Below are 57,671 nucleotides of genomic sequence, written 5' to 3' on the forward strand. Positions count from 1 at the left end.
AAACAAGTATCCAACTTTAAAAGTCATCACGCTTTATCCATTATTGGATGGATTGGTGGGTGGATCGCCGCTCATCATTATCGGTTTACTTATGTGAATAGATGACCCAAAAACTATTGAGGGTACATTAATCATCTTATTTTTTATTTGTGTAATTGGATTTATCCTTGCATTGCTAACGGGCATACTGCTGGCTTATTTTAAAGTAAAAATACTTAAAGCCATGGATTATTTTAAGGCATTTTAGATAGGGTTTGGAGCCACTTTTATTTATTTGCTAATGATTGGTATTTTGGGAATGATTAGGCAATTTAATGACGAGGCAATTTTAGAATTTTTATCAGCATTTTTTATTGTTTTAGCGTTGTCCCTAATTGGCGGACTGTCATCAACCATTTTAGCCAAATTTATTTTGCCAAAATCATAAAAAGGAGTGGATATGGCATTTCCTGATGAAAGTTCTGGTATTTTGATGTCTTGGGATAATCAAACAAATACAGGCTGGGTAAAAGATGATTATTTATTTGAAGGCGAGTTAATATTCTTAGAGACCGATAAATGTCTAGAAGAGCTAAATATTGGCGATAGAATAGAATATACAATTTATTATGAAACAGAACCACTCTACAAATCTTATGTTGTTGGATTTAGAAAATATATAGAATGGACACCCCCTGTATTAACCGAACAAGAATTACAAGAAATCTAAAAACAACGAAAAATAGATAAAATTGTTTATAAATTTGGAAAAATTGTTTGGTTTTTATATATTGGTTCTATTATATTTTGTGTATTATTGTTGGTATTTATGTGGGCGTGGTCTTTGTTTGTTTGATTTTTTACCCTTGTTCAAACCATCAAAGCGTGCGATAATAAAGGGTTAGATTTGATTTTTTCAATAATTCTTAAATTCTTAATTTTGACAACTCAAGATTTTCATTAAAGGATAGCTATGGCTCAATATATCTATACGATGAACAAAGTGTCCAAAATCATTCCGCCAAAACGGGAGATTTTAAAGGACATTTCGCTTTCTTTCTTCCCGGGTGCCAAAATTGGCGTGTTGGGTCTTAACGGTGCTGGTAAATCCACCTTGCTACGCATTATGGCGGGCGTGGATACTGAATTTAGCGGGGAAGCTCGTCCGCAAGCAGGCATTAAAGTGGGCTATTTGCCCCAAGAACCCCAACTTGACCTCACCAAAGATGTGCGTGGCAATGTAGAAGACGGCGTGCGTGAAGCCCTTGATGCCCTAGAACGCCTTAACCAAATCTATGCCGAATATGCCGAGCCTGATGCCGATTTTGACAAACTTGCCGCCGAGCAAGGCAAAATGGAAGACATCATTCAGGCGTGGGATGCTCACAACCTAAACACCCAACTTGAAAAGGCGGCGGACGCATTACGCTTGCCACCGTGGGACGCTGATGTTTCTAAGCTGTCAGGGGGCGAAAAACGCCGTGTTGCCCTGTGCCGCCTGCTCCTATCCAAGCCTGACATGCTCCTACTTGACGAGCCGACCAACCACTTGGATGCAGAGTCTGTGGCGTGGCTTGAGAGATTTTTAAAAGATTATTCTGGCACAATTGTGGCGATTACCCACGACCGTTATTTCCTTGACAATGTCGCTGAGTGGATTTTGGAGCTTGACCGTGGCTATGGCTACCCCTACCAAGGCAACTACACTGAATGGCTAGAACAAAAGAACAAACGCCTAGAACAAGAGCAAAAGCAAGAAGAGGCATTTGCCAAAGCCTTAAAGCAAGAGCTAGAGTGGGTTCGCAAAAACCAAAAAGGTCAGCAGACCAAATCCAAATCTCGCCTTGAACGCTTTGAAGAGATGAACTCTCGTGAGTTCCAACAGCGTAACGAGACGGCGGAGATTTATATTCCACCAGGACCTCGTTTGGGTAATAAAGTCATTGAAGTTAACAACATCTCAAAATCCTTTGGCGACCGTCTACTGTATGAGAACCTATCGTTTAGCGTGCCACCGATGGCGATTGTCGGTATCGTGGGTCCAAACGGTGCAGGTAAAACGACCTTGTTTAATATGATTACCGGCAAAGACAAGCCCGATACTGGAGAGGTAGAAGTGGGCGAGAGCGTGAAAGTCGCCTATGTGGGTCAGGTCAGAGATGAGCTTGACGACAACAAAACCGTGTGGGAAGAAGTCTCGGACGGGCTTGATATGATTACCGTGGGTGAGTATACCACGCCAAGCCGTGCCTATATCGGACGCTTTAACTTTAAGGGTCAAGACCAACAAAAACGTGTGGGCAGTCTGTCAGGCGGTGAGCGTAACCGCTTGCAACTTGCCAAAACCCTAAAACAAGGGGCGAACGTTATCCTGCTTGACGAACCGTCCAACGACCTTGACGTGGAGACCTTGCGTGCCTTAGAAGATGCAGTGCAAGTATTCCCTGGTACGGTCATGGTGGTGTCGCACGACCGCTGGTTCTTAGACCGTATTTGTACGCACATTTTGTCGTTTGAAAACGAAACGCCAGAGTTCTTTGATGGTAACTATACCGAATATGAAAAATGGCGTAAAGAAAAACTCGGTGCCGACGCAACACCTAAGAGAATGAAATATAAGAAGATTGGTGGTTGATTTAAAAGCCCAGGCAATTTCAATTGCTTGGGCTTTATTTATGAATAATTGAGGAATTTATCATGTGTATTTTTAATAAATCAAAACCTACTAGTGCTACTAAAATACAGAAAAAGCTAGAGGAAATTGAAGCTGAGCAAAAAGCTCACAATGAGCATATTGATAATATCATTGCTCGCCTTGATACAATTCTAAAAAAATCCAAAGAAATTAATCAAAGACTGGCGAAAAATAAAAAATAGTATTGGTAGTGGAGTAGTTATCTTGAATAAGAATGAGCAAGAACGGCAGGACTCAAAAAATATTCATCAAGTACTAGATGAAATAGAAGTCAATCTATCTCAAATCAATTCAGCCTCAGATGATTTGTTAGAGCGTATTAAAAAGACCAAAGATGATTTACAGAGAATTATTGATGGGTTGTCTGGTAGTCAAAATTCTAAAGATTCTTTAGTGGGCAATCCATCTAAGTGGTTGGGATTGTTTGTAAAAATCACTAGCTTGGCAACAGTTCTTGGAATTATCATTGGGGGGATTAATGTCTACTTATATCTAAAAAAGATTAATCATCTATTTTTATTTCCTGATAACATTTCAATCTCTAATGCTTCTGCCTCAATTTTTATAGTATATATAATATTTTACATTATTTTGTTGTTTGGTTTTTTATCTCCTTTTTTTATAAATATAATACTCAGTCATATTTCTAGTAATTTTTTAAATACAAATAGTCAAAAAGAAATCTTCCCAGATGGTGTGTCAAGCAATGCAAATTATTTACTTAGTACAAATCCTTGGTTAGCAAATGCAATAAAATGTATCTCGAATACTATTAAGTCAGCATTCTCTTTATTCAGATCGATATTATCATTTGTAAATTTTTTTAAACTATTGCCTAAAATTATAAAGAATATATTTTTTTATGAAAATAAAGAAAGAGAAGTTATTTACTATGCGAAGTTTGTTTATTGGAGCATGTTCTGGTTTATTATAATTTTTACAATAATATTTTTTATTGATTTAATATTAAATATTTCTTTCGATAAATACTACGTCTATATTCTAAATTTTTTAACTGCTACATTTATAATTTTTAATGTAGCATATGGTTTGGTTTTTTTAAATCAAAATAAATTATACAAAAACAATATATGGGAAAATAGTATTTGGGTTCTTGCAATTGCTATGCTGCATATATTACCTGTGTGTTTACATTTTTTATTTGTCATTATTCCTACATTGGGCGTACTGGAAAATACTAAAACTTTTATATTGTTCTATATTCTTTCAATTATTATTTTTTCACTTTCTTTATTTTTTTCTTATTTATCTTTTAAAGGTTTCCATAAGAACAAAAAATATGATTATATTTTTCATATTGTGAGCGGTTTGTTTGTGTTAATTTATTTATTCTATGTTTCTACTTTTAGCAATTATGAAGTTTCTCTTTATAAAATAAGATTCATAGAAAAACCCCAAGACTCAGCATGGTATCTCATACATAATGGCAATGCCACATCAGATACGATTAATGGTTTAACGGAAAAAGATATTAAAAAGTATCAATATAATTTTGAACCAGTATTTTGGGGTAAATATTGCCAAGTAGATGTTTTTACAAATCAAAATATGAAGAGTTGCAGAAAACTTAATGATGATATTAATAGCATAAGCCCCAACGCTCTTTACGGCTACTTTGCTTGGAATTTAGGCAACACCAAAGTGTTTTGCCCACAATCGGTAGATTTCTTTAAAACAGACAATCAAGATGAAAGAAATGAAATGTCCGAAAAATGCCTCGTCATTGATGGCAAATATTTACAACCAATTAGCAAGCATTTTTTAAGTTCCAAATAGCAGCTTTAATCAATAATAAAAAACGACATCATATAGATGCCGTTTTTTATTATTACATGCGTTTAGAAGCGATGGTTGTTGTTGTGGAAGGTGTCTTGTGTATCTTTTGGTAGCAAGACTTTGTTGTCAGCTTCGTGTTCAGCTTTGTCCTGAATACGCTTAAGTAGGCGAGCAGCTGCATCACGACCACCTAGACCGAATGCCAGGGCGAATGCCGCGGCAACCGCACCAAGCGTCAAGCCGAATGCTAGGTTCACGATGCTGTCAGCGATGCCCATTGCTTTTAAACCCATCGCAAGAACCAAGCCCATGATTAGGACGCGTACGATGTTGGCTAGGAATTTTGAACCTTGTTCAGAACGCTCAACCACACCTGCGATGATGCCTGCAAGCCAAAAACCGATGGTTAGGATAACAGCACCTAGGATGATCTGGCTGCCGAAGGCGATGAACATGGCGATGATGCCGCTGATGGCTTCAAAGCCCAACAAGTCAGCCGCCGCAATGCCTGCAAACAACATGGCAAAAAACAAAATCGCACAGCCAACCAAGTCAGATATTTTCTTCTCGCCTAGGGCGCTCTGTAGGCCGAGCTTGGCAGGCAGGGCATCGATTTGAGTATTGGCTAAGATGTTCTTAACAATGCCGGCCAGCATGCGCACGACATAATAGGTAACAACCAAAATCGCAGCAGCGGTGAAGACGTTCGGTAGAGATTCTAGCACCTTATTTAGCATATTGGTGGCAGGGCGAGAGATCGCCTCAACCTTCAATGCATCTAGTGCAGCGATGGTGAAGGGAATGATCACCAACATGAATGACAGCGAGCCTGCGATGGTCGGTAGGCTGTTCTTTTCATTGATGCCTGCTTTGGTGGCTAGGGCTTGAATGTTGAAACCTGCAACCAAATTGGTCACGATGCCACGCACCGCTCGAGCAGCGACAAAGCCAATGAAGAACACAAATGCTGCCAGTAGTGCATTTGGAATGAAGCTAAATGTCTTGTCGATCATGTTCGTCAATGGCATAAATAGACCATTTAAGCCTAAGCGATCCAATACCATGGTCAATACCAACAGAAGAACGAACCAATACACGACGTCTGCGATCGTGCCACTCATTGGCTTGACACCTACGTTGTTTGATAGTTTTTGGTCTAGGCGAGTTTTGGCCAATGCCTTTGCGACCAAACCTCTAATAATAGAAGCGAATAGCCAGCCGATAAGACCGATAAGAATGGCTGCGATGATTGAGGCAACGGGTCCTTGTAGGCCTTGATTAAATAAAATAAATTTTGATTGGTAGTCCATGGAACACTCCAATTGATTAAACTTGCTAAAAATGATTAAACTTGCTAAAAATTCAAGACAGATTGTAACACTAAAAACCGCCTTATGTTGGAAGCGGTTGACTTTTTAGTACAATATTAACAAATTCTATACAGTGAGCAATCAATTATTCTTAGAATTCATGGCGCAGCGCCTTAATTTTTGGTATCATGTTGCGTCATTAAACATCGATAAATATCGATCCTATTTTTAATCTTCTAATTGAGAGTATTATGAAAAAACACACTCTACTTGCGGCAAGCATGATGGCAATCCTAGCATTGGCTGGCTGCAACAAAAAAGCTGAGACAGCCGACGCAGCAGCAGACACCAAAACTGCTGAGAAATCTACCGTGGTGACTGACAGCAGCACCGAAATCCAAAAAATCAGCTATATCATCGGCTATGAGCGAGGCATGAACCTAAAAGCCATGACCGAACAAACTGGCGAAGAGTTGGATTTAGAAATTTTCAATAAAGCAATCACTGATGCCTTCAATGGCAAAGAAAGTGCGCTAACTGATGAGCAAATCCAAGCCGTTGGCAAGGCGTACGAAGAGCGTAAAGTCAAAGAAGCTGCTGATAAAGCCACCAAAAACAAAGCTGAAGGTGATAAGTTCCTAGCTGAGAATAAGACCAAAGAAGGCGTAAAAACCACCGCATCAGGTCTACAGTATAAGGTCATCACCGAAGGTACTGGCAAATCACCAAAAGCAACTGACACCGTTATCGTTCATTATGAAGGTAAACTAATCGATGGTAAGGTGTTTGACTCATCTTATGAGCGTGGCATGCCAGCACAGTTCGCGGTGAATGAAGTTATCAAAGGCTGGACTGAAGGTTTGCAGCTGATGAAAGAAGGCGGAAAATACGAATTCTATATCCCATCAGAGCTTGCCTATGGTGAAGCGGGCAACCCAATGATTGAGCCGAACAGCGTGCTAATTTTCACCGTTGAGCTATTAAACGAAGCGCAAGCCAAAGCTGCACTAGAGCAAGCTCAAAAACAAATGGCAGAAGCTGTGGCGAAGACCGAAGCTGCGGGCAACACTCAAGCCCAGCCTGCTACCCAGAACAAGTAATTAGATAACCCAAAATAAAAAAGTCCTTAATGATAAGGGCTTTTTTTTGTGCTTAAAATAATCCATCATGAGCGTTTTAATACTGTCATGGCGATGGTCGCAATCAGTGCAGGAATGCCAATGGCTAGGAAGTTATACGCGTGCGGTAGGCTCATCGCCAACAAGAAACCTGTGATGATCGGGCCTACGATCGCACCAATGCGACTCACCGCAGAAGCACAGCCGATGCCTGTGGTACGAATGTGTAGCGGGTAGAACTGCGCAAGATAGCTGTACAGTAGGATCGACGTGCCGATCGTCGTCGCGCCAGCCACTGCCACCAGTGAGTATAGAATGATCGGTGGTGAGTTAATGGCAAGTGCTGAGATGGATATCGCTGCCAAAGCACACATCGTAACGATGACAGGCTTTAGATGGAATCTATCTGCCAAATAACCACCTGCAATCGCACCGACCATCGCACCGATGTTCAAGGCGAACAGGAACATGATACTGCCTTTTAGTGAATAACCTGCTGACAGCATGAGCTTAGGCAGCCAGCTAGATAGCGTATAAGTCATCAATAGACACATAAAGAACGCCATCCAGAACATCAGTGTACCAAAGGCACGTCCCTCGGTAAATAGTGCCTTGAATGAAGAGTCCTGAGGCTTGCCTGTCGCAGTCGGTGCAGCTTCATTAAGCACAAGCTTGGTATTATCTGTGATATGAAGCGATGGATCGATCTTTTGGATGATGTGACGACCTGGGCCTTGTTTGTCGTCCTTAACCAGATATGTCAAAGACTCAGGCAGGTAGCGCCAGATGATCGGGAAGCCCACCAATGGAACACCTGCTAGGTAGAACATGATTTCCCAGCCGTAGTCCTTGACCAAGAATGAGCCCAGCAGTGCCGAGATGATACCGCCAACTGCGTAGCCGCTGAACATGATGGAGACCATCGTGGCGCGAGATTTTTTTGGGGCGTATTCAGAGGTTAGGGCGACCAAGTTCGGCATTACGCCGCCAATACCAAGACCTGCCAAGAATCTTAAAATGGCAAATTCTGTCGGTGATGGTGCAAAGGCACCCAAGAAAGTAAATCCGCTAAAGAACCCAGTACAGACCATGATGATCTTTTTGCGTCCAAATTTATCGGCCAGCGTACCAAAAATCATCGCGCCGAACATCATGCCGACCAGAGCCGAACTTGCCAGCATGCCAGCCTCGACAGGGGTTAATGACCACTGCTCCATGAGTAGCGGCAGTGCCACACCATAGATAACAAGATCATAGCCGTCAAAGATGATAATGAGCAAGCACCAGAACAGCACCTGCCAATGAAAGGGTTTAAAGGTGGCGTTATCAATGACGTCGTTCACATTGACGACGTGCTCGGTCGGTGCGCCGCCTGCGGCACCTGACGTATGGGTGTGTTGATTCATACACGCTCTCCTTGATCCTTGTGTATCTATCAGAAGTCCTAATGGCGACCTATCCTAGTGCGCCGCCATGTCATTACAATATGATGACATGCTTGTTATTGTATTTTGTTTATAATGACTTGTAAACCATTTTTTGAACTATTATTCAATTTAATAAAAAAATTCAATAAAAACGCCCGATTGGGCGTTATGTGCAGATTGTATTTAGATGGTTTTGACGAATATCTTGGAGTTGCGCCCATTGTCATAGCGTGCTTGGCGAGAGACGGGCAGGGATGGTACAGCAGTTTCAATAAAACCATGCTCAATAAACCAGTGACTGGTGTGCGTGGTGAGCGCGAATAATCGTGTAAATCCTTCTGATCTGGCGTGCGATTCAATGAACTGTAGCAATTCATCGCCGCGACTGCCACCGCGATAGTCAGGATGGATGGCGATGCTGGCAACCTCAGCGCAATGCTCATCGAGTGGGTAGAGTGCCGCGCAGCCGACCACCATCCCATCACGCTCGATGACGGTGTAGTGTTCGATGTCTGCTTCTAGGCGATACTGCGGTCGCTGAATGAGAATGCCAACTTCTTCTAATGGTCTTAAAAGTGCCAACAATCCCACGACATCCCCAAGATGCGCCTGACGAATCTGATCGTATGGCGCACGTGCAATCATGGTGCCAAGACCATCCCGAGTGAACAGCTCTTCGATGAGCGCGCCATCTTTGGCGAAGGGTAGAATCTGTGTGCGATCGACCACGTCGCTTACGCGAATCGCGCAGCCTAAAAATCGGCGAATCTCATCGCTAAGGCTGTTATCGTCTAGCAGTTCTTGAGCTTGTTTGGTGGTAATCTCTCTAACGAGTGCGCCTTGATTATATAAAGGCGCTTCACCCAATAAAATCAGCTTGTCAGCCTGTAAAGCAATGGATGCGTGTTCTGCGACGTCTTCAGTAGACAGGCTAAAGACCTCGCCTGTCGCCGAAAAACCAATCGGACTTAGAATAACGATGTGGTTGTGAATTAGATTATGATGAATGGCATCCACGTCCACGCCGCGCACCTCGCCTGTCATCTGATGATCTACGCCATGACGCACACCAAAAGGGCGTGCGTTGATGAAATTACCAGACACTGCATCGATGCGCGAACCGAACATTGGCGAATTGGCAAGCCCCATCGACAGCCGTGCCTCTAGCTGTAGGCGAATCGCACCGACAGCCGATAGGATGTGAGGCATCGCCTCGGAGGGGGTGATGTGAACGCCGTTCTGGGCGGTGTTTGGTAGGTCGACGTTGTGCAGCGCTGCCTCGATCTGAGGATTGGCACCGTGCACCAGAACGAGTCGAATGCCAAGACTGTGCAAAAGTGCAAAGTCATGAATCAGACGATCAAATTCCTCATGTGCGACTGCCTCGCCACCGAACATGACCACGAAAGTCTTGCCTCGGTGGGTGTTGATATAAGGGGCAGAATGGCGAAACCATTGTATGGGATTTTGGGTGGTGTGCGTCATGGTAATTTCATCATAAAAACACGCCTATGATAGTTAGCTTTTTGATGAATGCCAAGTGTTTTTTGTCAAAGTGTGGAAATTTTGTCATTTTTGGCATAGGGATATTCCTTGACCTGATGGGGAAATTTTAGTAAAGTAAAGTCGTCAGTCACTATCAACAAGGAGTTGCCATGCCGACCACGACCGTCACACGCACTTATCGCATTCGCCGCGAGGATACTCAGGCGCTCATGATTGATGTGCAGGATAAATTCGTGCCGCATATTTTTGACATGGATAAAATCACCAAAAAAGCACGTATCTTGATAGAAGGCTTAGGACATCTTGGCGTGCCTTTGACCATCAATGAGCAATACCCCAAGGGGCTTGGACATACGATTAGTGAGTTAAAAGCGGTCTCTGGCGATGCGCCCGTGTTTGAAAAATCAGCGTTTAGTTCGGTAGACGACGAACACACTTGGCGGCATCTTGCCATGCAGAATCGCCATCACGTGTTATTATTTGGCATTGAGACGCACGTCTGTGTGCAGCAGACCGCACTGGATCTACTCGATAATGGCATGCAGCCTGTCATCATCACTGATGCGACCAGCTCTCGCGACCCATACGACCGTAAAATCGCCATCCGTAGAATGCGACGTGCAGGCGCGGTGATGACGACCGCAGAGGCGATATTGTTTGAGCTGCTGCGCTCTAGCCAAGACCCGAATTTTAAGGCGATTAGTAACTTGGTAAAATAATCAGTTCTAAGCTCGTATCAGTAGGATAATCAAAAAACGCAAACCCGATTGGATTTGCGTTTTTTGATTATTGCTTGGTGGTGGATTGCAGCTTTTGGTGTTCAGCCAGAGCTTGCTTGATTTGGGGGATTTTGGCGATGGTGGCATCATAGCCTGCTTGGATGATCTCTTCTTTGGCGCTGCCATCGAATACGGCATATTTGGATAATTCAGGTGCGATAATCACATCTGATGCCTTGACGTCAGCGGGCTTGGCGTGACGTTGGTTTTGCATAAAGATGGTGTTGGCCGCTTGCATGATGTCATCTTTGGATTTGGGTAGGCTGGTTGGGAAACCTTTGGGTAGTAAAATCTGTGTGTTATTAGGAATCATGCCAAGCAGTTTCTCCACATCGATGCTGACGGGCAGATTTTTGGTGCTTTGTTTGATGATGTCGCTATTAATGGGGAATTCGATGACCTCATCGCCCCATACCGCTTTAATTCCTTTGTCGGTGCGGCTGATGCCTGCGGTGCCTCGGCTATTTGCGGGCTTATCAGCTGGCTGTGTGTTGGAAGCTGACATCACGTCTACAGCGATGACGAATTGTGCACCCATGGATTTGGCAGCCGCTGATGGCAACAGCGCACTTTGACCACCGTCGATGTATTTTTTACCACCTATCTTGGGGACACGAGGGGCGATGAATAGCTTTGGAATGCTTGAAGATGCCTGAACAGCAAGCCCTGTATCGCCTTGACGAAAGCTTACCGTGGTTTTAGCATGTGCATCAGTGGCGATGGCGGCGAATCGTGTGGGCAGTGATTCGATAGGCTTATTATCAACCTGAGTGTTAATAAAGTCGCGAAGCGCCTTGCCTTCAATCACCCCTTGCTTGCTGGGCGCAATGTCTAGCAAATCTGTCTCATCTAGCGCCATGGCGATGCGCTCTAGTTCCTTGGCAGACTTACCCGAGGCAGACAGGGCGCCCACCATCGCGCCTGCACTGGTGCCGACGATGAGGTCGGGGCGGATGCCGTGCTCTTCGAGTGCCTTGATGGCGCCGATGTGTGCGTAGCCGCGTGTACCACCACCGCCTAATACCAACGCGACATCGGGCGCTGTATCATGAACGGTCGGCATGCGCTGTGCCTGCTGCGTGTGCTGAGCGGCACAGCCTGCGATGAGCGCAGTGCTAAGGCTTGCGCCGATAAGTAGGGTCTTTTTCATGTCGATACTTTTCAATTAATAAAAATGGTTGTAAAATCAAACGTATTGTAAATTAAATTCATCCAATACATTATAAAGATTTGTAACCTAGGGTCTGTCATGTCACAAGCTGCTACTTCCATGATTAATTTGCCGATGACCGCGCTGTCTGGCGTGGGCGAGAGTCTGGGGGGTAGGCTGGCAGACCTAGGCATCCATCGTATTTTTGACATGCTCATGCACCTGCCTAGAGACTATGAGGATAGAAGTCGGCTTGTGCCGATTCGTGATGTGCAGCATGGCATGAGTGCGCTCGTCGCTGGCGTGGTGACGCATGTCGAGAACAGCCGCAGTGGCATGAGTGTAGTGTTAGAGGATGAGACGGGCGTGCTGGCGCTTAGGTTTTTTAAGGTGTATGCAGGCCTTAAAAACACAATGGTCGTTGGCGCGAACATCACTGCCTTTGGTGAGATTAAGATCAGTCGCTATGGGGTGCAGATGGCGCATCCTGAATACCATGTCACAGGAACTAAGGCGTTTGAGAGTGGGTTATTACCCATCTACCCTGCGGTAAAAGGACTGCACCAAAATAAGCTGCGCCAATTGGTGCGCCTTGCCATCAATGCTGTCTCGCGTGAGCCTTTGCACTGCTTATCGATCCAAGACTTGTCGGTGGCAGGCGTAACAGGGGTGCAGGCAGATCTGCTAAGCGCCTTAAAGCAAATCCACCTGCCTGATAAAGACGCAGACATCTTCGCACAGACAGCGCTACTTGAAGGTCTAAAAGAGCGGACGCACCCAGCCTGTCGCCGCATCATCATCGAAGAGCTCGTGGCGCATCAATTGGCATTCCTATATCGACGTAATAACATCTACCAGCACAAGGCACCGCGTTGTCAGACGGACAGCGAATTGGCAAATCAGCTCATGGCAAGCTTACCCTTTGGATTGACAGGCGCTCAAAAACGCGTCATCGCCGATTCGGTGGCAGACATGAACACAAGTAGACCCATGCTAAGACTCATTCAGGGTGATGTCGGCGCAGGTAAGACTCTGGTGGCGGCGCTGACGGCTTGTTATGCGCTGGACAGTGGCTGGCAGGTGGCGGTTATGGCGCCGACAGAGATTTTGGCGGAGCAGCATTTTATTAATTTTCAAAAGTGGTTCGAGCCGCTGGGTGTCGGTGTTGGCTTCTTGGCGGGCAAACAAAGTGCCAAAGAGCGCGCTGCCATGCTAGAGCGTATCGTGGATAATGAGGTGCAGATTGTCGTTGGGACGCATGCACTGTTCCAAGATGGGGTGGTGTTCGCCAAATTGGGGCTGGCCATCATTGATGAGCAGCATCGATTCGGGGTGGAGCAGCGCCTTAGGTTGGCCAATAAAGGCGTGGCGAACTCTACGCCGCACCAGCTTGCCATGACGGCAACACCCATTCCAAGAACGCTTGCCATGAGTATGTATGGCGACATGGATGTGTCTGTCATCGATGAACTGCCGCCAAACCGCACGCCCATCACCACCGTTACCATCAGCCGAGATCGCCGTGATGAGGTGATTGAGCGGATACGCGTCAATTGCAAAGACGGCAAGCAGGCTTATTGGGTGTGCCCACTTGTAGAAGAATCATCGGTGCTAGATGCGCAGTCAGCAGATCTATTGTATGAGGATCTGTGCGATCGACTGGACATACGCATCGGCTTGGTACATGGCAAGATGAAGCCGAATGATAAGCAGGCGGTGATGAATGAGTTTAAGCTTGGTAATATCGATCTGCTCGTGGCGACGACGGTCATCGAGGTGGGTGTGGATGTGCCTAACGCGTCCTTGATGGTCATTGAGAATGCCGAACGGCTAGGCTTGTCGCAGCTGCATCAGCTGCGTGGGCGGGTGGGTCGTGGTTCTGCCAAGTCTTTTTGTGTATTGCTATATCAGACGCCATTATCTCCTACGGGCATCGAGCGTCTAAATGTCTTAAGAGACAGTACAGATGGCTTTGTCATCGCTCAAAAAGACCTCGAATTGCGCGGGGCAGGCGAGCTATTAGGCAAGCGTCAGACGGGAGATATGGGTTATTACTTAGCAGACATCGTGCGTGATGAGGCGCTATTAACCGCTGCCCAAAGCATCGCTCATAAGCTCATCGAGTCACCTAACAGGCAGGCTTTGGCGCATCAGATTGTCAATACGTGGCTGCCGGACACCAAAGAATATGTGAACGCGTAGTCAAATTCATAAAGGAATGCATGTGACTTTGGTGCGTGCGTGATGCTACAATCGATTTATTTATAAAAAGTGTAATGAAATAGAGTTAGTTATGGATGATAAGAATGGCAATGAATCACTAGATAAGCGCTTAGATGGCGCTTTTGATAAATACACCAAATTCCCATGGTGGCTACCGATCAGCGCACTTGCTTTGGTTGCGCTTGGGCTGGTGCTGGGCTTGGGTATTGGGCGTGTGTCTGATGGTGACAAAGCATCGAATGACAATGTGGTCGGCGCTTCGGTTAAGTCATTGGACAGCCAAGAAGCCAACACCGCACCAGTCATGTCGGTTGAGGCGATCACGCCAAGCAGTGCCACCATCTTTGATGCCATCGATGCCAGTGGTGTCATCGCAGCGCGTCACACCGCTCAGGTCAGTGGACGCGTGACGGGCGCTGCGATTGAGCAGGTGCTGGTCGAGGTGGGCGATCAGGTGCGTGCAGGGCAGGTGCTTGCCATATTGGACGCATCGTCATTCAAAGACTCACACATCCAAGCTCAGGCAGATCTCGATCAAGCGATCGCCAGCGCCCAGAAGGCACATGCCGACCTTGCGCGTACCGAGCCTTTGCTGCAGATAGGTGCGATCAGCCGTCAGCAGGTGGATGCCTACCGCACAGCCGCTAAGCAGGCAGATGCCACGGTGGTTGCCGCCAAAGCGAAGATGAATAATACCGCCACCAACCTTAATAATGCTAAAATCACCGCGCCAGTCTCAGGCATCATCAGCGAACGCCAAGCTCAGGTGGGCGTGCTGACCAGCGGCAATCCCTTATTTACCATCATTAAAGATGGTGCGCTTGAATGGCAAGCGACACTTGCACCGAACAATGCCGCCAAGATCAGCATCGGTCAAGAAGTAACCATCATGGCAGGAAATACACCCATTGTCGGCAAAGTCATCCGCCTGTCACCGACCGCCAATCAGGGGCGTGAGATGACGGTGCATGTCGCCATTCCCCAAGGTGCGCCGCTAAGTGCTGGCATGTATCAGACGGGTAAATTCGTCCTAAGCCAGTCCAGCGCACCCGCCGTGCCAACTTCTGCCATCATGACGACCGATGGTTATGATTATGTGTGGTCGCTGACGTCAACAGATCAAGCCGAAGGGCTGTATAAAGTAGTGCGCACCAAGGTGGATATCCTAGGCTATGACGGGGATAAAGCCGCGACCAACTTACCGCCAGATGCGCTCATCGTCGCAAAAAGCGCAGGATTTCTAGCGGAAAGTGACATCGTGCGTGTGGCGACAGTCAATGCCAACGCACCACAGTCATCCACTCATCAGTCAGCGGGGCAGTGATGAACTTTTCGGCTTATTCTATCAAAAACCCCTTAATAGCGATCTTGATATTCACGCTCATGACGCTGGGTGGGATTTTGGGTTTTCGCGCGATGAAAATCCAGCAGTTCCCTGACATCGATGTTCCTGCTGTCATCGTTACCATCTCTTATACAGGGGCATCTCCTGCCCAGTTAGAGACAGACATCGCCAAAAAAATCGAAAACCAAATCACCGGCATCGAAGGCGTCAAGCACATCCGCTCTACTCTGCAGACGGGCGTTGCGACCATTCATACCGAATTTACCCTAGAAAAAGACCTATCAGAAGCGGTGAATGACGTACGATCAGCACTTGATGAGATCGCAAGCGACTTACCTGCCGCTGCCGAAGAACCTGTCATCACCAAGGTCTCAACCGCAGGATTTCCCGTGGTGAGTTACTCTGTAGCATCTGATAACATGAGTGAGGCTGAGCTGTCATGGTTCGTGGATGACACGCTGAATAAACGCCTTGCCAACATTAACGGCGTGGGGACGCTCAGCCGCGTGGGCGGTATCGAACGTCAAATCATCGTCACGCCTGATGTTGATAAATTAAACGGCTGGCAGCTGCCCATTACAACTCTGTCTCAGCAGATCAGCGCTTCCCAAAAAGACAGCTCAGGCGGCGAGGCCAAGGTTGGTGGCGGCGTTCAGACCATCCGTGTATTAGGCTCTGCCAAGAGCATAAGAGAGCTTGCAAGCCTAGAGGTGGTCACACCTGCAGGCGGGGTGGCACTAGGACAACTTGCTGACATTAAGGACGCTCACGCCGATCCAAAAAGCCGAGCCATCTTAGATGGCCAAACGGTCGTAGCGCTATCCATCACACGTTCACGCGGTGCTAGCGAAGTGCAGATGGTTGAAGATGTAGATCAAGAGCTTGCCAAACTCGCCCAAGAGATGCCACACATCAAAATCCAAAAAATCTATGACAACGCCGAGCCAGTCGCCGAAGATTATCATGCCAGCATGAAGATGCTGATTGAGGGCTGTATTCTTGCGGTGGTCGTTGTGCTCTTGTTCTTACGAGACTGGCGGGCGACATTGGTGGCGGCAGCGGCTTTGCCTTTATCCATCATTCCTACTTTCTTGATGATGTGGATATTTGGCTTTAGTTTGAATGTCATCTCATTGCTTGCTTTGTCGCTTGTTATTGGTGTGCTTGTCGACGATGCCATCGTTGAAGTTGAGAACATCATGCGCCATCTGCACATGGGTAAGACGCCTTATGAGGCAGCCATGGAGGCGGCGGATGAGATTGGTCTTGCGGTCGTGGCGACGACCTTCACACTGATTGCGGTGTTTTTGCCAACGGCGTTCATGAGTGGCGTTGTTGGGCAGTTTTTCTCTCAGTTTGGTTGGACGGCGGCGATCAGTGTGTTCATCTCATTATTGGTGGCGCGACTTGTCACGCCGATGATGGCGGCTTATATCCTAAAACCAAAACGACATGAAGAAGAAACATTTGGCGCAATGATGAAGCGTTATCTGTCTGTTGTTAGATGGACGCTGAACCATCGTGCGATTACGTTGGTTGCGACGATTGTACTGTTCATTGGCTCATTGAGTCTTGCCAAGATGCTGCCCGGTTCGTTCTTGCCGCCAGATGACAGCAACCAAACCCAAGTCACGCTTGAGCTTACGCCTGATGCGACTTTGGATGATACCACACGCATCAGTGAGATGACAGCGCAGGCGGTCAGTCAGGTGGATGGCGTAAGTTCTGTGTTTATCTCGGCAGGCAGCGAAAATACCGCAACCTTGAACATTCTGCTTAACCCGCGCAGCGAACGCCCAAGCAAAACCGACATCGAAAATGCCATCGCTGAAGCGGTAAAAGACGTGCCATCAGCCCGCTTCGTGGTAGGGTTGTCAGCGACGGGGGATTCAGGGTATGGGTTCTCGTTGATGTCGGACAATCCTGAACTGCTTAACCAAACGGTCAATGAAACCATCAAGCAGATTCAGTCTCTGCCCATGGTGTCGTCAGTCACCAGCAATAGACCGCTTGCCAAGCCTGAGCTTAGCGCCATTCCAAACACCGTCATGATGGCGGATAAAGGCGTGACGACCAGTGACTTGGCGAATACTTTACGCGTGGCGACGATGGGCGATTATGAGCAAGCATTGTCCAAGTTAAATCTAGACACGCGCCAGATCCCTGTCGTGGTGCGCCTGTCTGATGAATCTCGTGCCGACATGAATGTACTGAGCAGTCTTTATGTGCCAAGCAGCACCAGTGAAGCCGGCGCTGTGAAGCTATCAGAAGTGGCGACTCTAAGACGTGCCACGGGGGAAGCTGAAATTCGCCGTCTGGATCGTATGCGCAGCATTAAGATTACGGTGCAATCTGAAGAAGAGCTGGGTGAAGTCATCGATGCGGTTAAAAATCTGCCAATCCTACAAAACCTACCAGAGGGAGTGAGTGCCATCGATGAGGGGCAGGCAGATAGCATGGCGGAGCTGTTCACGGGTTTTGCCATTGCCATGAGTGTGGGTATTTTCTGTATCTTTGGGGTGTTGGTGCTGTTATTCTATAAGGTGCTGCAGCCTTTTACCATCTTGATGGCATTGCCGTTGTCGATTGGCGGTGCGTTCATTGGTCTTGTGGTGACGGGTGCGAGTTTGTCCATCTCATCCTTGATTGGATTTATCATGCTTATGGGCATCGCAACCAAGAACTCAATCTTGCTCGTGGACTACGCCATCATTGCCGAGAAGGCAGGGCTGCAGCGACTTGATGCGATATTAGACGCCTGTAAAAAACGTGCCAGACCCATCATCATGACCACCATCGCCATGAGCGCAGGGATGTTGCCGCTCGTGTTCGGCTGGGGCGGGGCGGATGCGACGTTCCGCCGTCCGATGGCGGTTGCAGTATTGGGCGGTCTCATCACGTCGACTTTTTTGAGCCTTGTGGTGATTCCTGTGGTCTATACTTTGATGGATGATTTGGGTAGATTCTTTAAGCGTAAAAAATCTGCCCAATCAGCGTCATAAATTGGAGCGATGATGGATTTATTGTTTGTGTAACCTAAGACAGACCACAGGAAGACTGTGGTTGATTTTGTGCGCGCATTTGATGAACACGGTCAGCCGTTAATTCATGGTACTGATGAGTTGTCAGCGTTTGATGTGTTAAATGATGCCGACGCTTATGATGATTGGCTAAGCTATGTCTATGCACCGAAGGGCACCAATCGATTTGGCTATGATAAGATGCCAAGTGCAATATATCTTGCCTTATATGGCGATGGCGTGGTGGGCATGTTGAATCTGCGCCACGAGCTTAATGAGTTCTTAGGAATGTATGGCGGTCATATTGGTTATACCACGCATCCTGATTTTGAGGGGCGAGGTGTTGCGACTTCGATGCTGACATTTGGCGTGCAGACCTTGAATGAACTTGGCGTGAGTGATGTACTGGTAACGTGTAGCGATGATAATGTCGCGAGCGCAAAAGTCATCGAAAAGTGCGGCGGCGTGCTAGAGTGCATAATCACACCTGATCAGCCATTTGAATATGGTTGCGCCATGAGAAGATATTGGATAAGAAAATAAGTAAGGATTGATGATGATTTATACCACGAATGAGATGGCGAACCGTGTGCTAAATTTTTGGTTCGATGCGGATAATAAGCCGTTTTGGTTCGCCAAATCTGATGAATTTGACCATAAAATCGCTGAGCAGTTCGAAGATTTGATCGATCAGGCGAGAGCAGGCGAGCTCTGGGGCTGGCGTACTGATCATTATGGCAGATTAGCGGAGATAATTATCCTAGATCAGTTTAGTCGTAATGTCTATCGCGACACGCCAAAGGCATTCGCCGCCGATGATGTGGTGCTTATTTTGGCTCAAGAGGCGGTGGCTTTGGTGGGTTTTAACGAGTTGCCGGTGGATTTTCGGATATTTGCCGCCATGCCGTTCATGCACTCAGAGAGTTTAATCATACATGAGCGCGCGGTGGATATTTTTGGGCGGATTGGTGATGCTGTGACGCTTGACTTTGAGCATCGACATAAGGACATCATCGAGCGCTTTGGTCGTTATCCGCATCGTAATGAGATATTGGGCAGGGAAAGCACAGCTGAAGAATTAGAATTCTTAAAAGAGCCTAATTCGTCGTTTTAGCACTTTACCATCGCCAAATAACCCTCATGTAGCCGCTCAAGCTGTACATACAGTTCATCTAGTGTGCCACCATTATCCACCACATCATCAGCTGCTGCCAGCCGTTGTTGGCGTGTGGCTTGCTTGGCGATGATGGTCTTAACGTAGGCGATGGGGTCTTGATGGTGTGACAGCTTGATTTGGTCGCGTTTGGTCGCGCGGTCTATTTGGATAGACTCAGGAACATCCACGACCAGAATCCTGTCACACAGCTCGGCTAAGTTTGGGGATTTTGCCATGCCTTCGACCAAAAGCGGCACCGATAAGATACAATAGGCAGACGTGCTCTTTGCCAGGGCGTCTTTGATTTGTGCTTGAATGTGTGGATGCGTGATGGTGTTTAGGGTGGTGATGGCAGCAGGATGTTTTAGGATGTGTTCGCGCATGGCGGCGCGATTGTAGTTGCCACCACTATCTATGACCCAGTCGCCAAAAACGTCCTTCAGCTCATCTAGTACAGGACTGTCTTTAGCGGTGATGGCATGAGCGATGACATCAGCATCGACCACGTCTCCGCCCTGCATGGCGAACCAGTCGCTTACTGCGCTCTTACCGCTGCCAATTCCGCCCGTCAATCCGATGATTAATCCACTCATATATCCTCCAATGTTTAATATGATAAGTCAATCAAGCCAGCCTGTGTATTAATTCATTGCCAATACACCATAACACGACCATGTCGTCTCACCATATAATAGTGAAAACAAACCGCCTATCGCCAAGTAAGGCCCAAAGGCAAAGACTTCTTCATCTTGTCGGTATTTATTAATGATGCCTGCGATTACACCAAGCAGTGCAGCGATGAAGACAATCATCGGCAAATAGAACATCCCAAGCCATGCGCCAAGCACGCCAAGCAGCTTAGCATCACCAAGTCCCATACCATCCTTGCCCATGATGACCTTGAACAATGCATTAATTCCCCAAAACACCACAAAGCCCATCACTAGCCCCCAGATGGCAAGATTTGGCGTGGTAAAGACATGTTGAGTGTTGGCGATCAGACCGACCATGCCAAGCGGCACAAGTAGGCGATCGGGCAGTAGCTTGGTGTGATAATCAATCCCTGATAAAGCAACCAAATACCACAAAAAGATCAGCGCCAGCCCCGCCTGAATACTCACACCAAAATGATGAACGATGAGTATTGATAACACCGCCGTTAAGAGCTCCGTGACGGGATAGCTTAGGGATATCTTTGCTTGGCAGGATGCGCAGCGACCACTCAGAAGTAGGTAGCTAATTACGGGAATGTTGTGCTGCCAAGCGATGACGGCTGTGCAATGTGGGCAGCGTGATCGTAGGGTAGATGGATTGGGTGAAGGGTTGGGCTGATAGTGCGCTTGAACGTCGTTCTTGGTGGCGTCCTTGAGTGCTTCATCTGCTGCGATAAATTCGCTGATCTCATGTCGCCATTCGCTCAGCATGGTCTTGGGCATGCGATGAATCACGACATTGATAAAGCTACCAACGATGAGCCCTAATATCCCTGTCATTATCAAAAATAGCGCATGGTTTTGGGTGAGAATGTTTAACACACCAATCATGATACACTCGCCCCGATTTGAAAAATTGGCAAATACATCGCAATCACAACTGCGCCCACGATGATGCCAAGTATCACGATGATGATGGGCTCGATCAGGCTGGTTAATCCGTCGATCTGTTCGCTGACTTCATTATCATAATAATCGGCGACTTTATTTAGCATCTCGGTGAGCTTGCCGGATTCTTCACCCACATCGATCATCTGCACGGTCATCGGTAGGAATAGTGTACTTTGTCTCATGGCTTGGCTGAGTCTTTGACCGCTATTTACTTTGGTGCTGATGTCGTTTAGCTCCTTGATGAATGCGTGATGGTTGGTGGCTTTGGCGGATAAATCCAGCGCGGCTAATAGTGGAATGCCCGCCTCAAAAGTCGTGGCAAGCGTCCTTGAGAATCGTACCAAGACCGCTTTTTTTATTAATGGAGCAATCAAAGGCAATTTCAGGGCGATGTCATCAAGCCAAAGTTTGACCTTGCCTGTTTTTTTGTTGTACCAAATAAGACCAAGGCTAATGGCAAGCACGCTTATTACAATCCACCAAAAATTAGCCACCAGTCCATCGGATAACGCCATGATAAATCGAGTCGGCAGTGGCAAGCTCTCGCCCATCTCGCTAAATGTCTTGGCAAAGATAGGCACAACTTTTATCAATAAAATCACCGTTACAGCGATGGCGACAATGCTAACAAGCGCAGGATATTGCAAGGCTTTTTTGAGTTTGTTTTTTAGGATTTCAAGGCTTTCTTGGTGGCTTGCGATGCGATCTAGCATGGTGTCTAGCGCGCCCGACTGTTCGCCTGCCTGCACCAAAGCGATGGATAATCGGCTAAATGCTTTATGCTTACCAAGCGCATTGGCGAAATTGGAGCCTGATTCGATGTCTGTTTTTGTTTGGTTGATGATGGTGCTAAATGCAGGGTTTTTGCTGTTTTGGTTGGTGATGTCAAGTGCTTGGATGAGCGGGATACCTGCCGATAGCATGGTGGCAAGCTGACGGAAAAATAGGGTAATTTCTAGCGATTTTATTTTGTTGGTGAAATTTGGTAAAAACGGCTTTTTCTGGCGAAGTCTTGGGCGTGTAATACCTTCTTTTTGCAGCTTTAATCGAGCAAGCTGCAGGGTAGCGGCATTGATTTCACCCGTTACTTTTTTGCCTTGTGCGGAGATGCCTTTATAGCTAAAGGTTTTATCTTTGGGCTTATTTATTTGGCGCAGCTTGGCTGTTTTGATGGATTTAGGCACCTGTGAGACGCTCCATCTCTTGTAGGCTTGTGATGCCGCTGATGACCTGATGCATGGCAGATTGTCTAAGGGTCATCATGCCGTGTTCTTTGGCAAATTCGCTAAGTGCCTGAGTCGGCGCGTCGCTCATGATGAGCGTGGCGAGCTTAGGGGTGATGGGCAGCATCTCATAGATGCCTATGCGTCCTTTGTAGCCGTCTTTACATTGATGGCAACCGACGGGCTTATATAGCTTGGCTGTGCCGATTTGATCTGGACTAAAGCCAAGCTCAATCAGGCTTTGGGCGGGGATGTCTAAGGGCTGCTTACAGTCACCGCATAGACGGCGGACGAGCCTTTGGGCGATGATGAGACTTAGGGAGCTTGTGATATTAAAGGTTGCCACGCCCATGTTCTTTAGGCGAATGATGGTGTCGATGGCAGAATTGGTGTGTAATGTGGACAGCACCAAGTGGCCTGTCTGAGCGGCCTTAATGGCAATCTCTGCGGTCTGTACGTCGCGAATCTCGCCCACCATGATGACGTCGGGATCTTGACGCAAGAAAGCTCTTAGCACATCAGCAAAGTCAAGCCCAATCTTTGGGTTGATATTGACCTGATTGATGCCATCTAGGTGGATTTCCACAGGGTCTTCGACGGTTTGGATGTTAATCTCGGGTCGATTTAGGATGCCAAGCGCGGTGTATAGCGAGATTGTCTTACCAGAGCCTGTCGGGCCTGTGATGACGATCATGCCTTGAGGACGGTTTAGTGCATCAAGGAACAGCTGTTTTTGGGCATCATTCATGCCGAGCGTATCAATGCCGATTAGGGCTTGGGCAGAATCTAGTAGCCTTAAGACGATCTTCTCGCCAAAGAGTGTGGGCGTGGTACTGACACGAAAATCAACCGATTTACCTTCATGCAGGGGAAATTTGATGCGCCCATCTTGCGGCTTTCGTCGTTCGGCAATGTCGAGACGTGCCATGACTTTTAGGCGAGTACTGATTTTATTGCCTGAAGCCTTGGGAGGGTTTGCGATGCTCTGCATGATGCCATCAATGCGAAATCTTACCCGATAATGCTTATCGAACGGCTCAAAATGAATGTCTGATGCACCCATGATGATGGCATCACTTAATGTCTTGTGGACGAATTTAACGGTCGGCGCATCAAGCATCGCCTCACCGTCATTATCAGGCAGTTCATGATCGTCCTCGCCAAGCTCTAGCACCGCGCCTAGATGCAGGCTTTGCATGATGCGTACGAGTTTATTCTCATCGACCAGAACGGGCGTGATGTGCGCATTGGTTGCAAAGCCAAGCTCGCTCATTACTTGCGCGCGTGTCGGGTCACTGGTGGCGATAAAAATTTGCCCATCGCGCTGACCAAGGGGTAACACCTCGTGGCGTGCAATGAGTGCATCATCAAGCAGATGCAAGGGCAGCTCTTTGATGTTAAATTTATCCAAATCCACCAAGTCTATGCCCAGACTCTCAGATAAAGTCTTGGCGATCACATCGGAGGACAGTACGCCATGTCGCACTAGATGGCGAGCAAGGCTAATCTGCGCGGCACTAGCGTCATCAATGGCAGCCCTAAGCACGTCATGATTGATGAGTGCTCTATCTAGTATAATTCGAGCAAGTCCTGTGGTGGCGTGGTTCATGGATTAACAATTTTATAAGTATTGTTGTAATATACTATATTTGCCATGATTTAACAGCACATTGGCTGAAATTTTTATGCTTTGAGATTGACATGAGACGAAAAACACACAATTTTATGTGTGTAATGACAATAAAATGCGTTATAATAATGCGTTTAAATGATTTTTGACCATGCCGACCGTTTGGCGCATCAACAAAGAACAAAGAGAGTGCAATATGGCAAAGTACGTCATTGGCAATTGGAAACTAAACCCAGCAACGCTAACCGAAGCAGTAGTGTTGGCTCACGCCATGAAGGGCGTGACGGACAATTCAAGCTGCCACTTGGGCTGTGCGCCAACTTTTTTGCATCTTGGTGCGGTCACTGACATCCTAAAAGACTTATCTGTTTGGGTGGGTGCGCAGGACGTATGTGCTTTTGGTGAGACAGGCGCATTCACAGGCGACGTATCAGCGGCACAAGTGGCGGATTTAGGCGCCAAATTTACCTTGATCGGTCATTCGGAGCGACGCACCTACCATGCAGAATCCAATGAGATGCTTGCCAAAAAAATCACCCAAGCCATCCAATCAGGTCTGGTTGTTGTGCTGTGCGTGGGCGAGACAAAAGATGAATACGAGGGCGGTCAGACCCTAAGCGTGCTTGATGAGCAGCTGTCTGTACTAGATGGTTTAAATGCACCAGCCGATCAGCTACTGATCGCGTATGAGCCTGTATGGGCGATTGGCACGGGTTTAACCCCGACCGTTGATGAAGTGGCAGTCACGCATCGCCACATCAAGGCACAGCTGACTAAGCAAGGCTTGGTAGATATCAGCGTGCTATACGGCGGCAGTGTGAATGATAAGAACGCCAAAGACTTCGCTGCTTGTGATGTCGTTGATGGTGCTTTGGTGGGTGGCGCTTCGTTAAAGGCAGATAGCTTTACAGTCATCGCACAGGCATTTAGCTGATCTTTGGGTTGTCTTTATATAGTCTATTTATAGTGGTTTTATTATGTTTACAGTATTATTAGCAGTTCATATCATCGTGGCGATCGTCATGGTGGGATTTATTTTGCTTCAGCATGGTAAGGGTGCAGATGCTGGCGCGTCATTTGGTGCAGGTGCGGCAGGCACGGTATTCGGTGCGGCAGGCTCGGCCAACTTCATGACGCGCATCACGGCTGTGCTTGCGACCGTGTTTTTTATTACTAGTCTTGCCTTGGCATGGTATGCGCAGCGTGAAGCAGAAGATCAGCTACGTCTTGATGTGCCGACCGCTCAGAGTGCTCCTGCTACCACGGCGCCAAGTGCGCCAGCAGGCGAGTGATTTTTTGATAATTTTGGTTTTTTCGCTTGATATTTTAAATAATACTCGTTAAAATAAGCGCCTATTTTGCGATCGTGGTGGAATTGGTAGACACGCTATCTTGAGGGGGTAGTGCTTCACGGCGTGAGGGTTCAAGTCCCTCCGATCGCACCAAATATCAGCTGTTAGGCACCATTAATTAAACTGAATGTTGAACGCTTTTATGAATTTCAAAAAAGTCTTGACAACATCAAAATGCATGCTATAATAGCGTTCTAAATTGATGCGGGGTGGAGCAGTCTGGTAGCTCGTCGGGCTCATAACCCGAAGGTCGTTGGTTCAAATCCAGCCCCCGCTACCACTTTTTAAAATCCTTATTTTGGTTTTATTTTATAAAATAAGGTGTCTTACGATCTAGTAAATTTATATAGACAATAAGGCTAGGCTGATTGATGATTAAAGCCCACTAACGCGTTTTGTGGGTTTTTTTGTATTTGTCGTTTAGTGATGCTACAATACAAGCAGCCATATTTAACCAAGGATACATGAAAATACATGAAACCATCGAGTAAAATTGCTGAATTGACCGAGTTAATCGCTCCGGCGGTGAACGCCTGTGGCGTTGAGCTTTGGGGTATTGAGTTCATGCCGCAAGGTCGCAAATCTTTGCTAAGAATTTATATCGAAGTCAGCGCTGAGCAGCGTGCTAATGGCGAGCATGTGACCATTGAGGATTGTTCTGCGGTCAATCATCAGGTGTCAGGCGTATTGGATGTGCATGACCCGATCGCAGGCGAGTATATTTTAGAGGTATCAAGCCCTGGTTTTGACCGTCCGTTATTCAGCCCAGAGCAGGTGGCGCTGTTTGTTGGTGAGATTGTCAATTTGCGCCTGATTCATGCCATCGGACAGGGCGACACTAAGCGCCGCAAGGTCGTGGGTCGTCTGCTTGAGGTGGGCGAGACGAGCATGAAGGTTGTCACCGAAGATAAGTTAGAATTTGATATTGAATTTAATAATGTGGATAAAGCTCATCTGATTTATGAAGATTGAGTCAATAACATAAAACCAACCAACCAAAATTAACCCAAAGGATCGAAGATGAGCCGTGAAATTTTAACCGTTGTTGAGACGGTCAGTAACGAAAAAGGGCTAAATCCTGAAGATATTTTTGAAGCGATTGAGCAAGCCTTAGTCGTATCTACCAAGAAAAAAGTCTATACCGAGCAGCCGGAAGTGGCGATTCGCGTGTCGATTGACCGTAAGAGTGGCGATTATGATACTTATCGTTATTGGACGGTCGTTGCTGACGAAGATCATGAGATGCCAGCTTGTCAGCTTGCCATTAGTGATCTTGATGAGAATGAATGGAAGATCGGCGACATCAAAGAGGAGCAAATCGAATCTATCGAATTTGGCCGTATCGCCGCCACCCAAGCCAAGCAAGTCATCATCCAAAAAATCCGCGAAGCTGAACGTGCGTTGGTGGCAGATGCATTCGAAGCGCGCGTGGGCGAGCTGATCACTGGCGAAGTCAAAAAACAAAGTCGTGACGGTTATGTGATTGATCTAGGTGACAACGCTGAAGGTTATTTGGCTAAAGACCAAGCGCTACCACGTGAAATTCTACGTCCAAAATCACGCGTGACCGCACTTCTGCATCAAGTGAATCGTGACGGTCGTGGTTCGCAGCTTCTGTTGTCTCGTACACATAAAGACATGCTGGTTGAGCTTATGACCAAAGAAATTCCAGAAATCTCAGAAGGCATCATTGAGATTCGTGACGTGGCGCGTCTGCCAGGTCTACGCGCTAAGATTTCTGTTAAGACGAACGACCATCGTATCGATCCAGTAGGCGCGTGCATCGGCATGCGTGGTACTCGCATCCAAGCAGTACAACAAGAGCTTGATGGCGAGCGCGTGGATGTGGTGGTATGGAGCGATGATCCTGCTCAGTACATCATCAGCGCCCTTGAGCCTGCTGACGTATCTAGCCTGGTGCTAGACGAAGATGCTAAGACTGCCGACATTATCTTTGCAACCAATGACCAACTTGCTCGCGCCATCGGTTCTCAAGGTCAAAACGTACGTCTGGCATCTGATTTAACAGGCTACAAGCTAAACATGATGCTAGAGTCTGAATATCTAGAGCGCCAAGCATCAGAATCTCAAGGCTATATCGACCTATTCTATGAGCGTCTAGAAGTTGATCGTGATCTGGCAGAAGCTTTGGTTGAGATTGGCTTTACCAGCATCGAAGAAGTGGCCTATGTGCCAGTTGAGACTTTCCATGACATCGAAGGTCTTGATGACGAAGCGATCGCCACCATCCAAGAACGCGCCAAGGAAGTTGTTATCGCTGATGAGCTTGAAAAACAAAAGAACATCAAAGAGCCAAGTGCTGAGCTGCTTGCGCTAGAAGACATGACGACTGGGATCGCTTATAAGCTGGCTGAGCGTGATATAATTACGCTAGACGACTTGGCAGAACAAGCAGTCTTTGACATCGAAGACATTGAAGGGCTGGACAGTGAACTTGCAGGCAAGATCATCATGAACGCTCGTAAATCATGGTTCGAATAACCATGCGCGCCACTGGTGTGAGTGCCTTGTGATGGGTACATTTAATTAAGTCATTGCCAAAACACCTAATTTTTTGAGTGATTTGGCAAGTAATAAGACAACAGGCGACGACAAGTCGCCCTTGCCAAAACACAAAATCAGGTGAATACATGACAGATACCAATAAAGATAATAAACGTATTAGCATTAAATCAAAAACCACATCTACTGCCAAAGTAACTGGCACATCAGGTAAAGCAAAAGCGGTCAATGTCGTCAAAACAAAAAAGATCGTTTTTGAGAAGCCAGATGCTAACAAAATCGCTGAAGAAGTCGCCGCTCAGGCCAAAGCTGCTGAAGAAGCACGCCTAAAAGCCGCCGAAGAAAAACAGGCTGCTGAACGCAATAAAAAAGAAGCTGCCGAACGTCAAGCTGCTACCCTTGCCGCCATGCGCGCAAGCAGCGATGATCAAGAAAAAACTACCTCATCATCAATATCTGTTGTCGTCAAAAAAGCCAAAAAAGATGGCGAAGCTACTGATGATAAGTCTGATAAAGCTGACAACAAAGCCAAGAAACCTACACCAAAACCTGTCAAATCAGAAACTGCTGAAGACAAGGCAGCCCGTAAGGCTCGCGAAGCTGAAGAAGAGAAGCTGCGTCAATTAGAAGCAGAAAACCGCCGCAAAGCTGCCGAAGAAGCGCAAAAACGCACGCTAGAGCAGATGAAGCAGATGGCAAGCCGTTATAGCGACAAAGAAGACAACTCAAGCACCATCGTTCGTAAAGACGAACCGCTTGCCAAAGGTCTGGTGGGTGCAGCACTTGAGGAATCTTTTGAAAAAGAGCGTCGCGAGATTAAGCGTGGCACTAACACCAACTCTAGCCGTTCAAAAGGCGGCAAGAAAAAAGGCAGAGAAGAGCTTGAGATCAAGACCAAGCAGCGTGGACTAAAATCATCTCAGTCAGGCAAGCATAAGTTTGAGATGCCTGTTGAGAAGATTGTCTATAATGTTGAAGTTGGTGAATCGATCGTTGTTTCTGACCTTGCTCAGAAGATGGCGGTTAAGGTTCGCGAGGTCATCAAATCACTCATGAAAATGGGTGAGATGGTTCGTGAATCTGACACCATTGACCAGGACACCGCAGGTCTTGTGGTTGAAGAATTTGGTCATAACTTGGTGCTTGTCTCTGACACCAAGCTAGAAGACGACCTTCAAGAGGCTGTTGATGAGAAATCAGGCAACGTTCAAGCGCGTCCACCTGTTGTGACTATTATGGGTCACGTTGACCATGGTAAGACTTCATTGCTTGATAAGATCCGCGAAGCGAAAGTGGCAAGCGGTGAAGCTGGTGGTATTACTCAGCACATCGGTGCGTACCATGTTACAACCGATCGTGGTGTAATTACCTTCCTAGATACCCCAGGTCACGCCGCCTTTACCGCCATGCGTTCTCGTGGTGCGCAGGCGACCGATATTGTCGTGCTTGTCGTCGCGGCTGATGATGGGATGATGCCACAGACCGAAGAGGCGATTGACCATGCGCGCGCAGCAGGTACGCCATTGATTGTCGCCATCAACAAGATGGATAAAGACACCGCCGATCCAGATCGCGTTATCAACGAATTGGCAGTAAAAGAAGTTGTGCCTGAGGCGTGGGGCGGCGATGTACCAATGGTGCAAGTCTCTGCCAAGACAGGCATGGGCGTCGATGAGCTATTAGAAACCATCAGCATCCAAGCAGAGATCATGGAGTTAGAAGCGCCATTAGATGGTGCAGCGCAGGGCGTGGTTATCGAATCTCGTATCGATAAAGGCCGTGGTGCGGTAGCCAGCTTACTTGTCAAAAAAGGCACGCTAAATCAAGGCGATCTGGTTCTGGCTGGCGAATTCTATGGTAAAGTGCGTGCGATGACCGATGAGAATGGTGATCGCATCAAGACCGCAGGACCGTCGATCCCTGTTGAGATCCTAGGTCTGCCCGATGCCCCGGCAGCTGGTTCTGAGTTCTTGGTGGTGTCAGATGAGAAGAAGGCGCGTGAAGTTGCTGACTTCCGTGCGGCACGTGAGCGTGATCGCGTTCTAGAGCGTCAGAATAAGATGCGCCTAGATACGCTGTTTGAGAGCATGGGTAATGATATTGCGACCTTGAACATTGTCCTAAAAACCGACGTTCGTGGTTCGCTCGAAGCGCTGCTTAGCGCCCTTGATGAGCTCTCAACTGATGAAGTTAAAGTGCGTGTTATCAGCTCAGGCGTTGGTGCCATCACAGAATCTGACGTGATCTTGGCGGAATCTAGTGAAGCTGTACTTCTTGGCTTTAACGTGCGTGCCGACACGGCAGGTAAGCGTAAAGCTGATGAAGCAGGTTTGGATATTCGTTACTATAGCGTCATCTATGGTCTGATCGATGACGTGAAAGCTGCGATGAGCGGTATGTTGGCACCAGAGCATCGTGAGAAGATCTTGGGTACCGCCGAGGTTCGTGACGTGTTCCGCTCTAGTAAGTTTGGCGCGGCAGCAGGTTGTATGGTTCAAGAAGGTACCATCTACCGCAACAAGCCAATCCGCGTTCTGCGTGATGACAAGGTAATCTTCACAGGTCAGCTACAATCACTGCGTCGCTACAAAGACGACGTCAATGAAGTCAAAGCTGGGATGGAGTGTGGTCTTGCGGTCAAGGGCTACGAAGTGGCAGTGGGCGATAAGATTGAGGTCTTTGAGATTCACGAAGTCAAGCGCCAGCTGTAAGACAAAGCAACAAAACACCCCATAAGTTGGGGTGTTTTTTTATGTCAAAAATTCAACAAGCGGCTGATAAAGTCTAGAATTTAGAGACTGGAATTATGGGCTAAGATTTGGCATCACCAATCATTCATCTTACTTACCATCAATCAGTACATCATTGGCAATGAGCTTCTCGTCGCCTTTGACATCCAGTACTTCTTTTTTCAGCTCGGTGGTAAAGATATGTTCTTTGCTGATGGTCTTAGCGTCAAGGCTGACATCTTCGATGACGTGTGTGCTTTTGGTGACGGTGGCAGTCTCACGAGACAGCAAAATCTCAACAGAGCCACCTAATGCCAAACTTTGCATTTTGCCATTGATGCTGATCTGGGCGTGCGTGTTAGCGGTGTTGTCGATGATGTCGATTAAAGAATCATCGCTCACAGGTTTATGATGATTGAGCGGTGAGCTGTCTTCTTTATAAGTGATGACAAGGTATTCTTCGGTCAAAGTGATGGGCAAATTCACCGTGCGAGAGCGGGTCTGCTTTGACAGCACCACTTTGCCTGTACTGACTCTGTCCTTGTGAATGTGGGCACGCTCTTCTAAGAGTTCGAGTACTTGTGGGTCGGTAAGTGTGTTGTCGTTGATGTCTTTTGTCATGTGATTTTTCCTTAAATTTAAAATTGATCTGCTGTTGGTAAATTGTGACGTTAGTCGCTGGTAGGTAATTAACCCAATAATAAACGATGATTAAACGATGATTTTCATCCAAAAAAGCCAGAGCGATAACTCTGGCTTTTCGATTACTTTCGTGTCTTTGGCATGATGCCAGGCTCATCAGTCAATCATAGACCACGAGCGCGGCGTACTTCGTCAGCAGTAATGCCTTCGTAGTTCACGACATTGCCGTGTCTGTCTACCACATTGCCTAGGTCATCGACATTCAGCTCTTCACGCTGGATGGTCTCTAGGATGGTCTCAGTGCGAGTGTCAGTGGTTTTGGCTAGGGTGATCTCTTCGGTCACATAAGTTTGCTTGCTGACATTAGCACGCTCAGCTTCTAGCTCAACGCTGATGGTGTCTGCACCTAGATCATCACCGATGCGACGGTCTGTTGGGCGATCTGCTGCTACACGCTCGATGTGTGCATGCTCTTCTTCTAGGTCAACTTCTACACGACGCTCTTCGGTCACGACATGCTTGCCTAGGCTTACGATGCCAGCAACGATGCGGTCTTTATTGACAGTCAGACGCTCTTCAAGCAGCTCTAGCGTGTTTGGCGCTGTGTAGTGTGCTTCGTTTAGGTCTAGGCGGCTTTCAGCTGGTAGTGTGTCGGCAGCATAGAATGCACGGTCTTTGTTGTATTGCTCTTCGTAGCTGTACACATAGTCACGGTCATAAGCTTCCATCGCTTCGACTTGATCTTTGGTTAGGCTGTCGAAATATACTTCATCGCCTACGATGCGAGACAGACCTGCTGGTACTAATACTTCTTTTGAGAAGAACCAACCGCCAGCGTCCACAACCAAATAGCGAACTTTACCAGTATCAACTTCTACCAATGCATCTTCTACTTTACCAATTTTTTCTTGTCCAATGCCATATGCGGTCTTGCCGATAGGGTTGTAATAGCCTTCACCTAAAACTTCACGGTTGGTGGTTTCAATGTCATGTAAACGAACTAGCTTGCTCATAATGTGCTCCTTATTCAAATTCAAGATTTAGTGTCGTAAATTGCCGTTGCAATTCATCAATGATTTGCGTTTTGGGCATCGGTCTTAATCGTTGATTTGATGCCTTTTTTTATATGACTCCAAGTAATCAACAAAGTTAAGAAATCATATTCTCCATCAGGTCACTGTAGGACAACTTCATGTGTCTTAGTATAGGTGATTTAAAATTTAATAATAGGCGTTTTTTGTCAAAAAATAGGGCAGTTTTTTTGGCATTTTACGACCCAAGGTAAATCAATGTAAACTTGCGTAAATTCTGTATGGGTTTGGGTGGTTGTGTAATCAGGCTGTTATTTGTGGGTGCTTTTTTTAACGGATTTTTATCGGTCAGCGAAGCAGTTCGGGAATTTTTTTAGCTGGATTTTAGCTTAAATTTACTAATTTCATGACAAATCTAAAGGCCAATTTAGCGATTGATGGATTTTAAATGTACGGGAGGCTTAGTCTTTGGCGTGCGTTGTTGGCATAGATTTGGTTTCATGGCATAAATGAGCTATACTATGTCGCAACTGGCGTGATTTAAGATTGAATTAACATTTAATGGCAAATTCAATAAAACTGCGCCACAGTTGTTTAATTAAGAACTGTTGTTTGATTAAGCTTTGAACATTTATAATGATTTAATCATTTCACCAATTACCAACTGATTTTAACCGATTAAAAGAGGCAATGATGAACCAACGACTACAACGACTCTCCGACCAAATCCAGCGTACGCTTTCTGTGCTGATTCGCGATGAGATTAATGACCCGCGTTTGACTGGTTTTGTGACCATCTCTGGCGTCAAACTAAGCCCTGATTTGGGTTATGCGGATGTTTATGTCACCATTTTGGAGCCATCTCAAGATGGTGGCATGAATAAAGAAGCGCATCAAGAAAGCATCAATGTGCTTAAAAATGCAGCAGGCTTTTTGCGTACCGAGCTGTCACACACCATGAATACTCGTACCACACCACGCCTAAGATTCCATTATGATGAGGTGACCGCTCACGGCAATCACATGATGAATCTAGTCAGTCAAGCCATGCAAAAAACTGGCGAATCTGAGGCTGACGATACGGATAATTCTTAATGTCAAAACAGATCGTCTCGGGTGTATTATTAATGAATAAGACCATCGGCATCAGCTCCCATTCAGCTCTTGCCCAAGCCAAACGCTTGTTTATGTCAGCAGATTTTGACAGCAAAAAAGCAGGGCATACCGGCACGCTTGATCCCATGGCGACGGGGCTTCTACCAATTTGCTTAGGCGAGGCGACTAAGTTTAGCAGCTTTGGGTTAGATGCTGATAAGGGCTATACCGCCATCATTAAGCTTGGTGAGCAGACTGATACGGGTGATAAAGAAGGACAAGTCATCGCCCAAAAAGCCGTTCCAACTTTTGATGGGCGTGCGCTTGATGAGATTGCAAACAGCCTAATGGGCGAGCAATTACAAACCCCGCCCATGTACTCCGCCCTAAAAAAAGACGGCAAAAAGCTCTACGAATATGCCCGAGACGGTATCGAGATAGAGCGAGCTCCACGCCCCATTGTCATTCATCATTTGGCTTTAAATAAATTAAGCGATGACGAAATCGCCCTTGATGTCATCTGTTCTAAAGGCACTTATGTGCGCGTGCTTGGCGAGACGATGGCTGAACGGCTTGGCACGCTGGGTCATTTGACTGCTTTGCACCGCACCAGCACAGGCGGATTTGACGTGGCAGGGGCGATAAGCGTCGATGAGCTTTCAGAGTTATCTTTTGATGAGCGCTTTGGCAAACTACTACCGATAGATGTACTGCTTAATCATTTACCTATTATCAAACTCACCACAGACGAAACAGCACGCATCAAAATGGGGCAGCGGCTTAATATCAAAGACCGCACGCATGAGCTTGATTTTGCTGGCGAAATTTGCCAAATTCGTCTGTATCATGAGGGTAAGTTTGTGGGGCTTGGACAAGTGGAGAAAACTGGACGATTGCAACCGATAAGACTGGTGGCGTGAGTTTTTAAAGTCAAAGAACATTTTTTTATTAATTTTCATCTTAACATAATTCTACTTGAAATTTATTCGATTTAGGCATAATATCCACCTGCTTTTTATCATAAATAATGATTTAATGATAATAAGTTTTTATAAATAACATTAAACACCAAACTTTTTTTAAGATTTGAGGTACAACCTATGAAAAAATTACTCCCAGCACTGATCATCGCCAGCGTGTCCATCACCGCAACCGCCAATGTTGGCAGTCTTTATGTGCAAGGCTTGGTAGGCACATCTAAACTTGATGTCAAAGATGACCGAAGCCAAAAGAAAGCAAAAGACAGCGACACCGCATTTTCTGTGGCGGTAGGTAGCGATTATGGTGCTACTCGTTACGCCCTAGATTACACCCATTTTGGCGAGCTAGAACACAAAGAAACAGGCTTTGATGTGGCAGGCGACTACCGCAAAACAAATGTTAAAGCACAATCTGTGGGCGTGTCTGCATTTTATGACTTCACTTCTGTGTCAGGATTTACGCCCTATGTGGGTGCAAGAGTGGGCGTCAACAAACTCAACCTAGACATCAGCAATAAGGCTTCTGTTGGTGCAGAGTCTTTCTTTTCATCAACGACTGCCAAAAAAACACAAGTGGGCTTAGGTGCGGTGGCGGGTGTGTCATACGCCATCAACCCACAATGGACCATTGACGGTGGCGTAGAATACAACCACTTAGGCAAAGTGGATAACTTTAAAGTTAAAGAATACGGTGGCAAAATCGGCGTTCGTTATAACTTCTAATCTACCCCTTCAAAACCCTCTGTTTCTCCACGCAGGGGGTTTTGATTTGTGATTTTAAATGACATTTTTGAATTTCCATGATATAATGAAAATTCATGCCAATAGGCTTAGGCAGGCTTTAGCAATGCAATGCTTGCCCGAATTATGTCGCATTGCTCATATAGGAATTTAGTTATGCTAACTAATCAAGATCGTATCGACATCATCGCAAAATACAAGCGCGCTGAGAATGACACTGGTAGCCCAGAAGTACAAGTTGCACTTCTAACTGCTCGTATCAACGACCTACAAGACCACTTCAAGGCACACAAAGCTGACCATCACAGCCGCCGCGGTCTTATCCGTATGGTTAACCAACGTCGTAAACTTTTAGACTACCTAAAAGGTAAAGATCTAAATCGTTACACTGATTTGATCGCATCTTTGGGTCTACGCCGTTAATTTTAAAATTAGCTCGGCTAATTTTTACCAAAAACGGTGTGCGTTTGCGTGCCGTTTTTGTCATTTTATGTTTATTGTGGACAGTGGTCTTAGAACTCTAAGAAATGTTTTATAAATCATATAATTACAGTTAAAACATCTCTTAGGGCTTTAAACCATGTCCAAGTTTATTAAAGGAAATACTATGTTTAATATCATTCGCCAAGAATTCCAATATGGCAATCAACAAGTTGTTCTAGAGACGGGCCGTGTTGCTCGTCAGGCCAATAGTGTACTCGTTCACATGGGTGACGTGTCGGTATTGGTGGCGGTTGTTGTTCGTCCAGAAGCAGTTGCAGGTCAGAACTTCTTCCCATTGACTGTCAACTACCAAGAAAAAATGTACGCATCAGGTAAAATCCCTGGTGGCTATGGTAAGCGTGAAGGTCGTGCGTCAGAGTTTGAGACGCTAACCAGTCGTCTGATTGACCGTCCGATCCGTCCGCTATTCCCAGAAGGCTATGTGAACGAAATTCAAGTAACTGCGACCGTTATCTCATCAGGTAAGACCCAAGATGCAGACATCGCAGCGATGATTGGTACTTCTGCAGCACTTGCCATCTCTCCTGCACCATTCAACGGCCCAATCGGTGCAGCTCGTGTCGGCTTCATCAATGGCGAATACGTACTAAACCCAAATCATGCTCAAATGAAAGAAAGCCAGCTTGACCTAGTGGTTGCTGGTACGAAGGCTGCTGTGCTAATGGTTGAATCTGAAGCGGACGAGCTGTCAGAAGATCAAATGCTGGGCGCAGTACTATACGGTCACGGTCAGCAGCAAGTTGTGATTGAAAATATCAACGCGTTTGCGGCTGCGGTCGGTAATGCTAAGGCTGAATTTGTCGCGCCTGCGATCAACGAAGAGCTAAACGCACGGCTAAAAGACCAATTCACCGCCAAGGTGAGCGAGGCGTACACCATCACTGTTAAGCAAGATCGCTATGCACGTCTAGACGAACTAAAAGAGGAAGCATTGGCTCTAGCAGGCGATGAGACAGCAGAAGATTATGCGGATAAAGTTGCTCAGATCAAAGAGCTGTTCGAGACTCTAAAATATCGCACCGTACGTGACAACATCCTATCAGGCAAGCCACGTATCGATGGACGTGATCTAGAGACTGTACGTGCGCTTGACATTCAAGTGGGTGTGTTGCCTTATACGCATGGTTCTGCGCTATTTACTCGTGGTGAGACTCAGGCGCTGGTAACCACCACGCTAGGCACCAGCCGTGACGTGAACTTGGTGGACAGCCTGTCAGGCACTAAGCAAGATCACTTCATGCTACACTACAACTTCCCACACTATTCAGTGGGCGAGACCGGTCGTGAAGGCGGTCCAAAACGCCGTGAAATCGGTCATGGTCGCCTAGCACGTCGTGGTGTTCAAGCCATGTTGCCAGCAGCTGAACGCTTTCCATACACCATCCGTGTGGTATCTGACATCACCGAATCGAACGGCTCATCATCGATGGCATCTGTCTGTGGTGCATCACTATCATTGATGGATGCAGGCGTACCACTAAAAGCACCTGTGGCAGGCATCGCGATGGGTCTCGTTAAAGAAGGTGAGAGATTTGCGGTATTGTCAGACATTCTAGGTGATGAAGACCACCTAGGCGACATGGACTTTAAGGTGGCAGGTTCGGTAAATGGTATCACTGCGCTACAGATGGACATCAAGATTGAAGGCATCACTGCTGACATCATGGAGCAAGCTCTAAAACAAGCGCATGCAGGTCGTATCCACATTCTAAATGCCATGAACGAAGTGATTGCAACTTCTCGCACAGAGATCAATGCACACGCACCGAACTACGCGACCATCGAGATTAACCCAGAGAAGATCCGTGATGTGATTGGCAAAGGTGGTGCAACGATCCGTGCCTTAACTGAAGAGACTGGCGCAACTGTAGATATCGATGATAACGGTGTAATTCGCATCTTTGGCGAATCTAAGGCATCTACCCGTGCCGCCATCGCTAAGATTGAGGCGATCACCGCTGAGGTTGAAGTAGGCACGATCTACACAGGTACGGTTGCTCGTATCGTTGAATTCGGTGCGTTCGTGACCATCCTGCCAGGTACTGACGGTCTGGTGCACATCAGCCAAATCTCTGATGAGCGCGTAGAGAATGTCAGCGACTACCTAAAAGAAGGTCAAACTGTTAAAGTTCAAGTGCAAGACATCGACAATCGTGGACGCATCAAGCTAACCATGAAAGGCATTGAGCAATAATAAGCGAATTGAACTTACAAAACCGTCCTTCATAGGGCGGTTTTTAGAAACTGTTGGCCAAAATTATAATATTAGGGTGTGCTAATGACGAATTTTATTAATCAAACCACCATTCTTGCTGACTATGTTGGACAGACGCCATTGGTGAAGCTGTCTCGGCTTGCCAACGACACAAGCGCAACGCTACTTGCCAAGCTTGAAGGTAATAACCCAGCAGGCTCGGTCAAAGATCGTCCTGCTTTTAACATGATTGACCAAGCCGAAAAACGTGGCGACATCAAGCCTGGCGATACGCTGATCGAGGCGACAAGCGGCAACACCGGCATTGCGCTTGCCATGGTCGCAGCCATGAAAGGCTATAAGATGACGCTTATCATGCCAAAAAATTCCACCCAAGAGCGTAAAGATGCAATGACCGCCTATGGGGCGACATTGATCGAGGTGGAGCAAGGCATGGAGGAGGCGCGTGATTTGGCGTTACAGATGCAGGCTGATGGGCTTGGTATCGTGCTAGATCAGTTCAATAACGAAGATAACAAAGAGGCTCATTATCTGACCACAGGCCCTGAGATTTGGGCGCAGACGGACGGCAAGATAACGCATTTTGTCAGTTCGATGGGTACGACAGGCACCATCATGGGCGTATCAAGATACCTAAAGGAACAAAACCCCGACATCCAAGTCATCGGATTACAGCCTGATGAGCATTCAAGCATTGCGGGCATCAGAAGATGGCCGGCAGAGTATTTGCCGGGGATTTTTGATGCATCATTGGTCGATACTCTGATGGATGTCAATCAAAAAGACGCTGAGATCTATATGCGTAAACTTGCCAAAGAAGAAGGTGTGTTCTGCGGTGTATCAAGCGGTGGCGCGGCCTGGGCGGCGCATCAGATCGCCAAGAACAACCCTGATGCCATCATCGCATTCATCGTCTGTGACCGTGGTGATCGTTATTTATCAACGGGTCTGTTCGGTGTGATTGATTGAGCCAAACATAGGAGAGTGCATGAATACCGCAAGCCCAATTCTGGTTTTTGATATTGAGACGATTCCTGATGTTGAGACGGGAAGACGTCTGTATCCTGAGCTAAAAGACTTGTCAGACGATGATGCTTTGACCGCACTCATCGCCTTGCGTCAAGCCGAGGCGGGCAATGACTTTATGCGTTTGCCTTTGCATAAGATTGCTTGTTTGTCATTCTTGTGGGTGGAAAATGGGGGGTTCTCACTGCACTCACTTGCGCTGGATCGATTGACTGAAGCAGATATTCTAAGAAAGTTCTTTCGCGCGTTTGCCAAGAAGCCTGTGCTGATCAGTTGGAATGGCTCGGGGTTTGACGTCCCTGTCCTGCTATACCGCGCACTGCATCATAAGATTAGCGCACCTGCTTTGTTTAATTCAGCGAACAAGCCAGATTATCTGTATCGTTATGGTGAGATGCATGTTGATTTGATGGATAAAATGTCGCTGTATAATGGCTACAGCAAGCAAAAGCTCGATACCATCGCTGCTCTGTGCGGCTTTGCAGGCAAAGGTAAGATTGATGGTTCTCAAGTTGTGCCGATGGTTCAAAGTGGCGACTGGCAGAAGCTGACCACGTATTGTGAATCGGACGTGCTTAATACTTGGCTCATTTATCTTAGATGGTTGATTTTGACTGGTAAGGCAGATCTTGATGGCTGCGAGATGATGATTGAGCAGACGCATGAGTTCGTCTCAAAAATCAAAAATCCCGATGACACACTGCGCCACGAGCGATTCTTAGATGCTTGGCAATAATAAAAAGACACCCAATGATGATTGGGTGTCTTTTTATTGGATTAAAAAATCTGAGTTTAGATTTAACTACGGTGCACCATCACAAAAGCTAAAAACTTTAAGGAAATGAAGTGGGATTTAGCGTTTATATACGCCAGCCGCAAAAATAAAAGAGTAATTAAAATGACAACCAAACAAGAAATCCTAGCTTCTGGTAAACAACCCGGGTTTATTTATCCAAAAGTAAAAGTGATTTTGGCTTACGCTTTTGTTGTCCCTATGATTGGATTTTTGCTGTCTTTCTTGGGTTTGTTGATAATTGTCTTATTAAATCAGCAAAGCATGAATAATTATGGGTTTGCCCTCATCGTGGCATTTTTTATCATTGCTTTTGTTGTCGCCATTATTCCTGCTTTGATGATGGGTGTTTGGATTGCCAAAAGTCAAATTTACATTAAACAAAAAAAGGATTATGTTGGTCTATTTTTAAAAGGATTTTTGTGCTGCGTGGTATTTTTGATGCTTGCCATTTTATTTTTGATTATCAATGATTTGGCAAATGGATTGCCCGCTCATTATATATCAAGCAGACTTTATGACAATTTTATCAAACAATACCCTGCCATGATACTATTTACCATGATTGGCGGAATCTCATCAATGCTTTGTGGTAAGTTATTTTTACCAAAATTTCCCTACCAATTTTTATCATAAAAGCTAAAAAATTTAGGAAATGATGTGCGGTTTGGGGCTTATCTACGTCAGCCCCATGCAAAATTTAACTTTATGGCATTGTCAGCGATGATTTTAATCGCGATGATGGTTAGTAGCCAAGGCAGGATGCGCTTGAGCCACGGCATGGGCATGCGGTGGCGCAGCTTGGTACCTACCCATGAGCCGATGATGGCGCCGATGATCATCATCACGATTACCTGCCAATAATCCATAAACACAAAGCCCATCGACACATACATGATGAGCTTAATCAAGTGCACGATGGAGATCATCGCAGAGGCGGTTGAGACGACGACATGGTTGTTGTTGTATTTTTTGATGAGTAGTGGCATGTGCATGGGACCTGGCGCACCAACAAAAAGACCGATACCTGTCTGCAAAAACCCAATCATGCCAAAGCTCTCAAAGCTCTTTAATAGCTCACTAAATTTATGCGACCATTGGGTAAGCAAAATATAAAAGCCAATCAACAACGGAATCAGGTCAAGCTTGATGAAGCGCACTACAATCCCAAATACCACTGCGCCAATCAACGTACCGATCAGATAGGGCTTGATGTATGTCATGTCCACGTGTCTGCGCCCAAACCACGCGCGACTGGCATTGCTGGCAAGCTGGGTCGCGCCATGCACCGGAATGATGGCAACGGTTGGTAGGAACATCGGCATGATCCCCGCCAAAATCATGCCGCCACCAAGGCCTGTGATACCAGTCATGGTTGAGGTGAGAAAGTTGATAAAAGACAGCAGTAATTCAGACATGATGATTATCTTAAAAATACAAAAGTCATTTTATCATAGCTTGAGTCATCTGATAAGCTTTGTAAGCAGCACAAAAGAACGTCTTTAAAAACATGATATAATACACAATCCACCCACCGATCAGGCAGGCATTCACTCATCATGGCAAGACAACAACGACAAAGGCGCAGACCCGCATCGTCCAACACCGCATCACCAATCACCTTAACCATCAATGGGCTAACCCATGAAGGGCGAGGCGTGGCAGTTTATGATGAGATGCACGGCGACAAACAAGGCAAAAAAATCTTTGTGAATTTTGCGCTGCCTGATGAGACAGTGATGGCAAAGATTACGCATTCTAAGAAGTCATTTGATGAGGCGGATGCCGTTAGCATTATGACAGAAAGTCAGGACAGACAAATGCCTTTTTGTCAGCATTATGGAGTCTGTGGCGGGTGTAGTCTGCAGCACTTACAGGCGGATGCTCAGATTACTCATAAGCAGTCGGTGCTGGCCAATCATCTGGTGCATCACGCCAAAGTTACCCCCGATGTGTGGCTGCCGCCTTTGGTTGGCGATCGTGTGGCCTATCGAACCAAGGCTCGTCTTGGTGTGCGGTATCTGTCTCGTGGTGATGAGCTGATTGTGGGATTTCGAGCGCGTTCGAGTAATTTTTTGACAGATGTGGCTGATTGTCCCATTCTAGATGTGCGTATCAATGAGCATTTGCAGGCTTTAAAAGACATCTTAAAACAGCTAACCGCTAAGACAGACATTACGCATCTAGAATTTGCTGCAGGTGATGAGCATTCCCAAGTCGCCATGATTGTCCGCCACATCAAGCCGATGAACCGTGCTGATCAGGCGGCGCTTGTTGAATTTTGTCGATCGGTTGGATGGCAGCTGTACCTACAGCCTAAGGGTGCTGATAGTGTGCACCGCATTGACGCTAAGGATCTGCCGAATAATCAGACCGTTCCGCCTGTCGGTGGATTGTTTTATCATTTGCCTGATTTTGATCTTATCATGGAGTGTTCGCCGCTCGACTTTACGCAGGTGAATCTGTCGGTGAATCGCCAGATGATTAAGCTTGCGTGCGAGCTGCTCGACCTAAAAGAAGGCGAGTGCGTGCTTGATCTGTTCTGTGGATTGGGTAATTTTAGCTTGCCATTGGCGCGCATGGTGGGTCAATCTGGTCAAGTCATTGGTGTGGAAGGTAGCACTCAGATGGTCAGGCGCGCCGAGATGAATGCTGCTGCCAATGGCATTCATCATGCTAAGTTCTACGCTCAAGATTTGACCCAAGATTTCTCAGATGAGCCGTGGGCGCAGGATGTGGATGCGCTGCTCATTGATCCACCACGTGCAGGCGCGCTAGAGGTCATGGCATATCTTAGCAAATTTAACGCCAAGCGCATCGTATATGTCTCATGCGATCCTGCCACGCTTGCGCGTGATACAGCGCTGATCACCGCTCAGGGTTATCGCCTGACCCATGCAGGCGTGATGGACATGTTCTGCCATACGTCGCATGTAGAGAGCATTGTAAGATTTGAAAAGTCATGATGGCACAAAACGTGCTAAACTGCTGATGATGTGAGATTTTGATGATGGATGGTCATGAATAGGTTTCGTTTTGGCTTAAAAAGCGCGTACGGGCAGCTGATTTTATTGGTGTTTTTGCCGATTGTGGTGCTTGCCTTGGTGGGTGGTTATTTGGTGTTTAGCGAGGTGCGCCGTGCCGTACTTTCTGAGCAGGACGTACTTGCGCAGGCGGCACTGCTTCGCTATGAGACTGCTGCCGAGCCATTATTAAGCCAAATTGGTCAGGATGCAGAGTCTCAGCTGGCACTGTTTGATTCTGAGCTTACCAATAAAGTGCTGACCTACGGCATCCAAAATCGCCAAGACGCAGGCGCGCTTAGCGGTGTGCTAGAGGGTTTCAATTCGATGCGCACTCAACGTGTGCAGCGCCTCGCCATCATTAAAAATGACGGATCAGTTCTGCATGCGATGGGGGTTCAGGCAAGCGCGCCTTGGGGTGATTTTGATGTGAATGCGCCGCACGTACTGCGCTTAGATACTGGCCATGGCACGGCATATGGCAGTCCTTTGACGGTGAACGGCGAGCGTTATTGGCTCATGGTCGAGATGGACAATAAGCTTTTGACCATTACTTATTATCATGTGGTGCTGGCGTTATCGATCACGGGACTGATCACGATTTTATTGTTATTGCTGATTTTAAATATTTATTCTAAGCGCTGGATTGCGCCCATTTATGAGATGCGATTGTATCTGCAACGCTTGGATGCGGATAATCTATCGACGCCTGTGACGGTGCGTGCCGATGGTGAATTTTCACTGTTGCAGCGGGATTTTTTGAGGGCGATTAGAAGGCTTGAAGGCAGCTTTAATGAGCTAAAAAATCACGCCGAAGAGACCGAGCGCGACCTACAACAAGCCTTTGACGAGATGGAGATGCAAAACATCTCCATCCGTAACGCGCGCGATGCCGCCGTCTCAACCAGCCAAGCCAAATCGGATTTCTTGGCGAACATCAGTCACGAGCTGCGCACCCCATTAAACAGCATTGATGGCTTTATTAATCTGCTCGCCAGAAAAGAAGGCCTGACCAGCGAACAAAACCTATATGTCCAAACCATTAAAAAATCATCCGCGCACCTGCTTGCCTTGGTGAATGACGTGCTTGATTTTTCAAAGATTGAGGCGGGTAAATTGGTGCTTGATCGCCATGAGTTTGATCTGTATGCGACAATCTATGATGTGGTGGATATGCTGTCACCCGCCGGGCTTGAAAAGCATCTGCGTCTGGCGGTCCTGTTCTACAACGATGTGCCGACCAATGTGGTGGGCGACAGCCTGCGTGTTAAGCAGATACTGACGAATCTGGTGGGCAATGCGATCAAATTCACCGACACAGGTGGGGTGGTGGTACGCGTTAGCCTATCGGACAGACGTGACGACTATCTACACATCGCGGTGGAGGATACGGGCAAAGGCGTAAGCGAGGCGGATAAGGCTCAGCTATTTAAGAGCTTTAGCCAAGGCGATCTGTCGGTAACGCGTCGCTATGGGGGTACGGGACTTGGGCTTGTGATCTCTAAGCAGCTGACGATGATGATGGGTGGCGAGATTGGCTTTTTTGATAATAACAGCGAAAACATCGCTCAGACGGGGGCGACCTTTTGGTTTGAAATGCCGATAGGTCAAGCGCATAATTCGGATGTTGCCATATTACCGCCTGCCATTCGAGCCAATATCTTAGTGTGGATTAACCATGCACCTGCTTTGCAGGTGTTAAAAGCAAGTCTGGCCGGCACAGGCGCACAGATTACCGAGGCGATCGGTTTGGCGGATTTGCTTGAGCAGCTGGATGGCGAGCATGATTTTTGTTGGGTAATTGTCGATAACTTCGGTCAGGATGCGGCTCAAGATGATATCGGTGCGATCCTAAGGCAGATTCGCTTGCGCTATCAAGGACGATTGGCGGCATATGGCTATCAGGTGGGTGTGGATGGCTCACTATTGGAGCGTTATCATGCCAGCGCGCTGTATGAGCCGATGGATAAACGACAGCTTTATGATTTATTGTCAAATCATAAAACTGACAGGCCGACCAGACAACAAAGATTCACAGGCGCGCGCGTGTTGGCGGTTGATAATCATCTGCCGAATCTGCTGGTGCTTGAGGCACTCTTAGGTGAGCTTGGTGTTGAGGTTGTGACGGCGGGTAGTGGATTTGATGCCATCGAGATCATGACCAAAACCGTCACAGGCACGAGTGCGCCGATTGACCTGATTTTTATGGATGTGCAGATGCCTAGAATGTCAGGGCTTGAGGCGAGCATTCAGATTCGCAAGATTGAGCAGGCTCATCTAGCGACGCCTGTGCCGATTATCGCGTTGACTGCACACGGACTGTCTGATGAGAAGGATCGATTGGTCGCATCGGGTCTGAATGATTATGTAGGTAAGCCGATCGGGCACATGCAACTGGTTCAGACGTTAGAGCGTTGGCTGCATCATGGCGATGAAGAGATGCCCGCTGCCCAAGTTCTGACCCAAGAAGCCGAGACTATGCAAGCTACCATCAATATTAATGAGTCAATCAAAGACAGCACCGTCATTCCACCCAAATCTCAAGGTGTGCTGGCTGATATTGATTGGCAAGACGCCTTGAATCGCGCGGCGAATAAATCGGACTTGGCAGAAAAACTACTGACAATGATCATCGAGAATGCTGAGAACGAAAAACAAGAACTAGAACGCGCATGGGCGGAGCGAAATCGCAGCGCACTTGCGCAATTGGCGCACCGCATGGTGGGCGCATCGCGCTATACGGGTGTGCCAAGATTGCGCCAGATGGCGGAGATTTTTGAGACGAATTGCCGTGCTGACATTCACGCGGTGAATGCCAGTCATTTCGTCAGCATGCGACCCAGTTATCGCGCGCTCATCGATGCGCTTGATAGCTTGGGTGCGATCGACCTTAAGGCTTATCTATCAGGCCAGACGGTGGATGAGACGCGCATGAATTGGAAGATGTAGCTTAGCTGACTTCGGTGTTGACTTTAGATTTATAAATTAATAGTCATCACTTTAGCCCATAGACGATGACGCCCATCCTGTGACTTGTGCAGGGTGGGCGTTTTGTTTTTGGATTAATCAGAATGAAAATAAATGTCAGAAATTTTGGTAATTTTGCTTATTTTAACCAAAAATCATCGCCGATTATTCGCCAAAACCTGTTATAATGACGCCATTTATTTTTCTATTTTTGTAAAGGTATCGCCATGATCAGCACCATCGCAGGGCATCGTTTTTTGACGGATTTTCAAGCCAAAAAATTGGCAGCTCAGCTAGAGCAAAAAGCAGGGCTAAAGATTAGCGCACTTGACAGTCAGCAGGTTTATGTTTTTGATCAAGCCATCAATGGCACCGACCATACTAAGGCAGTAAACCTACTTAACCAAGGCGAAGAAGTTGCTCTAAAAGGCGCTCAAGCTAGTCAGGTTCAGGTTGTGGTGGCGCCGCGTTTTGGCACGATTAGCCCGTGGGCATCTAAGGCGACCGATATTTTTAATAACTGCGGCGTTCAGGTAAATCGTCTTGAGCGCGTGGTGGTGTTCACATTGACGGGCGATGATCTGCCTGCCAAACTGCCAGCTGCGGCTGAAGCGATTCTGCATGATCGCATGACCCAAAGCTTGGTGTATGACTTGGATGATGTGGCGGCGCTGTTCATTGATGGTGAGCCTGCGCACCTTGAGAATGTGGATATCATGGGGCAGGGGCGTGATGCTTTGGTGCGTGCCAATACTGAATTTGGCTTTGCTTTATCAAGCGAAGATATTGATTACTTGGTTGAAAATTTCACCAAACTGGGTCGTAACCCAACTGATGTTGAGCTGATGATGTTCGCTCAAGCCAACTCAGAGCATTGCCGTCACAAGATTTTTAATGCTGAATGGACGATTGACGGCGAAGTACAGCCAAAATCATTGTTCAAGATGATTAAAAATACCCACGAACAAAATTCAGAAGGCATCTTGTCTGCTTATAAGGACAATGCGGCGGTGATGGAAGGCTTTGAGGCGGCGCGTTTTTATCCTACTAACAATGATGCAGGCGAGGCGCAGTACGGCTTTCATGATGAACAGATTGACATCTTAATGAAAGTAGAGACGCATAATCACCCAACTGCGATCGCACCGTTTGCGGGTGCGGCAACTGGTGCAGGTGGTGAGATTCGTGATGAAGGTGCGACAGGTCGTGGTGGTAAGCCAAAAGCAGGCTTGGCGGGCTTTAGCGTGTCGCATCTACACCTACCGAACATGTCTGAAAAATGGGAAACTTCTGGCAAAGTATCTGCCAAAGAATATGGCAAGCCTGAGCGTATGGCAAGTGCACTGGACATCATGATTGATGGTCCTTTGGGTAGTGCTGCTTTTGCCAATGAATTTGGTCGTCCGAATCTAAACGGGTATTTCCGCACTTTCCAATTAGACACATCCGCCGAGCAAGACGGCAGCCAAATGCGCGGCTACCATAAACCGATCATGATCGCAGGCGGTTACGGCAATATCAAGCGTAATTTGGTGCAAAAAAACAGCATCCAAGAAGGTGATCTGTTGATCGTACTTGGTGGTCCTGCTATGCAAATCGGCTTGGGCGGCGGCGCAGCCAGTTCTGTGGACAGCGGTGAGCTGGATGAAGGCTTGGATTTTGCGTCTGTTCAGCGTGATAATGCTGAGATGGAACGCCGCTGCCAAGAAGTCATCGATACCTGCTGGGCGATGGCACAAGACGGCAATGACAATAACCCCATCATCTCAATCCATGACGTGGGGGCAGGCGGTCTATCAAACGCCATGCCGGAGCTTGTAGATGATCACGAGCTTGGTGCGCACCTAAACCTACGTAAAGTACCATCATTAGAAAAAGGCATGTCGCCCATGGCGATCTGGTCGAACGAAGCCCAAGAGCGTTATGTGCTTGCCATTTCACCGCAAAGTGAGAAGCTTTTTGATGAGATCTGCGCACGTGAGCGTTGCCCTTATGCGGTGCTTGGTGTGGCGACCAATGTCCGCGAGCTAAAAGTGGACGACGCGCTGCTGCCAGAACAACCTGTGGATATGCCAATGCAAGTGCTGCTTGGCGGCACACCAAAAATGAAGCGTAGCTTTAGCCGTGAGCCAAATGAGCTACATCCGCTAGACGTCGCTGGTGTGGATCTGTGCGAGAGCATCAAAGACGTACTTCGTCATCCAACTGTCGCCAGTAAGTCTTTCCTAATCAGCATCGGCGACCGTTCTATCACAGGTATGGTTACCCAAGATCAGTACGTTGGGCGCTACCAAGTGCCTGTGGCGGACTGCGCGGTAACGATGTCAGGACTGATGGCGGATACTGGCGAAGCGATGGCAATGGGTGAGCGTACGCCTGTGGCACTCATCAACCCTAAGGCATCAGCGCGCTTGGCTGTGGGCGAAGCATTGACCAACATCGCTTCAGCTTGTATTGCTAAGGTATCAGATGTAACGTTATCTGCCAACTGGATGGCGGCGTGTGGCGATGAAAAAGAAGACGCAGCACTGTTTGATGCGGTGCATGCCATTGGTGAGGAGCTTTGTCCTGCCTTAGGCATCACCATCCCTGTGGGTAAAGACAGCTTGTCCATGAAAGCCAACTGGCAGGATAATGACGCGGACAAGACCGTCAGCTCACCAATGAGTCTGATCATCACTGCCTTTGCGCCTGTGCAGAATGTCGCCAAGACCATCACGCCAGAGCTTGTTAATACTGATGCTAAGCTGCTTCGCTTGGATCTATCTCGTGGTAAGCTTCGCTTAGGTGGTTCTATCTTTGCTCAGACACTAAGCCAGCTTGGCAATGACTGCCCTGATGTGGATGATGCTACCGATCTTGCCAATCTTTTTGGCTTTATCCAAGCTGCGAACGAAGCAGAGCTAATCCGTGCTTATCATGATATTGGTGATGGTGGTCTGGTGGCAACTGTAGCAGAGATGCAGTTTGCCAGCCGCTTAAAAGTGAATCTGAACCTGACTGATGACAATCTATTGGGTCAGCTGTTCGCTGAAGAGTTGGGTGCGGTGATTCAGGTGTTGCCAGCGGATGTAGATGCGCTACAAGCCCTTGCCAAAGAGCATGGCGTAGATGGTCTATTGACTGCTGTGGGTGAGACCTTTACCACGCCAGCAGGCGGCGCAGGTCAGGATGTATTGACCATCGCGACTGACAGAAAAAATCTAAGCTTCACCCGTGCCGAACTTCAAAAAGAATGGACGAAAGTCAGCCATGCCATCGCCTCAATGCGTGACAATCCTGAGTGCGCTGATCAAGAGTTTGCCTTGATTGATGACGTGAATCATCATGGCTTGATTGCTCATGCCAACTATGAGTTAGACCTTGCCGTCGAAGCGCCTTATGTGAATAGCCGTACCACGCAACCAAAAGTTGCCATCTTGCGTGAGCAGGGCGTGAATGGTCATCTTGAGATGGGTGCAGGTTTTGTGCGCGCAGGCTTTGACGCTGTTGATGTGCACATGAGCGACTTGATGAGTGGTCGCATTAACCTACGAGACTTTGAAGGTTTGGTGGCGTGCGGTGGCTTTAGTTATGGTGATGTCTTGGGTGCAGGCTCAGGGTGGGCAAATTCAGTCTTGTTCCATGACGAGCTTCGTATGCAGTTCGCCAGATTCTTCCATCGTCCTGAGACCTTTGCCCTAGGTGTGTGTAATGGCTGTCAGATGATGAGTCAATTAAAAGAGCTGATGGTGGGTGCGGAACATTTCCCACGTTTCACCTTTAATAAGTCGGCACGTTTTGAGGCGCGCAGCGTTAACGTGCGTGTGGAGCGCACCAAGTCTGTACTGCTAAAAGGCATGCAAGACAGCATTCTACCGATCGCTGTGGCGCACGGCGAAGGTTATGCGAAGATGAGCGAGCAGTCATTAAATGAACTGACACGCCACGGCCAAATCGCTCTACGCTATGTGGACAGCCAAGGTAATCCGACCGAGCATTATCCGCTCAACCCAAACGGCTCGCCAGAGGGTATCACGGGTGTGTGTAGCACCGATGGTCGTGTGACTTTGATGATGCCACACCCAGAGCGTACATTGCGTGCGGTCAATCACTCATGGAAGCCTGATGAGTGGACCAATGACGGTGCGTGGATGCGTCTGTTCCGTAATGCTCGTGCTTTCTTGCGTTAATTTGTTGAGCTGTAAAAAAACGAACATGTCATCATGTTCGTTTTTTTTGTTGATAGGGTAGGTTGAATGGCTGGATTTAAAAATTTGATTGATTTTTAGAGAATGGGTTTTGTATAATTAACCGTTTTGTTGCCCTTTTGTTAATTTGTTAAAAGGGCGGTTCATGGTGATGCTTTATTATTGGACTGAGGCGAGGGTGCGTTGAGTGCATCTTTACGCCATTTCTTGGAGTGATTATGGAAATTGTATTAAATGGCTATTATACGCTGATTTTGGCGACTTTAGTATTGCTATTAGGCAAGGTATTGGTCAAAAAAATTAAGTTTTTATCAGATTTTAATATCCCTGAGCCTGTGGCAGGCGGTTTGGTGGCGGCTGCCATTGTGTATTCGTTGTATGCCTTTTTTGACTATTCTTTTATTTTTCAAAAAGAATTACAAACCGCTTTTATGTTGATGTTCTTCGCGTCTATCGGTCTGTCTGCTGATTTTAGCCGTTTAAGAGCGGGTGGTATGCCTTTGCTGGTTCTATCAGTGGTCGTATCGGTGTATATCATCATTCAAAACGCCGTAGGTGTGGGTTCAGCCATGGCGCTGGGTATTGATCCGATGCTCGGCTTAGTGGCAGGTTCGATCTCATTGACTGGTGGTCATGGTACGGCAGGTGCTTGGGGTGCTGACCTTGAGCAGACCTATGGCGTGGCAGCAGCGACAACTTTGGGTATTGCGTGCGCGACCTATGGTCTGGTGGCAGGTGGCATCATCGGTGGTCCTGTGGCAAGACAGCTAATCTCGAAATTAGGCCTAAAACCTAAAGAGTTGGAGCAAGTGAGTAGCTTATCTGAGGTTAAATCGCTAGATGGCGAACCTAATGAGGCTCTAAAAGACTATGCCGATGAAGAGATTTTTGAAAAATCAGACAGCACTCGCTTGATTACCGCCACATCAGCCATCGAAACTTTGGCGCTGTTCGCGGCGTGTCTTGCTTTTGCTGACATCATGACTGGCGTTGCCAAAGGTACTTGGTATGAGCTGCCTACCTTCGTGTGGGCGCTGTTTGGCGGCGTGGTGATTCGTAATGTGATGACCAGTTTGTTTAATTTCGACATGTTCGACCGCGCGATTGATGTGTTCGGCAATGCTGCTTTGTCATTGTTCCTAGCCATGGCATTGCTGTCATTGAAGCTTTGGGAATTGGCAGGTCTTGGCGGTCCTATCTTGATTATCTTGGTGATTCAGACGATCGTGATGATCTTGTACGCGTACTTTGTAACCTTTAACATCATGGGTCGCGATTATGATTCTGCTGTCTTGGCAGCGGGCCACTGCGGTTTTGGTATGGGTGCAACGCCAACCGCGATTGCCAACATGCAAGCGATTACCGATCGTTACTTGCCATCGCATAAGGCGTTTTTGATTGTGCCGATGGTTGGTGCGTTCTTCGTAGATATTGTTAACGCCATTGTGCTACAAGCATTTATTAAGTTGCCATTTATGTAAAACAACAAAAACCTCATCAAGTGATGAGGTTTTTTATTTTAAAATTATTTTGCTATTTGTGTAAAAGTTGATTATGCTACAGACATTATTTTATATCAATTGTAAGATTTTGGGAAAATTATGGACATGATAAAAAAACTGCCCATCGTTGCAGGATTTTGTATGATGGGCGCTGCCGCCAATGCTCAAGACGAGCCAAGTCAAGCAGCTGATCAGGCAGATATAGCCACAGCTCAAGTGATGGATGAGAGCTTGGAAAGTGAGGGCGCACCACCTGTTGAGCGCAATGCAGCCCAGACAACTTGGCTTGATGAGAAGCGCTATGATGCTAAGGACTATCTGAATAAGACCGCGCACAAGATGGATAAGTGGTTCGGTACAACCGACCCTGACGAGCCTGCGCGCGCATCGCTTCGTGTGATGGTAGATACACACTGGAATGAATATGATGGTACAACGGTCAAGCCCCGTGTGCGCGGTAAATTAAAGCTGCCGGCGCTTGAAAATCGTCTAAGCCTGGTATTTGGTGACGAGGATTTGGACGTTGAGCGTGATGGCGGTATTCATAATGACTCGCGTGTCGTTAGACATGCCGATCGCCGATTTGACAGACGCGAGGCACGTGAGCAGAACTCATCCTTTGGTCTGCGCTGGTCAAAATTCCAAGAAAAACTAGGCATTGAGACGGATGTTGATCTGGGTGTGCGTTCTGATGACGTGTTCATCAAGATGCGCGCCGAAAAAGAGTGGGAGCTGCCAAAAAATGTCGACATGCGATTTGAGCAGGTATATCGGTATGGCTCAAAAAGCGAACACTATACGCTATCTACCCTAGAATTTAGTCAGCCGCAATCTGCCTTGCGCACGCTCATCAATCGAACCCAACTAAACTACACCAGTCAAGACACCGAAGACCTAAATTGGGGCAATAGCTTTTATCAGCAGCACTATTGGAGGGGTAAACACGGACGTCGTGAGTTTAGCTATGGCATCTATACAGGTGGCAACATCGAAGACAAAAAAGCCAATCTAAACATCTATGGCCCTTATGTCAGCTATCGTCAGCCTGTATGGCGCGAATGGCTATTCTTACAGGGTGATGTCAGTTATTACAACAACAAAGCCGAGGATCGTGATCATCATGTTGCCGCCTTTGGGCGTGTGGAAATGGTCTTTTAGTCCTCCGTTGCCGTAAAACCACCGACTTCAGGCGGTGGATATAAGGCAAATGCATAACCATGCTTACACATGGACGTTATTTAGTGTGGCGTATTCTGCTGTTCAATGTACTGGCGGATAATCTCAATTGGAGCACCACCACAACTACCTGCAAAATAGCTAGGTGACCACAACGCACCACCCCATAACTGCCCTTTGATGGACGGATATTCTTTTTTACGCAATAACCGACTAGACACGCCTTTCAAGCTATTTACCAAACTACAAATAGCCACTTTAGGCGGATAAACCACCAATAAATGCACATGGTCGCATTCACCATCAAACTCAACTAATTGTGCCTCAAACTTTGAACAAACTTCCTCAAAGATAACCTGCATATCATCTAAAATCTCTTTTGGTGAATACTTTTCTGCGGTATTTAGCAACAAAGACCAAATGCACATGAAGATTGTAAACAACATGCCTACCACGTCTTAAATCATTTGACATATAATTAGACCAACTGTAAAATATAAAAATCCAATTATAATTAAACCTCTGAAAACACTCAAGCTACGCATACGAGATAAACACACAGACCAACTAAACCACCTAAGCGGTTCGGTCAATTTTGTGTGGAATTATGTGAATGACTTGAGTTCTAAATATCTGCAGCGTACTGGCAAATTCTTTTGCGCCTATGACCTAAACGAATACACCAAAGGTAGCGGTGAGCTGTTAGGTTTGCATAGTCAAACCATTCAAGCGATTAATGAAACCCACGCTAAAAGCCGTAAACAGTTTAAAAAAACCAAACTATCATGGCGTACCAATAACCCAAAGTCTAAGCGTAAATCGCTCGGTTGGATACCGTTTAAAAAATCCGCCATTAAACACATCGCTACCCACCAAACTGGTAAAAAAGGCTTAAAATCCGCCCTACAACTAAGCTTAGCCAAAGGGCAAAAGCTAATCATTGACCTGTGGGACAGCTACAACCTGTCGCTATACCAAATTAACACCCTTGAGATTGTGCAAGACAGCCGTAACCGTTGGTATGCGTGCATTACCGTCAAAGACTATCCGAAACAATCGTGTGGAACTGGTAGTCTTGGCATAGATTTGGGCTTAAAAGACAGTGCCACTACCTCAAACGGCAATAAGCTACAAATCAAACAAACCCTAAAATATGCCAAAGCGTTAGCCACAGCCCAACGTGCCAAAAACAAACAGCGTGTTAAGGCAATCCATGCCAAAATCAAAAACACACGCCAAGACCTGATACATAAATTCACCACCCAATTAGTCAAAGAAAACGCTCTAATCGTGGTTGGTGACGTTAAAACTACCCAATTTAACAGCAAAAAAGGCAAACTGGCCAAATCGGTTTACGATGCTAGCTGGTTTGAACTCAAACGACAACTGACCTACAAATGTAAGAATGCAGGTTGTCGCTTAGAAACCGTATCTGAAAAATACACTACCCAAACTTGTTCGTGTTGCGGTCAAATCGACAGAAACAGTCCGAAAGGTAGAGCAGGTTTGCGAATAAGAGAATGGACTTGTGCGAAGTGTGGCACATGGCATGATAGAGATATCAATGCTAGTAAGAACATTCTTGCGGTCGGGCTTGACCGTCTAGCAGTAGGAATCCCCTCGGTTTAGCGAGGGGAGGAAGTCAATGTCACAGCCCTAACATCTTCATGATGATGCTATAATGATCCTCAAACATCTGCTTGCCATCAAGCTTATGCAACGGTAACCAAAATGCACGACTGGCGTCATCGCCTCCTTTGACATCGGGCAGGGCATCGCCTGTAAGCTCAGCATAAAACACGTTCGTGATGGTGCGACCGCGCGGTGAGCGATCTGGCGCGTCGAAGATCTCTTGGAATTTGATCTGGTCTTGATGGACGATCAGGCCGGTCTCTTCTTGTAACTCGCGCAGAGCACAATTTAGCCATTTTTCATCTTTATCCAAGAATCCGCCCGGCAATGCCCACAATCCATGACCGTATTCGCCGCCACGTTCGATCAGTAATACATGACCTGCCTGTACCACAAGCGCATCAGCAGTGCAGAATATTGGTGGATAAGGCGCGTCTTTCCACTTGGCCTTAAAGGCTTGAATGTATTGATATTCTTGCTTTAGCCTCATATAGTCAGGCGCGCTGATGAATGATTGTAGGAAATTTTGCGAAGCATTAGGCATCCGCTCATCGATGATGCCTTGTTCAAAATACGCCTTACGCAGCGGGGTGGCAGACAGATTCTCAAAACTTGGCAGCTCGATCGCTGACCAATTGGGGAACAATGACAAATAATAAGAGCTGTCGTCCTTGGTGTGTCCGATGATGCCAATGCGACCTTGTCCTTGGGTCTGATGGTGTAGGGCGCTTTGGATGTTGTAGAGCCATTGATGGTCGTTGTAAAGCGTGTCATCGATGGGTAGACAATGAATGCGAGCTGCTTTGGTGTCACCAAATGCACCCACAATCATCTGCTTGCGCTCATCGAAGCTAAATGGATTTTTGATGGTGCGTGGACTGTTGGCCGAGCCGATGAGCATGATGACATTTCTGGCACGTTGTAGCGCTTCGGTGACGACGAATTTATGCCCGTCATGAAATGGCTGAAAACGCCCAATAAATACCAAATAATCAAATTCGTACGTCATAATTATCCTTAAAAAAATTAAAAAAGTTTTGTTAATCGGCTTGATAAAATGGTGCTATGTTACCATATAAAGAGCAAATAAACCGACTAATTTAGTCAAGATTTATGACTTTCTAATATTTTATAATAACTTAATCAAAAAGAGCCAGCCATGAGTGACACAGATAACGCCCCATTGACCAGCAACATCATCATCACACCCAACGCCCAAGCCTACCTTGCTGACTTATTAGCCAAGCAAGAGGTTGAAGGTATTGGCGTGCGTATATTTGTGGAATACCCAGGTACGCCGCGCGCTGAATGCTGCATGAGCTACTGCCAGCCTGATGAGATCGATGAGGCAGATTTGCAGATTCCTTTTGAAGCGTTTACCGCACACATCGATGCGCCGAGCATTCCTTATCTGCATGATGCGGTGATTGATTATAATAAAGATCGCTTCGGTGGTCAGCTGACTTTCCGCGCGCCTAATTCAAAGGTGCCTCAAGTGGGTGCAGATGCCAGCGTTGAAGAGCGCATCAATTATGTCCTACAATCTGAGATCAACCCGAATCTTGCCAGCCATGGCGGCATGGTTGAGCTTATAGATCTGGTCGAAGATGAAGCAGGACTGACCGCGGTACTAAAATTCGGCGGCGGCTGCCAAGGTTGTAGTGCGGTCGATGTGACGCTGCGTCAAGGTGTTGAAGTGCAGTTAAAGCAACAAATTCCAGAGCTCATGCACGTGATTGATGAGACCGACCATTCTCAAACTCAAAACGCATATTATAAATAATTCATGTGTGATAGAAGGATAAAAAAGACCTGAATAATATCAGGTCTTTTTTTGTGTTCGTGCATTAATCCAGTATATCCGCCTTAATGGCTTGATAATCTGATACACTTAAGCGCGGACCGAACTGAGTTACGATACGACCTGCCACAGCCGCTGCCAGTGCGCCGCATTCAGACAGGGTATGACCTTGAGTGTGCGCGTATAGGAATGCGCCAGCGTAGTTGTCGCCTGCGCCATTCGTGTCCAGCACATTATCGATGACGGCTGATGGTACGCTGATGATGTCGCCGCCTTGCTTGATGAGCGCAGGCTTGTCGCTGTTGGTGACCACGACCAAGGTCGAAAATTCACCAAGTGCGCGCACTGCTGATTCATGGTCATCAGCGCCAGTATAGAGCATGGCTTCTTCGAGGTTGCAGAATATCGCATCCACGCCGCCTGATAGCATGGCATCTAGACCTTCTTTGGCGAATTTTACCACCGCAGGGTCAGCAAAGCTTACCGCGACTTTAACACCTTCTTCTTTTGCCTTAGTGTGCAGGGTGCTGATGCCTTGGGCGATGGTCGGTGACATGGCAAGATAACCTTCTAGGTATAGCCATTTTGCACCTGCCAGAGTATGAAAATTGATGTTGTTGCCATTAATTAGGCTGCTCGTGCCCAGATGGGTTTGCATGGTACGTTCGCCATCTGGGGTGACCAGAACGGCGCATGAGCCTGTCGTTCCATCTGGGTCAATGGCGACATCTGCGTCGGTCGTGACGCCTGACTCTTCTAAGTCTGATAAATAAAAATCGCCCATGTCATCGCCGCCCACGCGACAGTTGTAGAACGCACGACCACCCAATGACGCGAAAGCCACCATACTGTTGGCTGCCGAACCGCCACCAGCTTGCTTGGCAGGGTTTACGCCTTGGTCTTTTAGGGTGTCAAATAGCGCGCGCTGACCTTCTTCTTCGGCCAGCGTCATGTTACCACGAGTCAGACCTGTGGCGGTCAATGTGTCGTCGCTCACCTTAAATTCGGTGTCCACTAGGGCGTTGCCAATGGCGATGATATCAAACATAAAAATCCTATCAATTAAAATATAAAGCAGTAAACATAAAAACACAGCCAAGATAACCTTGGCTGTATTCTAAAATAAATCATTCGACGGCTAATTGTACCACAAGTAAGTCAGCATCCACATCAGGTAGGATGCTGTCTGCGGTCGCACCTGCTAGCCATGCTGATAGACCTGTGCGCTTATGCCGGCCGATGACTACGAGGTCGATGGCATTGTTTTGGCAGTAATCAACGATGCCTTTACGTCCTGAGATGGCGGTTTTGATTTTGACATTGTGCGCTTGTAAGCTGTTGCGCGCCAAGACTTCCGCCAGTCGAGTACGCGCTTCTTGGCAGCGTTCATTGTCAATCTGCTCATGCAGGGCAGAAGCTGGAATCAGCTCATAACCAAAACCCAACATGGTCTCTTCAACAATGTGTAGTACCGACAGCTGAGCAGCAGGTGACGCATCCAAAATCCATTTTGCCTTCGCTGCGACCAAATCTGTGTCATCTCGTAGATCAGTAACCAATAAAACGTGTTGATACATCGCATTCTCCTTGTGATGGGCGACATGCCCTTTTGATTTAGTATAACAAAATTCCCACCCATCGTCAGCTAAATTTTTGACAAATTTTGGCAGTATTGGCGCGGTGTTTGGGTGTGATTTTGAGTGCGTTCAATGAGTATTTTGAACTGGATTAAATTGCCTTTGGGCGATCGTTATGCTGATCGCTAATTACTTAATTCGGTTTTGTTG

At 46.9% G+C, this 57,671-nt stretch carries 44 protein-coding genes, 2 tRNA genes and 2 pseudogenes; 33 read left to right on the forward strand and 15 right to left on the reverse strand.

Annotation, left to right across the window (positions count from 1 at the left end):
* Positions 1–439 precede the first annotated feature (439 nt).
* The 4 genes from MBO_RS09535 (at position 440) to MBO_RS09550 (ending at position 4,471) form a co-directional block, all read left to right on the forward strand.
* Positions 440–709: a hypothetical protein gene (locus MBO_RS09535; protein WP_036367124.1), complete on the forward strand. Its 270-nt coding sequence runs from the start codon at positions 440–442 to the stop codon at positions 707–709.
* A gap of 243 nt (positions 710–952) precedes the next feature.
* The gene (gene ettA, locus MBO_RS09540; protein WP_036367127.1) at positions 953–2,614 is read left to right on the forward strand and encodes an energy-dependent translational throttle protein EttA; all 1,662 of its coding nucleotides are present in this window, start codon (positions 953–955) and stop codon (positions 2,612–2,614) included.
* Between the two features lie 62 nt (positions 2,615–2,676).
* Positions 2,677–2,856: a hypothetical protein gene (locus MBO_RS09545; protein ID WP_036367134.1), complete on the forward strand. Its 180-nt coding sequence runs from the start codon at positions 2,677–2,679 to the stop codon at positions 2,854–2,856.
* Positions 2,857–2,878: 22 nt separating this feature from the next.
* Positions 2,879–4,471, forward strand: a complete 1,593-nt coding sequence (locus MBO_RS09550) for a hypothetical protein (RefSeq protein WP_036367138.1) — start codon at positions 2,879–2,881, stop codon at positions 4,469–4,471.
* Between the two features lie 62 nt (positions 4,472–4,533).
* Here MBO_RS09550 and MBO_RS09555 read toward each other — a convergent pair whose 3' ends face one another.
* A complete protein-coding gene (locus MBO_RS09555) occupies positions 4,534–5,781 on the reverse strand; it encodes a mechanosensitive ion channel (protein ID WP_080702257.1) in 1,248 nt (415 codons plus the stop codon).
* Positions 5,782–6,032: 251 nt separating this feature from the next.
* Between MBO_RS09555 and MBO_RS09560 the strand changes: the two genes are divergently transcribed.
* Positions 6,033–6,881 (forward strand): FKBP-type peptidyl-prolyl cis-trans isomerase, encoded by an 849-nt coding sequence (locus MBO_RS09560; protein WP_036367141.1) that lies wholly within the window; start codon positions 6,033–6,035, stop codon positions 6,879–6,881.
* 65 nt (positions 6,882–6,946) lie between these two features.
* Here the strand turns inward: MBO_RS09560 and MBO_RS09565 are convergent, their stop codons facing one another.
* Together MBO_RS09565 and argA are read right to left on the reverse strand one after the other, a co-directional pair.
* Complete coding sequence (locus MBO_RS09565) at positions 6,947–8,305, reverse strand: MFS transporter (protein ID WP_052585432.1); 1,359 nt, start codon at positions 8,303–8,305, stop codon at positions 6,947–6,949.
* 204 nt (positions 8,306–8,509) lie between these two features.
* Positions 8,510–9,817 carry an amino-acid N-acetyltransferase gene (argA, locus tag MBO_RS09570; RefSeq protein ID WP_406812857.1) on the reverse strand — a complete coding sequence of 436 codons (1,308 nt, stop codon included), beginning with the start codon at positions 9,815–9,817 and terminating at the stop codon, positions 8,510–8,512.
* Between the two features lie 164 nt (positions 9,818–9,981).
* On the opposite strand from argA, the gene MBO_RS09575 reads away from it, so the two are divergent.
* Entirely contained in the window at positions 9,982–10,551 is a 570-nt protein-coding gene (locus MBO_RS09575; RefSeq protein ID WP_036367147.1) for a hydrolase, read from the forward strand.
* A gap of 67 nt (positions 10,552–10,618) precedes the next feature.
* Here MBO_RS09575 and MBO_RS09580 read toward each other — a convergent pair whose 3' ends face one another.
* Positions 10,619–11,761: a patatin-like phospholipase family protein gene (locus MBO_RS09580; protein ID WP_227712724.1), complete on the reverse strand. Its 1,143-nt coding sequence runs from the start codon at positions 11,759–11,761 to the stop codon at positions 10,619–10,621.
* A gap of 99 nt (positions 11,762–11,860) precedes the next feature.
* Between MBO_RS09580 and recG the strand changes: the two genes are divergently transcribed.
* From recG to MBO_RS09605, 5 genes are all read left to right on the forward strand, one after another.
* The gene (gene recG, locus MBO_RS09585; RefSeq protein ID WP_036367150.1) at positions 11,861–13,963 is read left to right on the forward strand and encodes an ATP-dependent DNA helicase RecG; all 2,103 of its coding nucleotides are present in this window, start codon (positions 11,861–11,863) and stop codon (positions 13,961–13,963) included.
* A gap of 91 nt (positions 13,964–14,054) precedes the next feature.
* Positions 14,055–15,308, forward strand: coding sequence for an efflux RND transporter periplasmic adaptor subunit (locus MBO_RS09590; RefSeq protein WP_052585433.1), 1,254 nt, complete (start codon positions 14,055–14,057; stop codon positions 15,306–15,308).
* Positions 15,308–18,331: an efflux RND transporter permease subunit gene (locus MBO_RS09595; RefSeq protein WP_036367153.1), complete on the forward strand. Its 3,024-nt coding sequence runs from the start codon at positions 15,308–15,310 to the stop codon at positions 18,329–18,331. The genes MBO_RS09590 and MBO_RS09595 overlap by 1 nt, the downstream gene beginning before the upstream one ends.
* Positions 18,332–18,388: 57 nt before the next feature.
* Positions 18,389–18,892, forward strand: coding sequence for a GNAT family N-acetyltransferase (locus MBO_RS09600; protein ID WP_052585434.1), 504 nt, complete (start codon positions 18,389–18,391; stop codon positions 18,890–18,892).
* A gap of 34 nt (positions 18,893–18,926) precedes the next feature.
* Positions 18,927–19,463, forward strand: a complete 537-nt coding sequence (locus tag MBO_RS09605) for a DUF924 family protein (RefSeq protein WP_036367357.1) — start codon at positions 18,927–18,929, stop codon at positions 19,461–19,463.
* On the opposite strand, the gene coaE is transcribed toward MBO_RS09605, so the two are convergent.
* Genes coaE through pilB form a run of 4 tightly spaced genes read right to left on the reverse strand, consistent with a single transcriptional unit; the run spans position 19,460 to position 23,941 of the window.
* Positions 19,460–20,098: a dephospho-CoA kinase gene (gene coaE, locus MBO_RS09610; RefSeq protein WP_036367156.1), complete on the reverse strand. Its 639-nt coding sequence runs from the start codon at positions 20,096–20,098 to the stop codon at positions 19,460–19,462. The two genes, MBO_RS09605 and coaE, sit on opposite strands and share 4 nt — an antisense overlap.
* Before the next feature lie 48 nt (positions 20,099–20,146).
* Positions 20,147–21,049: a prepilin peptidase gene (locus MBO_RS09615; protein WP_036367160.1), complete on the reverse strand. Its 903-nt coding sequence runs from the start codon at positions 21,047–21,049 to the stop codon at positions 20,147–20,149.
* A complete protein-coding gene (locus tag MBO_RS09620; RefSeq protein ID WP_052585435.1) occupies positions 21,046–22,293 on the reverse strand; it encodes a type II secretion system F family protein in 1,248 nt (415 codons plus the stop codon). The genes MBO_RS09615 and MBO_RS09620 overlap by 4 nt, the downstream gene beginning before the upstream one ends.
* A complete protein-coding gene (gene pilB, locus MBO_RS09625; RefSeq protein WP_036367163.1) occupies positions 22,286–23,941 on the reverse strand; it encodes a type IV-A pilus assembly ATPase PilB in 1,656 nt (551 codons plus the stop codon). Before pilB ends, MBO_RS09620 begins: the two co-directional genes overlap by 8 nt.
* Before the next feature lie 172 nt (positions 23,942–24,113).
* On the opposite strand from pilB, the gene tpiA reads away from it, so the two are divergent.
* The 7 genes and pseudogenes from tpiA to infB form a co-directional block, all read left to right on the forward strand.
* Positions 24,114–24,896 (forward strand): triose-phosphate isomerase, encoded by a 783-nt coding sequence (gene tpiA / locus MBO_RS09630; protein ID WP_227712725.1) that lies wholly within the window; start codon positions 24,114–24,116, stop codon positions 24,894–24,896.
* 43 nt (positions 24,897–24,939) lie between these two features.
* Positions 24,940–25,254 carry a preprotein translocase subunit SecG gene (gene secG, locus MBO_RS09635; RefSeq protein WP_036367167.1) on the forward strand — a complete coding sequence of 105 codons (315 nt, stop codon included), beginning with the start codon at positions 24,940–24,942 and terminating at the stop codon, positions 25,252–25,254.
* Between the two features lie 68 nt (positions 25,255–25,322).
* Positions 25,323–25,407: transfer RNA gene (locus MBO_RS09640), tRNA-Leu, on the forward strand.
* Positions 25,408–25,517: 110 nt separating this feature from the next.
* Positions 25,518–25,594, forward strand: a tRNA-Met gene (locus tag MBO_RS09645).
* Between the two features lie 194 nt (positions 25,595–25,788).
* Positions 25,789–26,286, forward strand: coding sequence for a ribosome maturation factor RimP (gene rimP / locus MBO_RS09650; RefSeq protein WP_036367169.1), 498 nt, complete (start codon positions 25,789–25,791; stop codon positions 26,284–26,286).
* Between the two features lie 48 nt (positions 26,287–26,334).
* Positions 26,335–27,816: a transcription termination factor NusA gene (gene nusA, locus MBO_RS09655; protein WP_036367173.1), complete on the forward strand. Its 1,482-nt coding sequence runs from the start codon at positions 26,335–26,337 to the stop codon at positions 27,814–27,816.
* 164 nt (positions 27,817–27,980) lie between these two features.
* A pseudogene (gene infB, locus MBO_RS09660) lies at positions 27,981–30,548 on the forward strand (translation initiation factor IF-2); the annotation flags it as partial.
* Between the two features lie 129 nt (positions 30,549–30,677).
* On the opposite strand, the gene MBO_RS09665 reads toward infB, so the two are convergent.
* The gene (locus tag MBO_RS09665) at positions 30,678–31,187 is read right to left on the reverse strand and encodes a YsnF/AvaK domain-containing protein (RefSeq protein WP_036367176.1); all 510 of its coding nucleotides are present in this window, start codon (positions 31,185–31,187) and stop codon (positions 30,678–30,680) included.
* A gap of 185 nt (positions 31,188–31,372) precedes the next feature.
* A complete protein-coding gene (locus MBO_RS09670) occupies positions 31,373–32,224 on the reverse strand; it encodes a DUF2382 domain-containing protein (RefSeq protein WP_173944280.1) in 852 nt (283 codons plus the stop codon).
* A 708-nt stretch (positions 32,225–32,932) separates the two neighbouring features.
* On the opposite strand from MBO_RS09670, the gene MBO_RS09675 reads away from it, so the two are divergent.
* From MBO_RS09675 to MBO_RS09710, 8 genes are all read left to right on the forward strand, one after another.
* Positions 32,933–33,334, forward strand: a complete 402-nt coding sequence (locus MBO_RS09675; RefSeq protein ID WP_036367185.1) for a ribosome-binding factor A — start codon at positions 32,933–32,935, stop codon at positions 33,332–33,334.
* Positions 33,334–34,254, forward strand: coding sequence for a tRNA pseudouridine(55) synthase TruB (truB, locus tag MBO_RS09680; protein ID WP_036367189.1), 921 nt, complete (start codon positions 33,334–33,336; stop codon positions 34,252–34,254). Before MBO_RS09675 ends, truB begins: the two co-directional genes overlap by 1 nt.
* A 180-nt stretch (positions 34,255–34,434) precedes the next feature.
* Complete coding sequence (locus MBO_RS09685) at positions 34,435–35,037, forward strand: opacity family porin (protein WP_036367194.1); 603 nt, start codon at positions 34,435–34,437, stop codon at positions 35,035–35,037.
* Between the two features lie 174 nt (positions 35,038–35,211).
* Complete coding sequence (gene rpsO, locus MBO_RS09690; RefSeq protein WP_036367197.1) at positions 35,212–35,478, forward strand: 30S ribosomal protein S15; 267 nt, start codon at positions 35,212–35,214, stop codon at positions 35,476–35,478.
* Between the two features lie 184 nt (positions 35,479–35,662).
* Entirely contained in the window at positions 35,663–37,753 is a 2,091-nt protein-coding gene (gene pnp, locus MBO_RS09695) for a polyribonucleotide nucleotidyltransferase (protein ID WP_036367200.1), read from the forward strand.
* 84 nt (positions 37,754–37,837) lie between these two features.
* A complete protein-coding gene (cysM, locus tag MBO_RS09700) occupies positions 37,838–38,743 on the forward strand; it encodes a cysteine synthase CysM (RefSeq protein WP_036367203.1) in 906 nt (301 codons plus the stop codon).
* A 19-nt stretch (positions 38,744–38,762) separates the two neighbouring features.
* Positions 38,763–39,536 (forward strand): 3'-5' exonuclease, encoded by a 774-nt coding sequence (locus MBO_RS09705; RefSeq protein ID WP_036367206.1) that lies wholly within the window; start codon positions 38,763–38,765, stop codon positions 39,534–39,536.
* 105 nt (positions 39,537–39,641) lie between these two features.
* The gene (locus tag MBO_RS09710; protein ID WP_152545141.1) at positions 39,642–40,229 is read left to right on the forward strand and encodes a hypothetical protein; all 588 of its coding nucleotides are present in this window, start codon (positions 39,642–39,644) and stop codon (positions 40,227–40,229) included.
* Between the two features lie 47 nt (positions 40,230–40,276).
* Here MBO_RS09710 and MBO_RS09715 read toward each other — a convergent pair whose 3' ends face one another.
* Positions 40,277–41,011 (reverse strand): sulfite exporter TauE/SafE family protein, encoded by a 735-nt coding sequence (locus tag MBO_RS09715; RefSeq protein ID WP_036367210.1) that lies wholly within the window; start codon positions 41,009–41,011, stop codon positions 40,277–40,279.
* Between the two features lie 141 nt (positions 41,012–41,152).
* Between MBO_RS09715 and rlmD the strand changes: the two genes are divergently transcribed.
* The 5 genes from rlmD to MBO_RS09740 all read left to right on the forward strand — a co-directional run bounded on the left by rlmD (position 41,153) and on the right by MBO_RS09740 (position 52,433).
* Positions 41,153–42,559 (forward strand): 23S rRNA (uracil(1939)-C(5))-methyltransferase RlmD, encoded by a 1,407-nt coding sequence (gene rlmD / locus MBO_RS09720; protein WP_052585437.1) that lies wholly within the window; start codon positions 41,153–41,155, stop codon positions 42,557–42,559.
* Between the two features lie 48 nt (positions 42,560–42,607).
* The gene (locus MBO_RS09725) at positions 42,608–45,565 is read left to right on the forward strand and encodes an ATP-binding protein (protein WP_036367213.1); all 2,958 of its coding nucleotides are present in this window, start codon (positions 42,608–42,610) and stop codon (positions 45,563–45,565) included.
* A gap of 245 nt (positions 45,566–45,810) precedes the next feature.
* Complete coding sequence (gene purL, locus MBO_RS09730) at positions 45,811–49,755, forward strand: phosphoribosylformylglycinamidine synthase (RefSeq protein WP_036367216.1); 3,945 nt, start codon at positions 45,811–45,813, stop codon at positions 49,753–49,755.
* Positions 49,756–49,991: 236 nt separating this feature from the next.
* Positions 49,992–51,254 carry a sodium/glutamate symporter gene (gene gltS, locus MBO_RS09735; protein ID WP_036367219.1) on the forward strand — a complete coding sequence of 421 codons (1,263 nt, stop codon included), beginning with the start codon at positions 49,992–49,994 and terminating at the stop codon, positions 51,252–51,254.
* A gap of 120 nt (positions 51,255–51,374) precedes the next feature.
* Positions 51,375–52,433, forward strand: a complete 1,059-nt coding sequence (locus tag MBO_RS09740; protein WP_052585438.1) for a hypothetical protein — start codon at positions 51,375–51,377, stop codon at positions 52,431–52,433.
* 80 nt (positions 52,434–52,513) lie between these two features.
* Here the strand turns inward: MBO_RS09740 and tnpA are convergent.
* Positions 52,514–52,925, reverse strand: a pseudogene (tnpA, locus tag MBO_RS09745) (IS200/IS605 family transposase).
* A 48-nt stretch (positions 52,926–52,973) separates the two neighbouring features.
* On the opposite strand from tnpA, the gene MBO_RS09750 reads away from it, so the two are divergent.
* Complete coding sequence (locus MBO_RS09750; RefSeq protein WP_036367222.1) at positions 52,974–54,080, forward strand: RNA-guided endonuclease InsQ/TnpB family protein; 1,107 nt, start codon at positions 52,974–52,976, stop codon at positions 54,078–54,080.
* A 19-nt stretch (positions 54,081–54,099) separates the two neighbouring features.
* Here the strand turns inward: MBO_RS09750 and MBO_RS09755 are convergent, their stop codons facing one another.
* A complete protein-coding gene (locus MBO_RS09755) occupies positions 54,100–55,098 on the reverse strand; it encodes a bifunctional nicotinamide-nucleotide adenylyltransferase/Nudix hydroxylase (protein ID WP_152545142.1) in 999 nt (332 codons plus the stop codon).
* Between the two features lie 144 nt (positions 55,099–55,242).
* Here MBO_RS09755 and nfuA point away from each other — a divergent pair, with 144 nt between their 5' ends.
* Positions 55,243–55,866: a Fe-S biogenesis protein NfuA gene (gene nfuA, locus MBO_RS09760; protein WP_036367229.1), complete on the forward strand. Its 624-nt coding sequence runs from the start codon at positions 55,243–55,245 to the stop codon at positions 55,864–55,866.
* A gap of 64 nt (positions 55,867–55,930) precedes the next feature.
* Here the strand turns inward: nfuA and MBO_RS09765 are convergent, their stop codons facing one another.
* Positions 55,931–56,932 carry an adenosine kinase gene (locus MBO_RS09765; protein ID WP_036367231.1) on the reverse strand — a complete coding sequence of 334 codons (1,002 nt, stop codon included), beginning with the start codon at positions 56,930–56,932 and terminating at the stop codon, positions 55,931–55,933.
* Positions 56,933–57,011: 79 nt separating this feature from the next.
* Positions 57,012–57,461: a universal stress protein gene (locus tag MBO_RS09770; protein ID WP_036367234.1), complete on the reverse strand. Its 450-nt coding sequence runs from the start codon at positions 57,459–57,461 to the stop codon at positions 57,012–57,014.
* Positions 57,462–57,671: the final 210 nt, after the last annotated feature.

Source organism: Moraxella bovoculi 237, from assembly GCF_000696305.2.
In the GTDB taxonomy this organism is placed as follows: domain Bacteria; phylum Pseudomonadota; class Gammaproteobacteria; order Pseudomonadales; family Moraxellaceae; genus Moraxella; species Moraxella bovoculi.

What these genes read in the sequence shown, in the direction of transcription:
- MBO_RS09580 (WP_227712724.1), bottom strand. Translation starts at nt 11,761, where the DNA reads ATGAAAAAGACCCTACTTATCGGCGCAAGCCTTAGCACTGCGCTCATC.
- MBO_RS09765 (WP_036367231.1), bottom strand. Translation starts at nt 56,932, where the DNA reads ATGTTTGATATCATCGCCATTGGCAACGCCCTAGTGGACACCGAATTT.
- MBO_RS09590 (WP_052585433.1), top strand. Translation starts at nt 14,055, where the DNA reads ATGGATGATAAGAATGGCAATGAATCACTAGATAAGCGCTTAGATGGC.
- MBO_RS09710 (WP_152545141.1), top strand. Translation starts at nt 39,642, where the DNA reads ATGAAGTGGGATTTAGCGTTTATATACGCCAGCCGCAAAAATAAAAGA.
- MBO_RS09740 (WP_052585438.1), top strand. Translation starts at nt 51,375, where the DNA reads ATGGACATGATAAAAAAACTGCCCATCGTTGCAGGATTTTGTATGATG.
- MBO_RS09665 (WP_036367176.1), bottom strand. Translation starts at nt 31,187, where the DNA reads ATGACAAAAGACATCAACGACAACACACTTACCGACCCACAAGTACTC.
- nfuA (WP_036367229.1), top strand. Translation starts at nt 55,243, where the DNA reads ATGAGTGACACAGATAACGCCCCATTGACCAGCAACATCATCATCACA.
- MBO_RS09770 (WP_036367234.1), bottom strand. Translation starts at nt 57,461, where the DNA reads ATGTATCAACACGTTTTATTGGTTACTGATCTACGAGATGACACAGAT.
- MBO_RS09555 (WP_080702257.1), bottom strand. Translation starts at nt 5,781, where the DNA reads ATGGACTACCAATCAAAATTTATTTTATTTAATCAAGGCCTACAAGGA.
- MBO_RS09565 (WP_052585432.1), bottom strand. Translation starts at nt 8,305, where the DNA reads ATGAATCAACACACCCATACGTCAGGTGCCGCAGGCGGCGCACCGACC.
- MBO_RS09545 (WP_036367134.1), top strand. Translation starts at nt 2,677, where the DNA reads ATGTGTATTTTTAATAAATCAAAACCTACTAGTGCTACTAAAATACAG.
- MBO_RS09725 (WP_036367213.1), top strand. Translation starts at nt 42,608, where the DNA reads ATGGTCATGAATAGGTTTCGTTTTGGCTTAAAAAGCGCGTACGGGCAG.
- MBO_RS09595 (WP_036367153.1), top strand. Translation starts at nt 15,308, where the DNA reads ATGAACTTTTCGGCTTATTCTATCAAAAACCCCTTAATAGCGATCTTG.
- MBO_RS09615 (WP_036367160.1), bottom strand. Translation starts at nt 21,049, where the DNA reads ATGATTGGTGTGTTAAACATTCTCACCCAAAACCATGCGCTATTTTTG.
- truB (WP_036367189.1), top strand. Translation starts at nt 33,334, where the DNA reads ATGTCAAAACAGATCGTCTCGGGTGTATTATTAATGAATAAGACCATC.
- rimP (WP_036367169.1), top strand. Translation starts at nt 25,789, where the DNA reads ATGAAACCATCGAGTAAAATTGCTGAATTGACCGAGTTAATCGCTCCG.
- pilB (WP_036367163.1), bottom strand. Translation starts at nt 23,941, where the DNA reads ATGAACCACGCCACCACAGGACTTGCTCGAATTATACTAGATAGAGCA.
- tpiA (WP_227712725.1), top strand. Translation starts at nt 24,114, where the DNA reads ATGCCGACCGTTTGGCGCATCAACAAAGAACAAAGAGAGTGCAATATG.
- MBO_RS09675 (WP_036367185.1), top strand. Translation starts at nt 32,933, where the DNA reads ATGAACCAACGACTACAACGACTCTCCGACCAAATCCAGCGTACGCTT.
- MBO_RS09685 (WP_036367194.1), top strand. Translation starts at nt 34,435, where the DNA reads ATGAAAAAATTACTCCCAGCACTGATCATCGCCAGCGTGTCCATCACC.
- MBO_RS09715 (WP_036367210.1), bottom strand. Translation starts at nt 41,011, where the DNA reads ATGTCTGAATTACTGCTGTCTTTTATCAACTTTCTCACCTCAACCATG.
- gltS (WP_036367219.1), top strand. Translation starts at nt 49,992, where the DNA reads ATGGAAATTGTATTAAATGGCTATTATACGCTGATTTTGGCGACTTTA.
- ettA (WP_036367127.1), top strand. Translation starts at nt 953, where the DNA reads ATGGCTCAATATATCTATACGATGAACAAAGTGTCCAAAATCATTCCG.
- MBO_RS09575 (WP_036367147.1), top strand. Translation starts at nt 9,982, where the DNA reads ATGCCGACCACGACCGTCACACGCACTTATCGCATTCGCCGCGAGGAT.
- coaE (WP_036367156.1), bottom strand. Translation starts at nt 20,098, where the DNA reads ATGAGTGGATTAATCATCGGATTGACGGGCGGAATTGGCAGCGGTAAG.
- purL (WP_036367216.1), top strand. Translation starts at nt 45,811, where the DNA reads ATGATCAGCACCATCGCAGGGCATCGTTTTTTGACGGATTTTCAAGCC.
- nusA (WP_036367173.1), top strand. Translation starts at nt 26,335, where the DNA reads ATGAGCCGTGAAATTTTAACCGTTGTTGAGACGGTCAGTAACGAAAAA.
- pnp (WP_036367200.1), top strand. Translation starts at nt 35,663, where the DNA reads ATGTTTAATATCATTCGCCAAGAATTCCAATATGGCAATCAACAAGTT.
- secG (WP_036367167.1), top strand. Translation starts at nt 24,940, where the DNA reads ATGTTTACAGTATTATTAGCAGTTCATATCATCGTGGCGATCGTCATG.
- MBO_RS09605 (WP_036367357.1), top strand. Translation starts at nt 18,927, where the DNA reads ATGGCGAACCGTGTGCTAAATTTTTGGTTCGATGCGGATAATAAGCCG.
- MBO_RS09705 (WP_036367206.1), top strand. Translation starts at nt 38,763, where the DNA reads ATGAATACCGCAAGCCCAATTCTGGTTTTTGATATTGAGACGATTCCT.
- cysM (WP_036367203.1), top strand. Translation starts at nt 37,838, where the DNA reads ATGACGAATTTTATTAATCAAACCACCATTCTTGCTGACTATGTTGGA.
- MBO_RS09535 (WP_036367124.1), top strand. Translation starts at nt 440, where the DNA reads ATGGCATTTCCTGATGAAAGTTCTGGTATTTTGATGTCTTGGGATAAT.
- MBO_RS09560 (WP_036367141.1), top strand. Translation starts at nt 6,033, where the DNA reads ATGAAAAAACACACTCTACTTGCGGCAAGCATGATGGCAATCCTAGCA.
- recG (WP_036367150.1), top strand. Translation starts at nt 11,861, where the DNA reads ATGTCACAAGCTGCTACTTCCATGATTAATTTGCCGATGACCGCGCTG.
- rpsO (WP_036367197.1), top strand. Translation starts at nt 35,212, where the DNA reads ATGCTAACTAATCAAGATCGTATCGACATCATCGCAAAATACAAGCGC.
- rlmD (WP_052585437.1), top strand. Translation starts at nt 41,153, where the DNA reads ATGGCAAGACAACAACGACAAAGGCGCAGACCCGCATCGTCCAACACC.